General features: G+C 62.0%; 48 protein-coding genes, 4 tRNA genes and 1 pseudogene (2 of these 53 only partly in view). 25 read left to right on the forward strand and 28 right to left on the reverse strand.

The annotated features are described in order from the left end of the window. The 4 genes and pseudogenes from NR164_RS06650 to NR164_RS06665 form a co-directional block, all read right to left on the reverse strand. Positions 1 to 216: pseudogene (locus tag NR164_RS06650) on the reverse strand (TIGR03745 family integrating conjugative element membrane protein) (its annotated part extends 78 nt beyond the left edge of the window); the annotation flags it as partial. 80 nt (positions 217 to 296) lie between these two features. Then, the gene (locus NR164_RS06655; RefSeq protein ID WP_126586561.1) at positions 297 to 530 is read right to left on the reverse strand and encodes a TIGR03758 family integrating conjugative element protein; all 234 of its coding nucleotides are present in this window, start codon (positions 528 to 530) and stop codon (positions 297 to 299) included. Beyond that, complete coding sequence (locus NR164_RS06660) at positions 527 to 835, reverse strand: RAQPRD family integrative conjugative element protein (protein ID WP_256822508.1); 309 nt, start codon at positions 833 to 835, stop codon at positions 527 to 529. The genes NR164_RS06655 and NR164_RS06660 overlap by 4 nt, the downstream gene beginning before the upstream one ends. Positions 836 to 1062: 227 nt before the next feature. Continuing rightward, positions 1063 to 1665, reverse strand: coding sequence for a response regulator transcription factor (locus NR164_RS06665; RefSeq protein WP_046482598.1), 603 nt, complete (start codon positions 1663 to 1665; stop codon positions 1063 to 1065). Positions 1666 to 1778: 113 nt separating this feature from the next. Between NR164_RS06665 and NR164_RS06670 the strand changes: the two genes are divergently transcribed. Next, on the forward strand, positions 1779 to 3407 hold the full coding sequence (locus tag NR164_RS06670; RefSeq protein WP_256822510.1) for a hybrid sensor histidine kinase/response regulator: 1629 nt from the start codon (positions 1779 to 1781) through the stop codon (positions 3405 to 3407). Positions 3408 to 3475: 68 nt separating this feature from the next. On the opposite strand, the gene NR164_RS06675 is transcribed toward NR164_RS06670, so the two are convergent. Both NR164_RS06675 and NR164_RS06680 read right to left on the reverse strand, forming a co-directional pair. Continuing rightward, positions 3476 to 3763 carry a hypothetical protein gene (locus NR164_RS06675; RefSeq protein WP_256822512.1) on the reverse strand — a complete coding sequence of 96 codons (288 nt, stop codon included), beginning with the start codon at positions 3761 to 3763 and terminating at the stop codon, positions 3476 to 3478. Positions 3764 to 4365: 602 nt separating this feature from the next. Further along, on the reverse strand, positions 4366 to 5988 hold the full coding sequence (locus NR164_RS06680; RefSeq protein ID WP_256822514.1) for an acyl-CoA synthetase: 1623 nt from the start codon (positions 5986 to 5988) through the stop codon (positions 4366 to 4368). Between the two features lie 261 nt (positions 5989 to 6249). Between NR164_RS06680 and NR164_RS06685 the strand changes: the two genes are divergently transcribed. Together NR164_RS06685 and NR164_RS06690 are read left to right on the forward strand one after the other, a co-directional pair. Further along, a complete protein-coding gene (locus NR164_RS06685; RefSeq protein WP_256822515.1) occupies positions 6250 to 7749 on the forward strand; it encodes an ATP-binding protein in 1500 nt (499 codons plus the stop codon). A 16-nt stretch (positions 7750 to 7765) separates the two neighbouring features. Next, positions 7766 to 8401, forward strand: a complete 636-nt coding sequence (locus NR164_RS06690) for a response regulator transcription factor (RefSeq protein ID WP_017846815.1) — start codon at positions 7766 to 7768, stop codon at positions 8399 to 8401. Positions 8402 to 8407: 6 nt separating this feature from the next. On the opposite strand, the gene NR164_RS06695 is transcribed toward NR164_RS06690, so the two are convergent. Together NR164_RS06695 and NR164_RS06700 are read right to left on the reverse strand one after the other, a co-directional pair. Then, entirely contained in the window at positions 8408 to 9022 is a 615-nt protein-coding gene (locus NR164_RS06695; RefSeq protein WP_017846816.1) for a TetR/AcrR family transcriptional regulator, read from the reverse strand. Then, positions 9015 to 9866, reverse strand: a complete 852-nt coding sequence (locus NR164_RS06700) for a 3-hydroxybutyryl-CoA dehydrogenase (protein ID WP_017846817.1) — start codon at positions 9864 to 9866, stop codon at positions 9015 to 9017. Before NR164_RS06700 ends, NR164_RS06695 begins: the two co-directional genes overlap by 8 nt. 161 nt (positions 9867 to 10027) lie before the next feature. Here NR164_RS06700 and NR164_RS06705 point away from each other — a divergent pair, with 161 nt between their 5' ends. After that, the gene (locus NR164_RS06705) at positions 10028 to 11074 is read left to right on the forward strand and encodes an AraC family transcriptional regulator (RefSeq protein ID WP_046384175.1); all 1047 of its coding nucleotides are present in this window, start codon (positions 10028 to 10030) and stop codon (positions 11072 to 11074) included. A gap of 1 nt (position 11075) precedes the next feature. Here NR164_RS06705 and NR164_RS06710 read toward each other — a convergent pair whose 3' ends face one another. Then, entirely contained in the window at positions 11076 to 12095 is a 1020-nt protein-coding gene (locus NR164_RS06710; protein WP_046384174.1) for an AraC family transcriptional regulator, read from the reverse strand. A gap of 259 nt (positions 12096 to 12354) precedes the next feature. On the opposite strand from NR164_RS06710, the gene NR164_RS06715 reads away from it, so the two are divergent. Next, entirely contained in the window at positions 12355 to 14133 is a 1779-nt protein-coding gene (locus NR164_RS06715; protein ID WP_046384173.1) for an acyl-CoA dehydrogenase, read from the forward strand. A 43-nt stretch (positions 14134 to 14176) separates the two neighbouring features. Beyond that, on the forward strand, positions 14177 to 15682 hold the full coding sequence (locus NR164_RS06720; protein ID WP_256822516.1) for an acetyl-CoA hydrolase/transferase family protein: 1506 nt from the start codon (positions 14177 to 14179) through the stop codon (positions 15680 to 15682). Between the two features lie 53 nt (positions 15683 to 15735). On the opposite strand, the gene NR164_RS06725 is transcribed toward NR164_RS06720, so the two are convergent. The 6 genes from NR164_RS06725 to NR164_RS06750 all read right to left on the reverse strand — a co-directional run bounded on the left by NR164_RS06725 (position 15736) and on the right by NR164_RS06750 (position 23041). Continuing rightward, entirely contained in the window at positions 15736 to 17475 is a 1740-nt protein-coding gene (locus NR164_RS06725) for a dipeptidase (protein ID WP_256822517.1), read from the reverse strand. Positions 17476 to 17659: 184 nt separating this feature from the next. Further along, on the reverse strand, positions 17660 to 18877 hold the full coding sequence (locus NR164_RS06730) for a phospholipase D-like domain-containing protein (RefSeq protein ID WP_256822518.1): 1218 nt from the start codon (positions 18875 to 18877) through the stop codon (positions 17660 to 17662). Between the two features lie 56 nt (positions 18878 to 18933). Then, positions 18934 to 19581, reverse strand: coding sequence for a MotA/TolQ/ExbB proton channel family protein (locus NR164_RS06735; protein WP_046384169.1), 648 nt, complete (start codon positions 19579 to 19581; stop codon positions 18934 to 18936). 17 nt (positions 19582 to 19598) lie between these two features. Then, on the reverse strand, positions 19599 to 21878 hold the full coding sequence (locus tag NR164_RS06740) for a TonB-dependent receptor (RefSeq protein ID WP_256822519.1): 2280 nt from the start codon (positions 21876 to 21878) through the stop codon (positions 19599 to 19601). A 24-nt stretch (positions 21879 to 21902) separates the two neighbouring features. Then, positions 21903 to 22631 (reverse strand): energy transducer TonB, encoded by a 729-nt coding sequence (locus NR164_RS06745; RefSeq protein WP_256822520.1) that lies wholly within the window; start codon positions 22629 to 22631, stop codon positions 21903 to 21905. Between the two features lie 2 nt (positions 22632 to 22633). Further along, entirely contained in the window at positions 22634 to 23041 is a 408-nt protein-coding gene (locus NR164_RS06750; protein WP_005786670.1) for a biopolymer transporter ExbD, read from the reverse strand. A 190-nt stretch (positions 23042 to 23231) separates the two neighbouring features. On the opposite strand from NR164_RS06750, the gene NR164_RS06755 reads away from it, so the two are divergent. Together NR164_RS06755 and NR164_RS06760 are read left to right on the forward strand one after the other, a co-directional pair. Then, positions 23232 to 23786, forward strand: coding sequence for a GNAT family N-acetyltransferase (locus tag NR164_RS06755; RefSeq protein ID WP_193041131.1), 555 nt, complete (start codon positions 23232 to 23234; stop codon positions 23784 to 23786). Then, positions 23783 to 25357 carry an alkaline phosphatase gene (locus NR164_RS06760; protein WP_193041132.1) on the forward strand — a complete coding sequence of 525 codons (1575 nt, stop codon included), beginning with the start codon at positions 23783 to 23785 and terminating at the stop codon, positions 25355 to 25357. Before NR164_RS06755 ends, NR164_RS06760 begins: the two co-directional genes overlap by 4 nt. Here NR164_RS06760 and NR164_RS06765 read toward each other — a convergent pair. Beyond that, positions 25354 to 25980, reverse strand: coding sequence for a hypothetical protein (locus NR164_RS06765; RefSeq protein WP_017846825.1), 627 nt, complete (start codon positions 25978 to 25980; stop codon positions 25354 to 25356). The genes NR164_RS06760 and NR164_RS06765 overlap by 4 nt on opposite strands. A gap of 89 nt (positions 25981 to 26069) precedes the next feature. Here NR164_RS06765 and NR164_RS06770 point away from each other — a divergent pair, with 89 nt between their 5' ends. Then, the gene (locus tag NR164_RS06770; RefSeq protein ID WP_256822521.1) at positions 26070 to 27002 is read left to right on the forward strand and encodes a LysR family transcriptional regulator; all 933 of its coding nucleotides are present in this window, start codon (positions 26070 to 26072) and stop codon (positions 27000 to 27002) included. A 91-nt stretch (positions 27003 to 27093) separates the two neighbouring features. Here NR164_RS06770 and NR164_RS06775 read toward each other — a convergent pair whose 3' ends face one another. Further along, positions 27094 to 27501 (reverse strand): PA2817 family protein, encoded by a 408-nt coding sequence (locus NR164_RS06775; RefSeq protein ID WP_017846829.1) that lies wholly within the window; start codon positions 27499 to 27501, stop codon positions 27094 to 27096. A 74-nt stretch (positions 27502 to 27575) separates the two neighbouring features. Beyond that, positions 27576 to 30023 carry an acyl-CoA dehydrogenase gene (locus tag NR164_RS06780; protein WP_256822522.1) on the reverse strand — a complete coding sequence of 816 codons (2448 nt, stop codon included), beginning with the start codon at positions 30021 to 30023 and terminating at the stop codon, positions 27576 to 27578. A 202-nt stretch (positions 30024 to 30225) separates the two neighbouring features. Here NR164_RS06780 and NR164_RS06785 point away from each other — a divergent pair, with 202 nt between their 5' ends. From NR164_RS06785 to NR164_RS06800, 4 genes are all read left to right on the forward strand, one after another. Then, entirely contained in the window at positions 30226 to 30885 is a 660-nt protein-coding gene (locus tag NR164_RS06785) for a transglutaminase family protein (RefSeq protein ID WP_256822523.1), read from the forward strand. A 56-nt stretch (positions 30886 to 30941) separates the two neighbouring features. Next, positions 30942 to 31559: a glutathione S-transferase family protein gene (locus NR164_RS06790; protein WP_017846832.1), complete on the forward strand. Its 618-nt coding sequence runs from the start codon at positions 30942 to 30944 to the stop codon at positions 31557 to 31559. A 134-nt stretch (positions 31560 to 31693) separates the two neighbouring features. After that, positions 31694 to 32626 carry an ABC transporter ATP-binding protein gene (locus NR164_RS06795; protein WP_057005849.1) on the forward strand — a complete coding sequence of 311 codons (933 nt, stop codon included), beginning with the start codon at positions 31694 to 31696 and terminating at the stop codon, positions 32624 to 32626. Further along, positions 32623 to 33402 carry an ABC transporter permease gene (locus NR164_RS06800; protein WP_017846834.1) on the forward strand — a complete coding sequence of 260 codons (780 nt, stop codon included), beginning with the start codon at positions 32623 to 32625 and terminating at the stop codon, positions 33400 to 33402. The genes NR164_RS06795 and NR164_RS06800 overlap by 4 nt, the downstream gene beginning before the upstream one ends. 72 nt (positions 33403 to 33474) lie before the next feature. On the opposite strand, the gene NR164_RS06805 is transcribed toward NR164_RS06800, so the two are convergent. Next, positions 33475 to 34020, reverse strand: a complete 546-nt coding sequence (locus NR164_RS06805; protein ID WP_046384160.1) for a TetR/AcrR family transcriptional regulator — start codon at positions 34018 to 34020, stop codon at positions 33475 to 33477. A 91-nt stretch (positions 34021 to 34111) separates the two neighbouring features. Here NR164_RS06805 and NR164_RS06810 point away from each other — a divergent pair, with 91 nt between their 5' ends. The 4 genes from NR164_RS06810 (at position 34112) to NR164_RS06825 (ending at position 40433) form a co-directional block, all read left to right on the forward strand. Beyond that, a complete protein-coding gene (locus NR164_RS06810; RefSeq protein WP_057005848.1) occupies positions 34112 to 35305 on the forward strand; it encodes an MFS transporter in 1194 nt (397 codons plus the stop codon). 107 nt (positions 35306 to 35412) lie between these two features. After that, a complete protein-coding gene (locus NR164_RS06815; RefSeq protein WP_057005847.1) occupies positions 35413 to 36561 on the forward strand; it encodes a TDT family transporter in 1149 nt (382 codons plus the stop codon). Positions 36562 to 36619: 58 nt separating this feature from the next. Next, positions 36620 to 38494, forward strand: a complete 1875-nt coding sequence (locus NR164_RS06820) for an MFS transporter (RefSeq protein WP_256822524.1) — start codon at positions 36620 to 36622, stop codon at positions 38492 to 38494. A 175-nt stretch (positions 38495 to 38669) separates the two neighbouring features. Continuing rightward, positions 38670 to 40433: a M91 family zinc metallopeptidase gene (locus NR164_RS06825; protein WP_256822525.1), complete on the forward strand. Its 1764-nt coding sequence runs from the start codon at positions 38670 to 38672 to the stop codon at positions 40431 to 40433. Positions 40434 to 40500: 67 nt separating this feature from the next. On the opposite strand, the gene sugE is transcribed toward NR164_RS06825, so the two are convergent. The 3 genes from sugE to rdgC all read right to left on the reverse strand — a co-directional run bounded on the left by sugE (position 40501) and on the right by rdgC (position 42962). Next, positions 40501 to 40815, reverse strand: coding sequence for a quaternary ammonium compound efflux SMR transporter SugE (gene sugE / locus NR164_RS06830; RefSeq protein WP_017846842.1), 315 nt, complete (start codon positions 40813 to 40815; stop codon positions 40501 to 40503). Between the two features lie 106 nt (positions 40816 to 40921). Next, on the reverse strand, positions 40922 to 41887 hold the full coding sequence (locus NR164_RS06835; RefSeq protein ID WP_017846843.1) for a bile acid:sodium symporter family protein: 966 nt from the start codon (positions 41885 to 41887) through the stop codon (positions 40922 to 40924). 154 nt (positions 41888 to 42041) lie between these two features. Then, positions 42042 to 42962 carry a recombination-associated protein RdgC gene (rdgC, locus tag NR164_RS06840; protein ID WP_017846844.1) on the reverse strand — a complete coding sequence of 307 codons (921 nt, stop codon included), beginning with the start codon at positions 42960 to 42962 and terminating at the stop codon, positions 42042 to 42044. A 159-nt stretch (positions 42963 to 43121) separates the two neighbouring features. Here rdgC and NR164_RS06845 point away from each other — a divergent pair. The 7 genes from NR164_RS06845 (at position 43122) to NR164_RS06875 (ending at position 46328) form a co-directional block, all read left to right on the forward strand. After that, positions 43122 to 43197: transfer RNA gene (locus tag NR164_RS06845), tRNA-Val, on the forward strand. A 19-nt stretch (positions 43198 to 43216) separates the two neighbouring features. Then, positions 43217 to 43293 (forward strand) — tRNA-Asp (locus NR164_RS06850). Positions 43294 to 43519: 226 nt separating this feature from the next. Continuing rightward, the gene (pcaQ, locus tag NR164_RS06855) at positions 43520 to 44449 is read left to right on the forward strand and encodes a pca operon transcription factor PcaQ (RefSeq protein WP_256822526.1); all 930 of its coding nucleotides are present in this window, start codon (positions 43520 to 43522) and stop codon (positions 44447 to 44449) included. Between the two features lie 129 nt (positions 44450 to 44578). Further along, on the forward strand, positions 44579 to 45298 hold the full coding sequence (gene pcaH, locus NR164_RS06860; protein WP_256822527.1) for a protocatechuate 3,4-dioxygenase subunit beta: 720 nt from the start codon (positions 44579 to 44581) through the stop codon (positions 45296 to 45298). A gap of 12 nt (positions 45299 to 45310) precedes the next feature. Continuing rightward, positions 45311 to 45913: a protocatechuate 3,4-dioxygenase subunit alpha gene (gene pcaG, locus NR164_RS06865; protein WP_256822528.1), complete on the forward strand. Its 603-nt coding sequence runs from the start codon at positions 45311 to 45313 to the stop codon at positions 45911 to 45913. A 243-nt stretch (positions 45914 to 46156) separates the two neighbouring features. Further along, positions 46157 to 46232: transfer RNA gene (locus tag NR164_RS06870), tRNA-Val, on the forward strand. A gap of 19 nt (positions 46233 to 46251) precedes the next feature. Continuing rightward, positions 46252 to 46328: transfer RNA gene (locus NR164_RS06875), tRNA-Asp, on the forward strand. 80 nt (positions 46329 to 46408) lie between these two features. Here the strand turns inward: NR164_RS06875 and NR164_RS06880 are convergent. After that, positions 46409 to 47929 carry an MFS transporter gene (locus NR164_RS06880; RefSeq protein WP_256822529.1) on the reverse strand — a complete coding sequence of 507 codons (1521 nt, stop codon included), beginning with the start codon at positions 47927 to 47929 and terminating at the stop codon, positions 46409 to 46411. A 106-nt stretch (positions 47930 to 48035) separates the two neighbouring features. On the opposite strand from NR164_RS06880, the gene NR164_RS06885 reads away from it, so the two are divergent. Further along, on the forward strand, positions 48036 to 48959 hold the full coding sequence (locus NR164_RS06885; RefSeq protein ID WP_046384153.1) for a LysR family transcriptional regulator: 924 nt from the start codon (positions 48036 to 48038) through the stop codon (positions 48957 to 48959). Here NR164_RS06885 and NR164_RS06890 read toward each other — a convergent pair. The 5 genes from NR164_RS06890 to kdpA all read right to left on the reverse strand — a co-directional run. Next, positions 48919 to 49611 carry a response regulator gene (locus tag NR164_RS06890; protein WP_046384152.1) on the reverse strand — a complete coding sequence of 231 codons (693 nt, stop codon included), beginning with the start codon at positions 49609 to 49611 and terminating at the stop codon, positions 48919 to 48921. The two genes, NR164_RS06885 and NR164_RS06890, sit on opposite strands and share 41 nt — an antisense overlap. Next, positions 49608 to 52259, reverse strand: coding sequence for a sensor histidine kinase KdpD (locus NR164_RS06895; RefSeq protein ID WP_177032448.1), 2652 nt, complete (start codon positions 52257 to 52259; stop codon positions 49608 to 49610). The genes NR164_RS06890 and NR164_RS06895 overlap by 4 nt, the downstream gene beginning before the upstream one ends. Positions 52260 to 52389: 130 nt before the next feature. After that, positions 52390 to 54459: a potassium-transporting ATPase subunit KdpB gene (kdpB, locus tag NR164_RS06900; protein ID WP_108524447.1), complete on the reverse strand. Its 2070-nt coding sequence runs from the start codon at positions 54457 to 54459 to the stop codon at positions 52390 to 52392. Between the two features lie 12 nt (positions 54460 to 54471). Continuing rightward, entirely contained in the window at positions 54472 to 55131 is a 660-nt protein-coding gene (gene kdpC, locus NR164_RS06905) for a K(+)-transporting ATPase subunit C (protein ID WP_046384149.1), read from the reverse strand. 10 nt (positions 55132 to 55141) lie between these two features. Continuing rightward, positions 55142 to 56441, reverse strand: partial view of a potassium-transporting ATPase subunit KdpA gene (kdpA, locus tag NR164_RS06910; RefSeq protein ID WP_046384148.1) — the 3' portion only. The gene runs 407 nt beyond the window's last position; 1300 of the gene's 1707 nt are visible here — the last part of the coding sequence; its start codon lies beyond the right edge, outside the window — the gene reads right to left on this strand; the stop codon is at positions 55142 to 55144.

Raw genomic sequence — 56441 nt, forward strand, 5'->3', positions numbered from 1 at the left:
GAACTGGCCCCAGGTCGCGCGCCCGGTGTGGATCTCCGAATAGCGCGTGTAGGCGTGATAGCAGACCCCGATAAACATTGAGGCCACTACCAACAGGGCGATCAGCAGGATGATGCCGTCGCTGTAGTTCTGCAGGGTTTGCAGAATGCCGCTGCCGACACCGCGGGACGGATCCTCCAGCGTGGGCAGACGGCCCTGCGCAACGGCCAATGCCGGAGCGCGCCCATCAGCAGCTCCAGCATCCGGCTACGAAGACCATATGAAAAATGACGGTTCATCACGGCAGCTCCCTCGGATCAGGACAGAAGAAAAAACGTCAATACCAGGTACAGCGCGACAAAACGCATGACCACCCCGACAAACTGCCACGAGCCCAAACGCTGCTCGGCCCAACCGGTGTAGGCGGTACGAATTGCCCAGGCGCCCCACAGCAACAGCACGGCAAACACCCCCGACAGCAACAAGGTCGCCATCCGCGCGGGCGTAAATCCGCCGTGGGCCTGGAAGGCGGCCTGTTGGGCGGCAGTCATGGCGAGGGCTCCTGCTCGTCGCGGTAGTCACCGAGCATCGGCGTTGGGTCGCGTGGCTGGGCGCGCTGTGGAGTCAGGTAGTCCTGAACTCCAGCACGTACTCGCTGGAGGTCTTCACGTAGGCGTGGGTAGTCGAAGTGGTAGCGATCCCTAACTTGTGTGGGCTGAGCTGATAGGTCTTCGACCTGGCGATTGATTTGGTCCAGTTGATGGGTCAGCAGGGCCAGTTGCTCGCGTTCAAAAGCGCGTTCAGATGCCATGACCGGAGCGGCACTGCTGCTGATGCCGATGATCAGGGCAACCATCCCGGAGCGTAGCAAGCTGAATGTGGGGCTACCCTATCCATCGAATCAGGCCTCGTGAGTACGAATGGCCTGATGGTGCGACGGTTGCTCAATGCTCGCCTCAATCAATGGGGATTGGCTCGTCACCGCTTTACGGCAGGGCATTGGGGAAACTTCTGACGGAGTTATCCGAAATCGAGACGAAAGAAGATGTCTAGTTTGAATCTGGTGTATTTTTAATCTGCCCTTCAACCGATTCCCGAATACTTCGCCACTGCCGCTGCCCGTGATGGCACGTTCAAGCAACGTAACAGCGACGCCACATGAATACGCACTGTAAAGGGAGATATCTGTAATTCCGTTGCGATTTCTTTATTGGTCTTGCCTTTTGCGATCAGGTGCAATACTTCATGCTGGCGGGCTGTGAGAGCAGTGGTCTGCAATGGCAGCAGGCCCGATGGCGAAAACTTGACGAGAACATCGCCTTCTCTGATAGCCAGTAGTGCCTGTCCGATCTCGTCCGGGGCGATGTTTTTGCCGATAAATCCGTCGATACCTAACGCCATAATCTGTTCGATCAACGATGGATCATCGACCATTGACACCACGATTAACGTGGTGCGCCGCAACTGCTGTCTCAGCTCACTCAAGTGACTCATGCAGGTCAAGCCTGGAAAACGCAAGTCGAGAATCAGCGTGTCAACTTCTTCGCCTGTTTTGATCAGCGCCTTTACAGTCTCAAAGTCACCGGCTTGCTCCACAGTTGCCTCGGGAAGTAGTCGCTGGACAGTGCGCAACATGCCCTCGCGAAACATAGGATGATCGTCGGCAATAATGATTCTGCATGGCATATCGTGCTCTACCTTGAGTCAGTTTTCTTTTAGGGACCGCTGTAGCGCCGCGCCGGTTGGTTGCGTGTAGCACCTATCATTTTTACATCGGTTATACCGTAAGGATGCTTCCCATGACGTTCGAGAAGAACACCGAACTTGACCAGGCCAATTTACGCGTCATTGTGTCTGCCTGCGCCATTGGATATATCAGTATGCTGGGCTTTTTGCCCGGGCATAGGGTGGATGCTTATTTGCCCATAATCCTTTATTACTTAGTGTTTCTGTTGGCTTCCATAGGCTTTCGCTTTGTCATTGCTCATTGGCCTGGGCACTACCCGGCACGGCGAATATTGGGGATGGTTCACGATTACACCGGGACCTCATTCGGTCTGGTAGTCGGCGCAGAAGCTGCGTTACCGCTTTATGCGGTGATGGTCTGGGTCAACCTGGGCAACGGTATGCGCTATGGTTCGCGCTACCTTGCAATTGCGACTGGGTTGGCGTTACTGGCATTGTTGATTGTCTACTGGTTGACGCCTTCGTGGCAGGCGCAGCCATTCATGGTGCTGATGTTGATGATCACCAGCACGGTGATACCGGTTTATGCCCACCTCTTGTTGGAACGTACTCGTAAAGCTTCGGAAGAAGCCGTTGCCGCTAACCTGGAGAAATCGCGGTTCCTGGCCCAGGCCAGCCATGACTTGCGCCAACCGATCCATTCTATTGGTCTATTCACCGCATGCCTGCGCGAAGCATGCTTGGGCGATGAAGAGCGACGTTTGGTGGACAGTATCGACCGCTCGCTACTCAATGTATCGCAACTCTTTCGCTCGATTCTCGATCTCTACACGTTGGACAATAGCCGTGTGCTACCCAAGTATCAGACCTTGCACCTGGGGGACTTCCTGGCCGATCTTGTGCGCCAGAATGTCGAGGCTGCGCGCTGGGCGGGTGTTGAGTTGCATCTGCGGCCTTCCTCCCATTGGGTCCGGGCAGACCCTGCACTTCTCACAACGATGGTTCAAAATATACTTTCCAATTGCTTCAAATACGGTGCCCAGCGGCCTGTACTGATCGGTGTGCGTAAGTGCGGTGATGGGCTTGCGATCGTGGTTCACGATCAGGGGCAGGGGATTGAAAAGGAACACCTGCTAAAAGTATTCGAAGAGTTTTATCGCGTCCGTCGTGAGCGAGACAAGGACGTTGAAGGTGTCGGACTGGGCCTTTCCATCGTCAGGCGTCTGGGGCAGTTGATGGCTCTTGACGTTGCTATCCGCTCGCGGTTGGGTCATGGGACATCAGTCTGCTTGTCTGGTTTCCCCCTCGCGACGCCGCCACGAAACCTCAGCCTTCAGGAAGACGTTCACCAGGCAGGGCTGTTGACAGGATTGAAAGTCTGTCTGGTGGAGGATGATCACAACGTGTTGCTGGCCACTCAGGCGCTGCTGCAGCGTTGGGGGTGTACGGTACAAGCGGAATTGACTGGGCTGAACCTCTCCAGTGATTGTGATGTCATCATTGCTGACTATGACTTGGGCAACCACGCCACTGGCATCGAGTGCATAGACCATCTACGCCAACAGCGTGGTTGGGCGGTGCCGGCGTTGATTCTCAGCGGGCATGATATAGAGACGATCCAGCAGCAGTTGCGGGAACGTCAGATCGCCATCCTTTCCAAACCCGTCCGCCCAACTGAGTTGCGGACTACATTGAGAGAGCTCGGTCAGAAACCACTGAATGCACGAACTACTGAACAGTAGGTCTAGCCAGTCGAGTTCTCTTCTTGTTGAGGGGAGGGGGGGGCGGCCAAGGAGGGATGTTTACGTAATTATTGTTTGGTGCACTGGGCGCCTAGCCCCATGCCCATGGAGCCGAGGGCAACCCCAGGGCCGCTCGGGAGGTCACATGCGTATTCCCCGGTGGCGGTTTTAGCTGTGAAGTAGGTGGTGTTGAAATCACTTCGTACGTTTGAGATGTTGGTAATTGGCTTGCCGATAGTATTTTGTGCTCGACTCTTAAGGTCGTTCTCTGTTGGCTTGATGACCTGGCAGCCGGTTAGACCGACAACCAAAGTGGCGAGTACAGTGAGGGCAGTAACTGTGTAAGACAACTTCATATGAACCTTCTTATATATATGTTGAGTGTTTCGAGGGTTTCCCGGCAGCGACCGGTCCTTTATTTGCAGTATTGAAAGCCACAGGGCAGTCCTGTAGGCCGACTTGCAAAGCGTTTCAATGTTGTTAAGCCTGGCCCACAACACGCGGTTGCTTCCGAGTCGGACCGGTTTGAATGCTGGAAAAGGTTAGTGTTAAGCGAAGGTGGTGGCAATTAGGGCGAATGGGCTAATGGCTATTTGCTATCCGAGTAAACTGCGGCAGCTCTAATTCACTCTGTTGTAGAAGCTCTTGGTTTAGATCTATCTCGCGGACCGTATGCAGCTACATTTGCAGTGTCCATCGGGCCTGGGAGTCAGCGAAAAAAAGACGCTTCGGCGTCTTTTTTCGTTTCTGTGATAAATCAAATATTGCATCTGCTGTGGGTGGCTTGAGCGCTTCGGGCTATCCGGCACACCTCAACCGCACCTGCACAAAAAACAATGCCCTCCATAGAGGAGGGCATCGGTTTGAGGTTGGCTGCATCAATCCCGTCAGCTAGCGTCCATGCCGTTCAATCGGACACGAGCGTGTGCGCGCAGCGTTCGGGCTTGATGGAAACGGCCTAGAGCTTTTTCGCCATGTCACGCAGCATGAACTTCTGGATCTTACCGGTCGACGTCTTCGGCAGCTGTGTGAACACCACCGTGCGTGGCACCTTGAAGCCCGCCAGGTGTTCGCGACAGAAGCTGATGATGTCGGCTTCGCGGACGTTCTGGTGGTCGGCCTTGAGGGTGATGAAGGCGCACGGCGTTTCACCCCATTTTTCATCGGGGCGGGCGACGACCGCGGCTTCGAGGATTGCCGGGTGGCGGTACAGCACACCTTCGAGTTCGATGGTGGAGATGTTCTCGCCGCCGGAGATGATGATGTCCTTGAGCCGGTCGCGGATTTCGACATAGCCGTCAGGATGGGTCACCGCCAGGTCGCCGGTGTGGAACCAGCCGCCTTCGAACGCTTCGGCGGTTGCCGTCGGGTTCTTCAGATAGCCTTTCATCACCGTGTTGCCCCGCATGAAAATCTCACCGATGGTGTGGCCATCATGGGGGGTGGGTTCGAGGGTTTTCGGGTCGGCGACCATCACGCCTTCCAGGGTCGGGTAGCGCACACCCTGGCGCGCCTTGATCTGGGCGCGTTCTTCCAGGGGCAGCTCATCCCATTCCGAGTGCCAGGCGCACAGGGTCACTGGGCCGTACACTTCGGTCAGGCCGTAGACGTGGATCACCTTGATGCCCATTTCTTCCACGGCGCCGATCACCTTGGCGGGTGGCGCCGCGCCGGCGACCATCGCGTTCACCGGGTGGTCGATGGCAGCCTTGGCCGAGTCGGGCATGTTCACCAGGGCGTTGAGCACGATTGGCGCGCCACACAAGTGGGTGACCTGATGCTCGCGGATCAGGTTGAGGATTCTCTGTGGGTCGACGCGGCGCAGAAACACATGGACCCCGGCCAAGGCCGTGATGATCCACGGGTAGCACCAGCCGTTGCAGTGGAACATCGGCAGCGTCCACAGGTACACCGGGTGGTTGCCGATCGCCCAGATCATTTGGTTGCCCAGGGAGTTCAGGTAGGCCCCGCGGTGGTGGTAGACCACACCCTTGGGGTTGCCGGTCGTGCCCGAGGTGTAGTTCAGCGAGATGGCTTGCCATTCGTCTGCAGGCCACTGCCAGGCGAAATCCGGATCGCCTTCGGCGAGAAACGCCTCGTAGTCCAGGTCGCTGACCGGCTGGCCTTCGCCGTATTCCGGGTCGTCGACATCGATGACCAGCGGCGGATGGTCAAGCATGCCGATGGCCGCATGCACCACATCGTGGAACTCACGGTCGGCGATCAGTACCTTGGCTTCGCCATGCGCGAGCATGAAGGCGATGGCCTCGGCATCCAGGCGCACGTTGAGGGCATTGAGTACCGCGCCAATCATCGGCACGCCAAAATGCGCTTCGAGCATGGCCGGGATGTTGGGCAGCATGACGGCCACGGTGTCGTTTTTGCCGATCCCGCGACCGGCCAGGGCCGAGGCCAGGCGCCGGCAACGGCTGTAGGTTTGCGCCCAGGTGGCGCGTATCGATCCGTGGATCACGGCAGGGTAATCGGGATAAACGCTGGCAGTGCGTTCAATGAAGCTTAAAGGCGAAAGAGCAATGTGATTAACGCTGGTCGGCTCGAGGCCTTGGTCGAAAATGGACATGGTGCGGATACCCGGTGGCTGATTATTAGCTCTATTGTTCGAGACGCTGGTAACGGCAGTTAAGCTGACGGTGCCGGCCTTGAGGCTTTATCGTTGGCACGCCGGTCCCTGCGGGAAAAGCTCAATGACTTCTCCGGCGGCTTTTATATACTGTCCGCGCAGATATATGGAAGTACTACCTGTGTTGTATAGTATATGTACTATATATTGATGAAACGCTTCCGCTGACCTCGACGTTCCCCTCCCTGTATAGGTTCCATGATGATCGGCAACTCCGTGCGCTTGACAGGCGGTTCGCCGCTGCTCAGGCATGACCCGCAGCCGAGTCTGCTGCTCGATGCCCAGGCTCGGCCGCTGGAGTTCAACGCCGCGCTGCTGGCGTTGCTTGAGCAGTTGTCCCCGGTCGATTGTATGAGCCTGTTGCCGATCAATTGCTTGCCGCTGGTGCAGGCGTGCCTGGGGCAACAGCGGGCGATCGAAAACGTCGAGGCACAGTTCGCCGAGCGCATTCTGGTGTGGACGTTCATTCCCGACCCGGATGAAAACCGCGTGCTGGCGCGCTGCCGGGAAGCCAGCGCGCAGATTGTCGCCGAGCGCGAATCCACCAAGGCGCGGCGCCTGTATCGGCTGATCATCGAAAACACCACCGACCTGATTTCCCGGCACACCCCGGATGGCGCTTTTCTCGACGCTTCACCGGCTTCCTGGGCCTTACTGGGCTATTGGCCGGGGGAATTGCGCGGGACTCGGGCACAGCGCCTGTTCCATCGGCAAGGCTTGGCGGGGTTGGTGCGGCGCGCCCGGGAGGGCCTGGAGCAGGACGGTTATTACACCATGACCTATCGCATCCGCCATCGCCAGGGCCATTACCTGTGGTTTGAAACCGCCTGCCGGGCGATCCGCGAGACCTACACCGGCGCGGTGGTGGAGGTGGTCAGCGTGTCCCGCGACATCACTGCCAGGGTCCAGGCCGAGGAAACCACCCTGACCGAACGCGAGCTGCGCGAGGCCCAGCAACGCCATCATCAGGACGAACTGGCGCACACCGCGCGCGTGGTGACCCTGGGTGAACTGGCATCGGGTATCGCCCATGAAATGAATCAGCCGCTGGCGGCGGTGGTCAATTACGCCAACGCCAGCCAGCGTTATCTGGCCGCGATGGGCAGCGATTCGCCGGCGGCCGAACGGGTGGCTCAAGGCCTGGAGCGGATCTCGGTGCATGCCAATCACGCCGCGCAAGTGATCAAGCGCTTGCGTGCGTTTCTGCGCAAGGGGCGCCGCCGCATGGAGGCGCTGAACCCCGGCGAGGTCGCCCGCGAAGCGGTGCGCCTGTGTGCCTGGGAGGCCAGCGATTGTCAGGTGACGATCGAGGATCGCCTGCCGGATAATCTGCCGCTGATTTACGCCGACCGGGTGTTGCTGGAACAGGTGCTGCTGAACCTGCTGCGCAATGCCATCGAGGCGAATCGCGAAGCCCATCCCGGCCAGCCCTCGCTCATCGTCATGAGTGCCTTGGCGCAGCGTGACGGGTGGGTGCAGATCGACGTGAGCGATCAGGGCCCCGGTGTCTCGCCGGCGCAGTTGGAACAGATATTCACGCCGTTCTATACCAGCAAGGCCAATGGCCTGGGCCTGGGCTTGTCCATGAGCCGCAGCATTATCGAAGGCTTCGGTGGCGAGTTGCAGGCCGAACCGATGCCGGTCGGGCTGCAAATGTGCTGCCGCTTGCCCACGCTCGCGCAGAGCGGCGCTCCACAATAAGAAGAGGAATCAAGCGATGGTGAGCGTGACGGAACAGGTGGTGTATGTGGTGGATGACGACCAGGGGATGCTCGACTCGACCGTCTGGTTGCTGGAGTCGGTGGGCCTCAAGGCGCTGCCGTTTACCAGTGGCCGCGAGTTTCTCGACGCCTGCGACAGCCGCCTCAACGCCTGTGTGCTGCTGGATGTACGCATGCCGGGCATGGGCGGCCTGAATGTGCAGGAGCACATGCGCAGCCGTGATTTGCACCTGCCGGTGATTTTCGTCAGCGGCCACGCCGATGTGCCGATTGTGGTCCGCGCGTTCAAGGCCGGGGCGCATGACTTTATCGAGAAGCCCTACAACGAACAGTTACTGCTGGACAGTGTCCTGCAGGCCCTGAGCAAGGCCGATCATCGCCAGAGCCTCGGTGAAGGACCGGCGCGGGTACAGGCGCGGCTGCAGCAACTCACGCCACGCGAGCGCGATGTATTGCTGCCGTTGGTGCAGGGTTATACCAACCGCGAAATCGCCGAGCAGTTGGGCGTCAGCGTCAAGACCATCGATCTGTATCGCGCGCGGGTCATGAAGCGCATGGCGGCCAGCCATTTGCCGGAGCTGGTGGGGATGGCGATTGCCGCCGGCCTGGTGGACCCCCTGCAATTGCGCTGATAGGCCTCAGGCCACGGCAATCTGCAGGCTCGGCCGGTCGCTGGCCCTTGTTGCCAGCACGCGCTCGATGGCGCCGGTCAGCAGGTTTTCCAGTAACTCGGTGCGTTCGGCATCATCCAGCGCCTGCCCGGCCAGCCAGCTCGGCGCATTGTTCAGCAGCGTGGCGATCGCGTGGCCGGCCGCTTGCAGGGCGTGGACACTCAGCCGCCGCGGTCGCCCGAGCATTTGCAGCAGTCGGCGCTCGTATTGTTCGCGCAACTGCCGGACCCGTAGCTGCTGGTCTTCCGTGAGGCAGCCGCAATCACGCTCCACCAGGCGGAAGTGCCATGGCATCTCTCGATGCAAATTCAGGTGGGCGTGGATCAGCCGTTGCAGGTTGTCCTGGCGTGAGCGCGGCCGTTGCTCGACGCGCCCCAGGGTGGTCAGCAGTTCTTCGTAGAACTCTTCGATCCAATCCAGCAGCAGGTGCTGCTTGCTGGGGTAGTGGTGGTACAGCGAGCCCGGGGTCAACCCCAGGCTGCTGGCCAGCTCGCGCATGCCGACTTGACCGAAGCCTTTACTGGCGAGCAACTCCAGGGCCTTGTTGCGGTGTTCGCACAAGCGCGAGCGATACTCAGCCATAGGTATGGAAGCCGCGCCCGGTCTTGCGCCCCAGGTAACCGGCGGCCACCATTTCCTTGAGCAGCGGCGCGCTGCGGTATTTGCTGTCCTGGAAGCCCTCGTAGAACGCTTCGAGGATCGCCAGCAAGGTGTCCAGGCCGATCAGGTCGGCCAGGGCCAGCGGGCCGATCGGCTGGTTGCAGCCCAGGCACATGCCGGCGTCGATGTCTTCGGCGCTGGCCAGGCCTTCCTGGAACACCAGGATCGCTTCGTTGATCATCGGCACCAGAATCCGGTTGACCACGAAACCCGGGCGGTTGCCGGCGGTGATCGCAGTCTTGCCCAGGTGCTGCGCCAGCTCGATGGCCTGGGCGTGGGTCGTGTCGCTGGTCTGCAGGCCGCGGATCACTTCGATCAGGCCCATCACCGGCACCGGGTTGAAAAAATGCAGGCCGATAAAGCGCTCCGGGGCGTTAACGCCGGCCGCCAGTTCGGTGATGGACAGCGAAGACGTATTGGAGGCAATCACGCATTGCTCATCGACATGAGCGGCGATCTGTTGCAGCACGCGCCGCTTCAGTTCGAGGTTTTCCGTGGCGGCCTCGATGACCCATTGGGCATTCGCCAGGCTGGCGTAGTCGGTGCTGGTGCGGATCTTGCCCAGCGCCGTATGCTTCTGGGGTTCGCTGAGGATGCCCTTGCTGACTTGGCGATCGAGGTTCTTGCCCACGGTGGCCAGGGCTTTTTCCAGGGCGCCGGCGGAGATGTCCAGCAAGGTCACGTTGATGCCGGCCACGGCGCAGATCTGGGCGATGCCGTTACCCATGGTGCCCGCGCCGATCACGCCGATATTCTGCAGATTCATCGTCAGTCTCTCTTCAATTGTGCGCTGCCGTCGCACGGCAGACATGCCTTGCAATACGGTCCATTGGGCGAGAGTCTAGGGCCCGACAATGTGGCGGCCTATGCCGAAACCTGTCAGTTGTATTGGCGTTTCTTACCATGTGTCCGCTACAGGAACTCAGAATGATGCCCACCCGGGAAAAGGATTCGGTTGCCGTCTACTTCGTGCAGGTCATGATCCATGCGCTGCGCGATCAGCCCGAGCGGCTCGCCGCGGTGCTGTGCGAAGCGGGCATCGCGCCGGCGTTGCTGACCCAGCCCGAGGCCCGGGTGCCGGCCAGCGCGTTTGCGGCGTTATGGCTGATTCAGATCCGTGAGTTGAACGACGAGTTCTTCCGCCTGGACTCCCACGGCATGCCGCCGGGCAGTTTCGCCCTGATCTGCCGTGGCCTGATCCAGGAGCCGAACCTGGGCAAGGCGCTCACCCAGTGCCTGGCCAGTTTCGCCCTGTTCCTGCGCGACTTTCGCGGCAGCCTCAGCGTGCATGGCAAGCGCGCGGTACTCAGCCTGGAAGTCGGCGGCGGCGATGAGGACACCCGGCGTTACGGTGAGGAAACCTTCCTGGTGCTGATGATCAGCCTGCTGTGCTGGCTGGGCGGACGCCGCGTGCCCATCGATCGCGCCGACTTTCGCCATGTGCGTGCGCCGCTCAGCGACGATCAATTGCTGTGGGGCTACAACCTGACGTTTGGCGCGGCCCGCACCGAAATCGAGTTCGCCAGCAGCTACCTGCGTCTGGCCGTGGTGCAGGACCTGGCGTCGCTCAAGGTGTTTCTGCGCAGCGCGCCGCAATGGCTGGTGATCCGCTTTCGCAACCAGGACGGCATGGCGACCCAGGTCTACCAACGCCTGCGTGGCAGCCACTACAGCCAGTGGCCGGCGCTGGAGGATCTGGCCGTGGATTTGCACATGAGCCCCAGCACCTTGCGCCGCCGATTGGAGCGCGAAGGTTGCTCGTTTCAGGAGATCAAGGACGAAGTGCGCCGCAGCCTGGCGCTGGAACTGCTCTGCCAGACGCGCGCCAGCATCGGTGAAATCGCCGCGCAATGCGGTTTTCAGGAACCCAGCGCATTCCATCGCGCGTTCAAGAAGTGGACCGGCGAAAGCCCGGGGCGTTACCGCGAGCGGGTCCAGGGCAAAGTGTCGCGGCCTGCGCGCCTGGACGCCTGAGTCATTTTCGGTTGAGCGCCGCGTCGCGGTAAGTCCTGGGTAACTCGCCGGTCCATTGGCGAAAGGCCCGGGTGAACGCCGAAGGGTCCGAGAACCCCAGCTGTTGCGAGGTCTGGTTGATCGACATCGACGTCTGGCTCAAGTAATGAATGGCCATGTCGCGGCGTACCCCGTCCTTGAGTTTCTGGAACTTGCTGCCTTCGGCCAGCAGCTTGCGCCGCAGCGTTCTTTCCGTCAGGTGCAGCTCACTGGCGGTGCTCTGGATGGTGGCCTTGGCGAGATCGCTGACGTTCTCCAGGTGGTCCAGCACCCGTCGCGTGTAAACCGGGTAATAGGCGGGGCGGGTGAACCAGTCCACCGGTGCGCGCTGCAGGTGGTAGGCCAGGGTTTCCGCGGTTTGTACCAGCGGCGCGGTGAGCATCCGGGCGTCGAACACCAGGCAGGTCTCAGGTTGGTCAAAATGCGTGGGGCACGGAAACATCAAGCGGTATTCCGCTGAATGGGCAGGCTCGGGATGGTCGAACGTCACCCGCTTGAGCGTGATCCGCTGGCCGATCAGCCAACTGGGGAAACGATGCCAGAGCAAGAGTAAAAAACCCCTCAACAGGTAACCGGGGTCCAGGCTCGGGTCGCTCAAGGCCATGGAAAACATGGCCTCATCACCGACGACTTTCAGCTCCAGGTGCAGGGAGTCGTTCATCACGTTGTAGAAATGGCTGAGCTTGTAATACACCGAATGCAGGTTGTGCGAATGGATCACTTGCTTGGCCATTATCGCGAAGCAGCCCTTCGGGCAGCGCTGTGAACCTGCGCCGAAAAACTCATCATCACTCAAGCGCCACACGGCCTGCATCAAGCGACTGAACTGGTCGGGGGTGATGCGCAGGTGCAGGTTGTCCAGGCGCTTGCGGCTGATGCCGGCTTCCTTGAGCAATACCTCTTCGTCCAGCGCGAGGCGGCGCGCAGCCGTCATCAGGATGTGGGCGAAGTACATGGAGATGGAATAACGCTCGATGCCCATCGTTCAGGAGTCCGGCAGCAGGGGAGGTTAGTTTAGCCAAAAGTGACTGTCCGTTTATGTCTGTTTTTCGACTGATTTGGTAATTGCCACGCGGGGCTGGATCGGAGGAAGCTGAATAGAGCTTTGCGCTGCTGGCTCCGTCCCTGCTTGCTACCGACCCGGGTTTTTAAGGTAATGGCCGTTTTGGTCAATTACCCGGCATGGGGTAGCGGGCGAAGGGTGTAGCGGCCTGTCTAACGAGTGAATGAGGAAAGTAACAATGAGTGGTTATGCCCATCCGTACCGCGACACCGAATTCGTGCTGGAGGAACTGGTCGGCTTTGAGCAGTTGTGCGCGAGCGCCCAGCTTCAGGATGTCAACAGCGAGTTGGTCAGCGCCATCTTGAGCGAGGCAGGCCGCTTGGGCTCCGGCGTGCTGGCGCCGCTCAACCGGGTCGGTGATACCCAAGGTACGCACCTGGGGGAACAGGGTGTGCAAGAGGCACCGGGTTTTGCCGAGGCATATCGGCAATTCCAGGAAGGCGGCTGGCCCTCGTTGACCGCTGCGGAGCAACACGGCGGGCAGAACCTGCCGAACGTGATCGGCACGGCCGTCAATGAGATCTGGCACTCAGCCAATATGGCGTTCGCCTTGTGCCCCATGTTGACCCAGGGCGCCATCGAAGCCATCGCCCATCACGGCTCGGCCGAACTGCAAGGCGCCTACCTGGAAAAACTGGTGAGCGGCGAGTGGACCGGGACGATGAACCTGACCGAGCCGGATGCCGGCTCCGATCTGGCGGCCATCAAGAGCCGCGCCGTGCCCCAGGGCGACCACTATCTGATCACCGGGCAGAAGATTTTCATCACCTGGGGCGATCACCAGATGACCGACAACGTCGTGCATTTGGTCCTGGCACGTTTGCCGGATGCGCCGGCGGGCGTCAAAGGCATTTCGCTGTTCGTGGTGCCCAAGTTCCTGCTCGATGCCCAGGGCCAGCCGGGTGTGCGCAACCGCGTGCAGTGCATCTCCCTGGAACACAAACTGGGCATTCATGGCAGCCCGACCTGCGTGATGAATTTCGGCGATCCCGAAGGGGCCGTCGGTTATCTGCTTGGCGAGCCGCACATGGGCCTGGCCTGCATGTTCACCATGATGAACCACGCCCGCCAGAGTGTCGGCCTGCAGGGGCTGTCGATTGCCGAGCGCGCTTACCAGCAGGCCCGTCAATACGCCAAGGACCGTCTGCAGGGCACGCGCAAGGATGGCAGCCGTTTCTCGATCATCCACTTTCCCGATGTGCGCCGGATGCTGTTGCAGATGAAAGCGTCCATCGAAGCGATGCGCGCGTTGTCGCTGGTGGCCGCCGCCGAAGTCGACCGTGCCGCGCATGCGCCCACGCCGGAGCTGGCGCGCCATCACCAGGGGCGGGTCGATGTGTTCACCCCGATCGTCAAAGGCTGGCTGACCGAACTGGCCCAGGAAGTCACCTCCCTCGGCGTGCAAATCCACGGCGGCATGGGCTTCATCGAAGAGACCGGCGCGGCGCAGCATTATCGCGATGCGCGCATCCTGACCATTTATGAAGGCACCACCGGCATTCAGGCGCTCGACCTGGTGGGGCGCAAGACCCTGTTGAACCAAGGCGCGTTACTGAACAGCCTGCTCGAGGAAATGGATGAAACCGTCGAGCAACTGCGTCACATCGATGCCCTCGACTATCAGGCCGTGGCACTGGCCGCTGCGCTCGGCGCCGGGCGCGAGGCCTTGTCGCGGTTACTCGACAACGCCAAGCACGATGCGGATTGGGCCGGCAGTGTCAGCGTCAACTTCCTGATGCTCTTCGGCTACCTGTCGGGCGGCTGGCTCATGGCGCGTTCTGCTGTGCAGGCGCATGCGCAGTTGGAAGCCGGCACGGGCGATGCGGCCTTCCTCAAGGCCAAGGGCGTCAGCGCACGCTTCTACGCGGAGCAATTGTTGCCGCGGGTACACGCATTGTTGGCGGCGGTCAGCGCTGGGAGCGCGAGCATCATGGCGTTGGATGAAGAACAGTTCTGACAGCGCGTTGGTTTTTGTGCCTAACTTTTTTGAGGTTCACCCCATGCATCACCAGCGCATCCGCCTGGATTCCTTGCACGAAAAAATCATGAGCGCGGCGCAGGCCGCCGCGTTCATTCAAGACGGCATGACCGTGGGCATGAGTGGTTTCGGTGGCGCAGGGGACGCCAAGGCCGTGCCGCTGGCGCTCATCGAACGAGCGCGGCAGGATCCGCTCAAGATCAATCTGATCACCGGCGCGAGCCTCGGTCGTGGCCTGGACGGGCAGATGGCCGAGGCCGGGCTGCTGGCGCGGCGCATGCCGTTTCAAGGCGACCCGGTGCTGCGCAAGGCGATCAACGAAGGCCGTGTGGTGTTTATCGACCAGCACCTGAGCGAAGTGGTCGAACAACTGCGTGACGGCAGCCTGCCCAATCCGGATATTGCGGTGATTGAAGCGGTGGCGATCACTGAGCAGGGCCATATCGTGCCGACGTCTTCGGTCGGCAATTCGGCCAGTTTCGCCCAGACGGCACGGCAGGTCATCGTTGAGCTGAACCTGGCCAGCAGCCCCTATTTCGAAGGGATGCATGATATTTTCCTGCCCCACGGGCGCCCTGGCCGCGGGCCGATTCCGGTCATCCGCGCGGATGATCGCATCGGCACCCAGGCCATCGAAATTGACCCTGCCAAGATCGTCGCCATCGTGCTCTGCGACACGCCGGAATCTGCGATTCCGATGCTGCCGCCCGATCATGAGACCCAGGTGATTGCCGACCATCTGGTGGCTTTTTTCGAGCAGGAAGTGGAGCACAAACGCTTGGGCAGAAGCCTGGCGCCGTTGCAAGTCGGCGTCGGCTCCATTGCCAACGCCGTCATGTGCGGGCTGATCGATGCGCCGTTCACCGACCTGGTGCAGTACTCGGAGGTGTTGCAGGATTCGACCTTCGAATTGCTCGACGCGGGCAAGCTGAAGTTTGCCTCCGGCTGTTCGATTACCTTGTCCGGCCCCTGCGGCCAGCGGGTGTTCGGCAACCTGGGAAAATACGCCGACCGCCTGGTGTTGCGGCCCCAGGAAATTTCCAATCACCCGGAAGTGATTCGACGCTTAGGCGTGATTGCCATCAACACCGCGCTGGAGTTCGACCTGTACGGAAACGTCAATTCCACCCACGTCTGTGGCACGCAGATCATGAATGGCATCGGCGGTTCGGGAGATTTCGCCCGCAACGCGCTGCTGTCGATTTTCGTGACCAAGTCGATCGCCAAGGACGGTGCGATTTCCCGCGTGGTGCCGATGGTCAGCCATGTCGACCACACCGAGCATGACGTCGATATCCTGGTGACTGAGCAAGGGCTGGCCGACCTGCGCGGCCTGGCGCCGAAAGAACGGGCCGAGTTGATCATCAACCACTGCGTGCATCCGGATTATCGCGAGGCGTTGCGCAGCTACTTCAAGGCCGCGTGCGCCAAAGGTGGGCATACGCCGCATGTGTTGAGCAAGGCCTTGAGCTGGCACATCAACCTGCAGGAAACCGGTTCGATGCAGGCGGCCGCGGTCGGCGTCTAGGGTGTCTGCGCCAACTGAAACAAGCCCGCCATTGCGGCGGGCTCCTGCCGCATTCAGAGCTGCGGTAACTGACCGACCCGCGCCATCATTTCGGTGACGATCTGCAGGTCGAGGAGGAACTGCTCGACGGTCTTGAACTCATTGTCGGTGTGCCCGGTGTACTTCTCTTCCGGGCGTGCCAGGCCGAACTGCACGCCGTTGGGCAGTTCATGCACGGAGGTGGCGCCGGCCGAGGTGCCGAACGCGTGTTTCATGCCCAGGTTTTCCGTGGCCACCGCCAACAAGGCCTTGACCCACTCACCTTCCGGGTTGCGGTACATCGGTTCGGCGATCGAGTAGGTGAAGTTCACGTTGACCTTGGTTTTCTTGTCCCAGGCGCTGAGCTTGTCGGCAATTTGCGCTTTGAGTTTCTCCGGCGACTGACCCTTGGGCACGCGCAGGTTCACCGCCAGCTTGAAGCTCTTGTCATCGAGGTCGACGAACGTCAGCGAGGTGGTCAGCGGGCCCATGAAGTCATCGGCGAAGCCCACGCCCAATTTGCCGCCCAGGTAATCCAGGCCCCAATTGTCGGCGGCATAACGCGCCGCGTCGGTGATGTGGTTGTGCTTGAGGGCGATCTTGCCATCGACGCTGTGGATCAGCTCCAGCATGCGCGCAACCGGGTTCACCCCGGATTCCGGTTCGGACGAATGCGCCGAGACCCCGGTGACCGTCAACTGCACCTGTTTGCCGACCACCTTGGCGCTCACCTGGAAGTCACCGCCATTGCGCTCGGCGTATTGCGTACCGGCCTCTTGCAGGCTGGCCGCCAACTCAGCGGGTTTGTCGCTGAGCAACGTGGCGACCGACGCCGAGGGAATCTGGTTGGTGGCCTTGCCGCCGGTCATGGCGATGATCTCTGCGCCTTTGCCTTCGCCTTTGCGGCGTGGGAAGGTGGCCATGATCGTGCCGTAACCTTTTTCGGCAATGACCACCGGGTAGCCGCCATCCAGCGCCAGGTTGTACGGCGGCGTCGGGTTGCGTTCGAAGTAATAGGGGATCGCGTCGCCGGAGGTTTCCTCGGTGGTGTCCACCAGCAGCTTGAACGTGCGCGCCAGCGGCAGCTTCTCTTCCTTGATCACCTTCATGGCGTACATCGCCACCACGATGCCATTTTTGTCGTCTTCAGTCCCGCGACCGTACATGCGGTCGCCAATCAGCGTGACCTTGAACGGATCGAGCCGGGTGCCGTCTTTCAACACCCAGTTTTCCGGCGTCACCGGCACCACATCCGCATGCGCGTGGATACCCACCACTTCATCGCCGCTGCCTTCCAGGGAGATTTCGTACACGCGGTTATCGATGTTACGGAAGTTCAGGTTGAAGGCTTTCGCCAGGCCCTGCAGCTTGTCGGCGATCTTGAGGAATTGCGGGTTTTTGTACTGCGGCACGCCGTCGACGTTGAACGTCGGAATTTCCACCAGCTCGCGCAGGGTCTCGGTGGCGGCCTTGGCGTATTTCAGCCGCGCATAAATGCCCAGCAGGCGATTGATTTCGTTCTGTTGCTCGGCGCTCAGGGGTTTGTGCTCGAGAAAGGCGCTGATCGCCGGCCCCGTATCGCTGGTTTTGCCCAGCTCGCCCTGGGCCAGGGTGCCGAGGAAACCGTTGAAGTCAGTGACCGAGGTTTGGCTGAAGTCCTTCAGAATCGCCGTGCTCTGCTGTGGGGTGATATTGGCGAAAGCCGGGCTGACGAGGGTCGAAAGGCTCGCGGCGAACACGCTGGCGACAGCCAATTGCTTGAGTGGAAAGTACATGGCGGGACGCATTCCTTTGCTGGTAGTGAGTGGGAGATTTCTGATCATTAAGTCAGAAATATTTCCACACACTACCACCGCACGGGCTGAGAATGGCAGACCTGGGAGTAGGAAATTTCTCAGTCAAACGCCCCCGCGTCGAAGGGTACATCCCTGTGCGCGCGGGCGTTGAATCGTGTTCAGGTCAAGGTTGGCCAGGGTGCGGCGCAGGGTAATCGGCCGTTACGTCCAGTGCTTTGGCGTAGGGCCCATCCCACAACTGCTCGTGCAATTGGCCTATACGCTTGGCCATCGCTTCGCTGCGCATGACCACCTCCAGGTTGCGCGAATTATCCAGATAACCGCCCAGCCAATTGCTGGTGCCGACCCAGGCCACTTGCTCGTCGATCTCCAGGGTCTTGCTGTGGATCACCCGTGCGTAGGGGATAAACCCTTGTTTGGCCTGGGGCAGGGTGACGATCTTGATCTGCACGTTGGGCAGCACTGCGAGGCTTTTCAAATAGGGCAGTTCCAGCGCATCGGTGTTCCAGTTGGACACCATCAGCTTGATCGACACCCCGCGTGCGGCGGCGGCACGCACCGCGTTGTCGATCACCGCGTAGTAGGGCCGGGTTTTATCCGGGCCGTAGGACAGCGGCGCGTAGTCCAGCAGTTGCACGCGCACTTCGTGCTTGGCTTCGCCGAGCAGGCGCGGCAGTTCGAGTTGGGAGTCGCCCACCCCGGGCGGGTTGTAGCGTTGCGGGCTGGCCACCAGGTAATTGCCGCTGCGCGCAGGCGCCTGGCCGGCCATCGGCAGCGGCACCGGGCTGTGTGCGCTCAGCGCCGCCTGGGCTTGCCAGTCCTGATCGAAAATCGCCTGGACCTGGCCGACCACCGTGGCGTCGGTGATGCGCAGCCCGGTTTCGTGGATATGTTCCAGGGAACGCCAGTCGAAATTCTGGCTGCCGACAAACGCCTGCTGCCCATCCACCACCATGTATTTGGCGTGGATGATGCCGCCACTCAGTTGCGCGTAGGGCAGCACGCGCAAGGTCAGGTTGGGAATCGCGCGCAGGCGTTCCAGGGTGGAAGCTTCTGATAGGCGAATGCCTTTTTCCTCCAGCAGGAAGCGAATTTTCACGCCGCGTTTACCGGCGGCTTCCAGGCGCTCGATCACCCGCTCCAGCACCGAGCCTGGATGGTCGGCGGCATAAAACTGGCCGATGTCGATCGTGCTTTTGGCGCCGTCGAACAGCTCGATCCATACCGGGCCCGGCTGGCGTAGATCGGCGCTCGCCAGGTCGGTGTCCAGCGGCACGGTGTGTACCAGTTCAAACCCCGGAATTGAAAAGTCCGCCTGGGCCAGCGGACTGAGCAGCAAGCCGGCGAGGCCGGCGATACGGCATTTCATCGATAGGGACATAGGCATCTCGTCAGGGAAAAAGACAGGGCGGGCGCCTCACGCGCCCGCCCTGACAGTCATGCCGTGCGGCTGTGCAACGAGGTGGGCACCAGGTGCGGCACTTCGCCCTGCACGCGGGCCCCGGTGGCAGCGCGGATCAGCAGGATCTTCAACTGATCGTTGATGCGTTCCAGGCTGTCCTGGAAGAAGTTGTGGAACACCACGCAGAACAGCGCGATGGCGATCCCCAGGCCCGTCGCGAACAACGCGGTGCCGATACCGCCGGAAATCTGCCCAGGGTCGGACACCCCCGCGCTGGCCAACGCCTTGAAGGTGTCGATGATGCCGAGGATGGTGCCGAGCAAGCCCAGCAACGGCGCGGCGGTGGTGATGGTTTCGATGATCCACAGGCTGCGGGCCAGTGGGGCGCGGGTGGTCAGGTACTGGGTTTCGATCACATCATCCAGGTCCTTGCGCGAACCCTGCGAGGCTTTCTGTGCCAGCACCGGCATCACCATGTTCAGCGGCAGGCTGTCGCGACGGCTCAGGCTTTCCGGCAGGTCACGTTCGCTGTGTACGTGGGCGCCCAGCACCTCGGTCAAGGCACGGGCCTGGCGGCGCACATAGGCGAAGTAAATACCGCGCTCGATGGTGATAAAGATGGCGATGGCCATCGCGGCGTACATCACATAGAAGGTGATGTCGTGGAGCAGGTTCATGTTCATGTTCGATTACCTCGCCGTTAGAAATTGGCTTCCAGGGACACCGTCACGGTGCGTTCCAGGCCAACGATGTAGGCCGGGTCGCCGTCGCGGAAACCGCTGTAGCTGGCCGCGTTGGTCTTGGTGGTGTACACGCCGTCCAGGTACTTCTTGTCGAACAGGTTGTCGACGTTCAGGCGCAGGGTTGCGTCCTTCACCACTTTCTTGTCCACCGGCAGGTAGATACCGGCGCCGGCATTGAACACAGTGCGGCCGGAGATGGCTTCGTCGTTGGTCAGGTCACCGTAGAGCTTGCTGGTGTATTTGCCGCCGAAGGTGCCGTAGAAGCGTCCGTCGTCATACCCGATGTTGGCGGCCAGCATGTTTTTCGGCACGTTGGCGAACTGCTTGCCGCTGGTGGGCAACAGGATGGCTTTGCCCGCGTTGTACACGGTCAAGTCGTCCTGTTGCTCGGCCTTGGTATAGGTGTAGGAGGTGTAGTAGTTGAAGTGGTGGGGCAGCAGGCCGCTCCATTCCAGCTCCAGGCCGCTGTTGTTGACCGATCCGGCGTTGATGTCGGCGAAGTCGCCGTTGACGTCCTTGGACGAAACCTGGCGATCCTTGAACTGCATGTAGAACAAGGTGGCGGCCACGGTCATGTCGTCGCCGGTGAAGCGCCAGCCCAGCTCATGGTTCCAACTGGTTTCCGGCTTGGAGTTGATCGAGTCCACGCCCTTGTCGTACAGCACGTAGTTCTGTGGGATACGCATGTTGCGCGACAGGCTGTAGAACAACTGGTCGCGTTCGTCGAGCTGGTACTTGAGGCCGGCGTTGGGCAGCAGCTTGTTGTAGGTCTGGTGACGTTTTTCCGGCTGCTCGGTGAGGCTGCCGTTGTTGGTGCCGTCGCGCTTGACGTTCATATAGGCCAGGCCGGCCACCAGGGTCCAGTCCGGGTTGATGTACCAGGTGTCCTGGGCCCAGACTTTCTGCGCCGGCGTGATGGTGAAGCGGTCGCGACCCTGCACGGTGTTGCCGTTCGCATCGACCACGGAAGTGCCGTCCGGCCAGGTGTCGGTAGGCTTGCCGTTGCTCTTGAGTGCGATGAACGGTTGGGTCTGGCTTTGGCGCGCGCGCTCGTACCAGTAGCCGAATTGCAGGCTGTGATCGCCCAGGTCCCAGTTCAGTTTGGTGGTAATGCCGGGGCGCCAGGTCTGGGTGCGGGAGGGGCGGTAGTACACGCCGGTGGTCGAGGAACCGTCGGCATTGTATTGCGCGGCGGTGGGCAAGTTGCCCAGGTCGAAGACGCCGCCTGCGTTTGAGCCGCGGTTCAGCGCGTAGCTCGACGAACCGACGCCGCTGCCGTTACCCCAGTAGTAATACGGGATCACCGACAGGGCCAGGTTGTCGGCCAGTTTGAACTGGGTATTGAGTACGCCGGTAAAGGTCTGGAACGGGTTCTGCGCGAGGGCGTAGTAGCTGTTGAGCTTGCCGTTGCTGCCGACCGTCGGTGTGGCGGGGTAGGGGTCGAACTTGCGGCCCTTCTGCTGGAACTGCGATTTGGTCAGTTGGCTGTAACTGTTGTTGTCCTGCTCGTGGTACTTGAGGATCAGGTTGGCGGTGTTGCCGTTGCCGGCGTCGAAGAAGCTGTTCCACTCGACCTTGTCCGCACGCACGGCGCCCGAGCCGCGCCACATCTGCCCTTCGGTATGGGACGCCGACAGCCAGTTGCTCAGGCCGTTGACCTCACCGGTGTTGAGCCGGGCAAAGGTCTTGCGGGTGGCGTTGCTGCCGATGGTCTGTTTGACGAAGGCCCCGGTTTCCTTGGTGGGGCGAATGGTCACGATACCGATGTTGCCGCCGCTGGAACCGATGTGCGGGCCGTCGGCCTCCGACGAGCCTTGGGTGACGAAAATCTGGTCGATGTTTTCCGGGTCGCCCAACAGGTTGGAGTACAGCGCATAGTTGCCGGAGTCGTTGATCGGCATGCCGTCCACCGACATCCCCACCTGGTCGGAGTTAAGCCCGCGCATGGTGAAGCGAAAACCCGACAGGCCGGTGGCATCTTCGCTGGAGATGTTCAGGCCCGGGGTGTACTTGAGCTTGTCGATGGCGTTGCCGGTGGCGGTTTGTTTATCCAGCGCTTCCTTGGTTATCGTGGAGCGCCCCTTGATGCTTTCTTCCTGCACCATGTAACCGCCACCGGCAGTGGCCTTGCCCTGTACGCCGATGGTGCCGACGTCGCTGTCGCCGGTGTCGGCCATGACCATGCCATGCCCCATGCTCGCGGCAACGAGTGCCAGATGAATCCGTGTGAACCTCATCAGTGTCGTCCTAGTGTCGGGTGCTTATTGCACGCTGTAGTTGAAGGTGGCGGTGAAGCGCTGCTCGTTGCGCCCCCCGAAGGCTTGCTCGGGGAACGGCTTGACCTGCTTGATACGCCGCAGGCTGTTGGCGGCGGCCCGGTTGAGCAACATGCTCGAGGCCGGGGTCTGCACGCCGGAGTCGAGTACCCGACCCTGGCGGTCCACCAGCAGCCAGACCACCACGTCGCCACTTGGGCGTTCGAGGGAGGCCTGGCGTCCGGTGGGGTATTGCTTGTAAGTGTCCAGCTCGTTACGCAAACCCTTGAGGTAACCGCCCTCCAGGGCCTGGCCGTCGACCTTGGGCGGTGCGGGCGGGGCCGGAGTCGGCGCAGCCTGGGCGACCGCCGCCGGCGCGGGTTTGGCCGCCACCGGGGGCGGTGTCGGCGTGGGTTTGGCGACCACGGGCTTGGGCACCGGCTTGGGCTTGGGTTCAGGTTTCGGCACCGGCTTGGGCGGTGGCGGGGGCGGTGGTGGTGGAGGGGCCGGCTCGGCCTCTTCATCCTCGATCACCGGCGGTGGCGGTGCTTGTTCCACCACGGGTGGCGGCACCACCTCGGGCTCCGGCTCGACCAATGCCAACTCGACCGCCGACTCGTCGTACACCGGTTCGACCTTCAACGTCTGGGACTGGATACCCAGTGCAATCAGCACCAGGGCGATCAGGGCCGGGACACTGCCCAGCAGCCGACGCGCACGAAACAGGACATACATGATCAGGACTTACGCGTGGCGATGGACACGGAGGTAAAGCCACCCAGACGCAGGGTGTCCATCACCTCCACCAGGCGCGAAACCTCCACGCCCTTGTCGCTGTTGACGATGATCGTCGACTTGGTATCCGGCTTTTCCGCCGCCTTCAGCGCCGGTACCAGAGCGTCGACCGTGAGGTCCTTGCCATCCAGTTGCAACTGGCCTTCCAGGCCCAGGGTGAGGATGAATTTGTTCTGCGGCTTGAGCTGCTGCGAACTGCTGGCGCTGGGCAGTTGAGTCTTCATGCCGAGTGCCGGAATCACGTTCAGACTCACGAGTACGAAAAACACCAGGAGGAACATCATCACGTCGATCATCGGGATCAGTTCGATGTGTGCCTTGCGTTTTTTCGGTTCATCCCAGGTTCTCATTCCGCTACCCCGTTATTGAATTAGGGGCGACACGCTAACAACGGAAAATGACCGAACGGTTAACTTTAATTTACGTTTTGACGTGTCTAGGACGTGTCTTACAGATTGGTTTCCGGTCACTTCCACGAAGTAATGAAACTGAAACGCCGGGGGTACATTCTCGAAAAATTTACACCGAGAGCCGTCTTGTATGAGTCAGTCATTGCCGCATTTGTTGACTTCGCGTTTACTGTTGCGGGCGCTGGAAAGCGACCAGGCCGCGGTACTTTCCAGCCTCGCCAACGGGCCGAAGATTGCTGACAACACGGCCAACATTCCATCGCCCTATACCCTGGAAACGGCCCGGACGTTTATTGACGAGATGCAAGACAAATACCGCGCCGGCGATCTGTTGAGCCTGGGCATGCACCTGCGCGAAACCGGCGAATTGATCGGCATCGTCAGCCTGCGTCTCAATGCGCGTCACCACTACGGGCACCTGGGCGGATGGGTGGCGGCGCACTGTCGCAACCAGGGCTATGCGGCCGAGGCGGCGCGTGCGGTGATGGACTTCGGGTTCACCGAACTGGGCCTGTACCGAGTGGGCAGCCAATGCTTTGGCCGCAACAAGGAGTCGGCGCGGGTCATGGAGAAAATCGGCCTGCTGTACGAAGGCTGTATGCGCGCCGCGTTTCTCAAGAATGGGGTGTATGAGGACTTGCTCGGGTTTGCGACCGTGCGCAATGACTGGGAGCGCCTGGCGTGAGTCGCGCGGTTGACCATGATCGGCGCCGGGTGCTGGCCGGGCTGGCGCTGGCCACCACCTTTTCGATCCTCAGCCCGTTTGCCCGCAGTGCGGGGATCGATTATCCGTTCACGTTGGGCGTGGCCTCGGGTGATCCGTTGCCGGATGGTTTCGTGATCTGGACGCGCCTGGCGCCGTTGTTCAATGCGGCGGACGGTCGCGGCGGGTTGGCGCGTGCGGTGCCGGTGCGTTGGCGGGTCGCCAGCGATGCGGGGATGACGCGCATTGTGAGGCAGGGTGAGGTGATGGCGAGTGAGCGCTTTGCCCACTCCGTGCATGTGGAAGTCGCGGGGCTGGAAGCCGGCAGGCCGTATTGGTATCAGTTCGAAGGGTTGGGGGCGCAGAGCGCGGTGGGGCAGTCGCGTACCGCGCCGGCTTTGCATGCCCTGGCGACGGCGCGCTTGGGGTTCGTGTCGTGCTCCCACTGGGAACGCGGGTACTTCAGTGCCTATCGTCACCTGGCGGCGGAGCAGCCGGACCTGGTGTTTTTCCTCGGTGACTATATCTACGACAGTTCCTACGCGGCCGACTCGGGAAAAGTCATTCGTTCCCACGGCAGCGGCAACGCGCTGACCCTGAGCGACTATCGCAACCGCTATGCGCTGTACAAGACCGATCCGGATCTCCAGGCCTTGCACGCGGCGGCGCCCAGCGTGGCGACCTGGGACGATCACGAGGTGCAGAACGACTATGCCAGCCGCTGGTCCCAGGACCCGAAGGTTGCCGTGGCGCAGTTTCTCAAGCAGCGGGCGGCGGCGTATCAGGCCTATTACGAGCATATGCCGCTGCGCGTGAGCAGCCTGCCCAACGGGCCGGATATGCGCGTTTATCGGCGCCTGGACTACGGCCGCCTGGCACGTTTCCATGTGCTCGACGGTCGACAGTATCGCTCCGAGCAACCGTGCATTCAGGCCAACGGCAGCCATCAGGGCCACATCGCCGCCAACACCTGCAGCGACTTGCGCGACCCCGCTCGCACCATGCTCGGTTGGCAGCAGGAGGCCTGGCTGGACCAGGGGTTTGCCCAGTCGAAAGCGCAATGGAACGTGATCGCCCAGGACTTGCTGGTGGCGCCGCTGCTGCAGCGCGACCTGACCCAGCACACGCTGGGCCATTGGACCGATGGTTGGGATGGCTACATGGCGAACCGTTCACGGATGCTCGCGTCCATCGCGCGCCATCAGGTCAACAACCCGGTGTTCTGGGGCGGCGATATACATTCATTCTGGGCCACCGATTTGCATGCCGATGCCAACAACCCGGACTCGCCCGTGCTCGCCACCGAGTTCGTCGGCACCTCGGTGACCTCCGATGGGCCGCCTTATGACGCCTTCACCCAGATGCTGCCGCAGAATCCACATGTGAAGTTTTTCGACAGCCGCCAGCGCGGGTATGTATCGGTGACGCTGGATGCCCAGCGCATGCTCACGCACTTTCGTGTGATTACCGATCCGCGTGACCCGGCCGCCACGGTGTCGACGCTCAAGTCGTTCGTGGTGGAACCGGGGCGGGCCGGGGCGATCGCGGTTTAATCCAGGCTGTAGCGCACCGACAGCGTGCCCTTTTTCTCCGACACGGCCAGGATCGTCACCTGGCCCAATTCGCCTAACGCCTGGACATGCGTGCCACCACAGGCATACGCGGGCAACTCGCCGAAGCCGACTTCGCGGATGCCGTCTTCCAGGCGCATCTGGCGCGGGTAGTCGGCGGCGATCCAGTGGTCGAGCTGTTGTTGAAGCGTGTCGGCCTCCATGGCTTGTGCGCTTTCGCCGCGGATAAAGGTGATCTTGCCTTCGCCCGGCCAGTGGTGGGCCTTGATCGGCATCCAGCCCAACGCCTCGCCGGCGTTGCCGATCAGGTGTCCGGCGGAATGCAGGCGGGTGTGCAAGGCTCGGCGTGGTGCATCGACCCGTGCGTTGATCGGGCCCGGTTCTACGGGCTGGTCGAGGTAATGCACCACGCGCTCTGCCTCCTGGGTCACCCGCAGCACCCGGCTGTCGCCCAGCCAGCCGGTGTCGAATGGCTGGCCGCCGCCCTGGGGGTGGAAAATCGTCGACTGCAGCGTGACCGCAAACTGCTCTTCGTGGGCGGTGCAGCTCAGCACTTCAAGCTCGGCGGTCAGGTGGTCGTGGGTGAAAAACAGGCGCTCGGTCATCGTCTACATCCGCATCAAGGTTCTGCGGGCAGTATAAATAGTGCGCAGATGGGTGATAATCCGTTCAATTATCAATGGACTTGTGCGTCATGAGCATCAATCTTCCTTTGCCGCTGCTGGGTGAAATGGCGATTTTCGTCAAAGTGGTGGAAGCCGGCAGTTTTTCTGCGGCAGCGCGACAACTGGGCGTGTCGCCTTCGGCGGTGAGCCGCAGCATCTCGCGTCTCGAACAGGCGTTGGCCACGCGCCTGCTGCAACGCACCACGCGCAAACTGCGTTTGAGCGAGGGCGGCGAAGAGGTGTTCAAGCGTTGTCAGGAGATGGTCAACGCGGCGCGCTCGGTGATGGAAATCAGCGGCCAGTTCACCCACGAAGCCGAGGGCCTGGTGCGGGTCAGCGTGCCCAAGGCGGTGGGGCGGTTCGTGGTGCATCCGCATATGCCGGAATTCTTGCGGCGCTATCCCAAGGTCGATGTGCAGTTGATCCTTGAGGACCGGCAGGTGGACCTGATCGATGACAACGTCGACCTGAGTATCCGTATCACCGACAGCCCGCCGCCGGGCCTGGTGGGGCGGCAATTACTGCCCATCGAACATGTGTTGTGCGCGACGCCGCAGTACCTCGCCGAGCACGGCACGCCGAGTCATCCCCATGATCTGCTGGCGCACAGCTGCATCTACCTGGGCGAAACCCCGGGGGACTCGCGCTGGAAGTTTCGCCGGGCGGGCAAGGCGGTCACGGTGGGCGTGCGGGGGCGGTATGCGGCGAACCACACCGGCGTGCGCCTGGATGCGGTGTTGCAGCATGTGGGGATTGGCAGCTTGCCGTATTTCACTGCACGGCATGCGTTGGATGAGGGGCGCCTGGTGCAGGTGTTGCCGGCGTGGGACTTTATTGCGTCCTACCATGGCGAGGCCTGGCTGCTGCACTCGCCGACGCGGTACCTGCCGCCGAAGGTGCGGGTGTTCATTGATTATCTGGTGGCGTGCATGGCCACCGAGCCGACGCTGCGCCGAGGGTAGTGTGGGAGGGGGCAAGCCCCCTCCCACATTGAATGATCAGTGCTTGCTCTGGTCCTGCGGCAGGGGGCAAGCCCCCTCCCACATTGAATGATCAGTGCTTGCTCTGGTCCTGCGGCATCGCCAGCAGCTGTTTTTCCTGGTTCCAGTCGAACGGTTCATCGTTCTGTTCGGCTTCAAAGCGACGCTCTTCCAGGGCCTGGTACAGGTCCAGTTCTTCGTCGGGCATGAAGTGCAGGCAATCGCCGCCGAAGAACCACAGCAGGTCGCGTGGCACCAGATGAGCGATTTGCGGGTAACGCAGGATGACCTGGCTCATCATGTCCTGGCCCAGGTACTGGCTCTCGATCGGATCGATTGGCAGCAGGGCGCGCAGTTCATCGAAACGCTCCAGGAACAGCAGGTGGCTTTCCTCGGGCACCTGTTCGGCTTCGCCGACGGCAACCAGGATGCTGCGCAGGTGGTCGAGCAAGACGAGATGATCGGCAACGACGTTGGACACGAGATAAGTCCTCAAAGCAAAAACGGGCGCGAGAGTATATAGCTCAAGCGCCCGTAATTATATGGCCTGGGGGATCAGCGGACTTTACCCGCGGCCTGGACCAGTTCTTCCTTGCTGAAATCATCCACGTCGATCACCTTGCGCCGTGCCGCTTCGGCTTCACGCAGGGTTTGCGCCTCGGCCGGTTGCAGCACCCCGGCGTGCAGTGCGGCGTCGATGGCCGGTTCGCCGGCAGCCGGTTTGACCTGGCCGCTTTTGAGGGCCGCATGCAGTTTTTTCTGCAGCGGATGGCTGGCGGCGAGCAGGTCGCAGGCATGTTGCAGGGCGCCCACCGGGTCTTGCGCCGATTGCGGGCGGTAGCAGCCAGCCAGCAGTTCTTCGAGGGTCGGATCGCCCTTGGCGCGACCGATCACCGCGGCCACTTCGGCATCCAGCGCATCGGACGGGCCGGTATGGCGACGGCCGAACGGGAACACGATGACCCGCAGCAGGCAACCGAGCAGCTTGTTCGGGAAGTTGCTCAGCAGTTCATCCAGCGCGCGTTCGGCTTCGCCCAGGCTTTCTTCCATGGCCCAGGTGAACAGCGGTTCCAGGTGGTCCGGCGAATCCAGGTCGTGATAACGCTTGAGCGCCGCCGAAGCCAGGTACATATGGCTCAGCACATCGCCCAGGCGTGCCGACAGGCGTTCGCGGCGTTTCAACTCGCCGCCCAGCAGCATCATGCTCAGGTCGGCGAGCAGGGCGAACGCCGCAGCTTGGCGGTTCAGCGCGCGGAAGTAAGCCTGGCTCAAGCGGTTGCCGGGGGCTTTTTCGAAGTGGCCGAGGCCCAGGTTGAGCACCAGGGTGCTGGCGGCGTTGCTCACGGCAAAGCCGATGTGCTGCATCAGCAGGCCATCGAATTCCTTGAGCGCCTGGTCGTGGTCTTCGCGGCCGGCCAGGGCCATTTCCTTGAGTACGAAGGGGTGGCAACGGATCGCGCCCTGGCCAAAGATCATCAGGTTGCGCGACAGGATGTTCGCGCCCTCCACCGTGATGAAGATCGGCGCGCCTTGCCAACTGCGGCCCAGGTAGTTGTTCGGGCCCATGATGATGCCCTTGCCGCCGTGGACGTCCATGGCGTGGCTGATGCATTCGCGGCCGCGCTCGGTCAGGTGGTACTTGAGGATCGCCGACAGCACCGAGGGTTTTTCGCCGAGGTCCACCGCGTTGGCGGTGAGTATGCGTGCGCTGTCCATCAGCCAGGCGTTGCCGCCGATGCGGGCGAGGGCTTCCTGGATACCTTCGAAGGCCGCCAGCGGCACGTTGAACTGCTCGCGTACCTGGGCGTATTGGCCGGTCACCAGGCTGGTGAACTTGGCTGCGCCGGTGCCGACCGCCGGCAGGGAAATCGAGCGGCCCACCGACAGGCAGTTCATCAGCATCATCCAGCCTTTGCCGAGCATGTCCTGGCCACCGATCAGGTAGTCCAGGGGGATGAACACGTCCTTGCCGGAGTTGGGCCCGTTCATGAACGCGGCGCCCAGCGGCAGGTGACGACGGCCGATGTCAACGCCCGGCGTATCGGTGGGAATCAACGCGAGGCTGATGCCCAGGTCTTCTTCTTCGCCCAGCAAGTGGTCCGGGTCATGTGCCTTGAACGCCAGGCCGAGCAGGGTCGCGACCGGGCCCAGGGTGATGTAGCGTTTTTCCCAGTTCAGGCGCAGGCCGAGGGTTTCCTCGCCTTGCCATTGACCTTTGCAGATCACCCCGGTGTCGGGCATGGCGCCGGCGTCGGAGCCGGCCAGCGGGCCGGTCAGGGCGAAGCAGGGAATATCGTCGCCACGGGCCAGGCGCGGCAGGTAGTGGTTGCGTTGTTCATCGGTGCCGTAATGCAGCAGCAGCTCGGCCGGGCCGAGGGAGTTGGGGACCATCACGGTGGACGCCAGGTCGCCGCTGCGGGTCGCGAGTTTCATCGCCACCTGGGAGTGGGCATAGGCGGAGAAGCCTTTGCCGCCGTACTCCTTGGGAATGATCAGGGCGAAGAAACCATGGGTCTTGATGTGTTCCCAGGCGGCGGGCGGCAGGTCCATGGCCTGGCCGATTTGCCAGTCGCTGACCATCGCGCACAGTTCTTCGGTCGGCCCATCGATGAACGCCTGCTCTTCTTCGGTCAGGCGTGCCTTGGGGTAGGCCAGCAACGTGTTCCAGTCGGGGCGGCCGCTGAACAGCTCGCCGTCCCACCAGACGGTGCCGGCGTCGATGGCATCGCGCTCGGTCTCGGACATTGGCGGCAAGACCTTCTGAAACCAACTGAACAGCGGCTTGGTGAAGTATTCGCGGCGCAGGTCGGGCAGCAGCAGCGGCGCGGCGACGATGGCAATCAACACCCAGCAGATCAGCAGCAGCCAACCCGGTGCGTGGCTCCAGGCGCCCATCGCCAGCAGGTATACGGCGACCACGCCGAGGGCGGGCAGGGGCGCGGTGCGGCGGTGTGCCAGGTAGGCAATGCCGACCACCAGAACCAGTATCCACAACAACAACATATTCAATCCTCCGTGAAACCAGGGGCGAAACCACCGTTGAGCTTAGTCGGCATCCGAGAAAGCGCGGTGATCAGGGTGTGGCGAGTTGTACTGGAAGCACCTTGGGATCACCGATCACCAGGCGCCGACATTTGGCCGAATCGTCGTTATCGCTGTGGCGGACCTGTCGTTAGACTCCAGGCTTCCCCCGGAGATCAAACCCATGGAAACGTACCTGAATCCCAGCCGCTTCATCGATAGTGACCACCCTGCGGTGGTGGAGTTCGCCGAAAAACATCGCGGTTCCAGCGCGGATTCAGGTGACCAGGCAGTCAGTCTTTATTACGCCGTGCGTGAGGCGGTGCGCTACAACCCCTATACCTTCAGCCGCGACCCCAACACCCTGAACGCCAGCTTCGCCCTGGCTGCCGGCCAGAGCTACTGCGTGCCCAAGGCCACCTTGCTCGCCGCCTGCGCACGGCACTGCGGGATTGCGGCGCGCATCGGCCTGGCGGATGTGCGCAATCACCTGTCGACGCCACGCCTTATCGCGCTGCTCAAAAGCGATGTGTTCGCCATGCACGGTTATACCGAGCTGTACCTGAACGGGCGCTGGGTCAAAGCCACGCCGGCGTTCAACCAGCAATTGTGCGAGCTGTTCGATGTGCCGCCGCTGGCGTTCGATGGGATCAACGACAGTGTGTTCCACGCCTTCAATCGCCGGGGCAAGCGCTCGATGGAGTACCTGGTGGACCATGGGCAATTTGCGGATGTGCCCGAAGATTTCTTCTTTGCCCACCTGGAGAAATGTTACCCGCACCTGTTTGGCGAGCAGATGCCGAGCGTGCTGGGTGACATGCAGGACGATTTGAGCCGCCCGTGAACCGGCGTATGCTGCTGCGTTCATCAAGCCATGTTCATCAACAATAAGGCGCGGTCATGCTGAAGATCTGGGGGCGTAAAAATTCATCGAACGTCAGGAAAGTCCTGTGGTGCGCCGAGGAACTCGGCCTGGACTATGAGGCCATCGATGCGGGCGGGGCGTTTGGCGTGGTGGACACGCCGCAATACCGCGCATTGAACCCGAATGGCCGGGTGCCGATGATCGAAGACGGCGACTTTGTGCTGTGGGAATCCAACACCATCGTGCGTTACCTCTGCGCCAAGCAGGCGTCGAACTGGTACCCGAGCGACGTGAAGGCGCGGGCCAGTGCCGAAAAATGGATGGACTGGACCACCTCGACCCTCGCCGAGCCGTTCAAGGCGGTGTTCTGGGGCGTGGTACGCACCCCGGCGGAAAAACAGAACTGGGACAGCATCAACGCCGGGCGCCAGGCCTGCATCGATGCACTCGGCACCGTGGAGAAGGCGCTCGCCGAACAGCCTTACCTGTCGGGCGACGCCATCGGCATGGGCGATATCCCCCTGGGCTGCTTTGTTTACGCCTGGTTTGAAATGCCCATCGAACGCCCGGCCATGCCCCACCTGGAGGCTTGGTACCAACGCCTGCAACAGCGCCCGGCGTACCGCAAAGCGGTGATGACCGCGTTGACCTGATACTGACTATTAATACAGGTGACTGTACTTGTGCGGCGCGGGCAAGCACCATGTTTGTCATGCGCCGCCGTTGAACGATGCGCGGTGTGCCCTCATCTATTGTCCCTATTCCCTTCTTTGGTGCGTATTCCGCTATGAGTTCCGCTCTGTCCATCCGGCAGCTAACCAAAACCTACGGCAACGGTTTCCAGGCCCTGAGTGGTATCGATCTGGACGTTGCCGAAGGTGATTTCTTCGCCTTGCTCGGCCCCAATGGCGCCGGCAAATCCACCACCATTGGCATTCTCTCGACCCTGGTCAACAAGACCAGCGGCACGGTGAATATCTTCGGCCATGACCTGGACAAATCCCCGGCGGCGCTCAAGCGTTGCATCGGCGTGGTGCCCCAGGAATTCAACTTCAACCAGTTCGAAAAGACCTTCGACATCGTCGTGACCCAGGCCGGCTACTACGGCATCCCGTCGAAAATCGCCAAGGAACGCGCCGAGCAGTACCTGACCCAACTGGGCCTGTGGGACAAGCGCGACGTGCCTTCGCGTTCGCTCTCCGGCGGCATGAAGCGACGCTTGATGATCGCCCGCGCGCTGGTCCACGAACCGCGCCTGCTGATCCTCGATGAGCCCACCGCGGGGGTGGACATTGAACTGCGTCGCTCGATGTGGACCTTCCTCACCGAGCTGAACCAGAAAGGCATCACCATCATCCTCACCACCCATTACCTGGAAGAGGCTGAGCAGCTGTGCCGCAACATCGGCATCATCGACCACGGCACCATTGTCGAGAACACCAGCATGCGCAACCTGCTGGGCCAGTTGCATGTGGAAACCTTCCTGCTCGACCTGAAGACCGAACGGTCGGCGCCGCCGCAATTGCTCGGCTACCCATGCCGCCTGGTGGACAGCCGTACCCTGGAAGTCCAGGTGGATAAAGCCATGGGCATCACCGCGCTGTTCGGCCAATTGGCGACCCAGCACATCGAAGTGCTGAGCCTGCGTAACAAAACCAATCGCCTTGAGGAGTTGTTCGTGTCCCTGGTGGAAAAAAACCTGGCGAAGGTGGCGGTATGAATTCTGAACTGCAACCCAACCTCATCGCCCTGCAAACCATCGTCTACCGCGAAGTGAAACGCTTTACCCGGATCTGGCCGCAGACCCTGCTGCCGCCGGCGATCACCATGGTCCTGTACTTCGTGATCTTCGGTAACCTGATCGGCCGGCAGATCGGCGGCATGGGCGGTTTCACCTACATGGAGTACATCGTGCCGGGCCTGATCATGATGTCGGTGATCACCAACTCCTACGGCAACGTGGTGTCGAGTTTCTTCGGCAGCAAGTTCCAGCGCTCCATCGAAGAACTGATGGTGTCGCCGGTGTCGCCGCACACCATTCTGATCGGCTACACCTTGGGCGGCGTGCTGCGTGGCTTGATGGTCGGCGTGATCGTGACCTTGTTGTCGTTGTTCTTCACCCAACTGCAAGTGCATCACCTCGGCATCACCCTGGTGGTGGTGGTGCTGACGGCGACGATCTTCTCGCTGCTGGGCTTCATCAACGCGGTGTTTGCACGCAACTTCGATGACATTTCGATCATCCCGACCTTCGTGCTGACGCCGCTGACCTACCTGGGCGGGGTGTTCTACTCCATCACCTTGCTGCCGCCGTTCTGGCAGACCGTGTCGCTGGCCAACCCGGTGCTGCACATGGTCAACGCCTTCCGCTACGGCATCCTGGGCGTGTCGGATATCCGGATCAGCGTGGCGATCACCTTCATGGTCGTGGCCACGGCGGTGTTGTACATCGGTTGCGCGCGGTTGCTGGTGAGCGGGCGCGGGATGCGGACGTAACGCCGGATTGCACGCCGTAAAAAATGTGGGAGCGGGCAAGCCCGTTCCCACATTGGTTTCTGAATAACGTCTTTACCCTTGCAGCGCCAACTCGATCAGCGCGTGCAGCTCATCCACCGCCAGTGGCGCGGGGGAGAACAGAATGCGAAACACCGTCGGCGCCGCCAGCAGGTTGATCAGGCGGTCCGCGCTCGGCGGTGGCGGCGTGGCGTTCGGGTAGCGCTCGACGATCGTTTGAAGCTGCCCGCTCAGGATGCTCACGCAATACCCCGGCGTCTGGCTGGATTGCACATCGCGCATCATGTTGCGCCCCGGCTCCGAACTCATCTCATCCAGGTATTGCTCGGCCCACGCCCGCAGGTCGCCGCGCAGGCTGCCGGTGTTGGCCGGCGCGCTGTCCGGGCGCATGCGCGCCAGGGCCACATCGGCGAGCAACACCGAGAGGTCGCCCCAGCGGCGGTAGATGGTCGACGGCGTGACGCCCGCGCGCGCCGCGATCATCGGTACGGTGACGCTGGACCGCTCATGGGTTTCCAGCAGTTCGCGCACCGCCGAATGGACGGATTCTTGTACCCGGGCACTACGGCCCCCCGGGCGGAGGCCTTCTTTTATCGCCATGCCTGTGACCTTAACACAAAGAATTTGCTTTAAGCGGCGAGCAGTAGCACACTCGACAAAAGCAAAATATTAGCTTTAGCGGAGCGTGCCCATGTCCAGCCTCACTTCTCATCGTTCCAGCCTGGTGTTCCTGGCGATCACCTTGCTGACGTTCCTGGCGGCCTCCAGCGCGCCGACGCCGTTGTATCACCTATACCAGGAGGGCCTGCATTTTTCCTCGGGCATGCTCACACTGATCTTCGGGGTCTACGCCTTGAGCCTGCTGGCGGCGCTGTTGACCGTGGGCTCGCTGTCGGATCACCTGGGGCGCAAGCCGGTGATTTTTGCCGCACTGGCCCTGAATATGCTGGCGATGCTGCTGTTTATCAATGAGAGCAGCGTGGCCTGGCTGATCGCCGCACGGACGCTGCAGGGTTTCGCCACCGGCATGGCCACCGCGGTATTGGGCGCGGCCCTGCTCGACACCGACCGCCAACAGGGGCCGCTGGTCAATAGCGTCGCGCCCTTGCTGGGCATGGCTTGTGGCGCGATGGGCAGCAGCCTGCTGGTGGAATTCGCGCCGCTGCCCACCCAGTTGATCTACTGGACACTGCTCGCGCTGATGCTCGGGCAGGCCATGTATGTGTGGCGTTTACCGGAAACCGTCAGCCGCATCCCCGGCGCGCTGGCGTCATTGCGCCCGACTTTGCACGTGCCGCCGCAAGCGCGCCGGGCGTTGTGGCTGTCGTTGCCGGTGGACGTGGCGGTGTGGGCCATGGGCGGCTTCTATTTGTCCCTGGCGCCGTCGCTGGTACGGGCGGCGACCGGCTCGACCTCCAACCTGATCGGTGGCGGCCTAGTCGCGGTGTTGACCTTGAGCGGCGCGCTGATGATTTTCAGCCTGCGCAATCGCCCGGCCCACAAGGTCCTGCGGTTGGGCGCCAGCCTGCTGGCCGTTGGCGTGGCGCTGATTCTCGCGGCGGTCCACAGCGCCAGCCTGCCGCTGTTTTTCATCGCCACGTTGATCGCCGGCAGTGGTTTTGGCGCGGGCTTTCTCGGGGCCTTGCGCAGTGTGGTGCCGCTGGCCTTGCCCCATGAGCGGGCGGGGTTGATGTCGGCGTTTTACGTGCTGAGCTACCTGGCGTTCTGCCTGCCGTCTTTGCTGGCGGGCAATCTGATCCGCAGTTTTGGCCTCATCGCCACCACGGACGGCTATGGTGTCGTGCTGATCATGCTGACCCTCGGCGCCCTGGCCGGGTTGCTGCGCCAGGATGCATTGCGGGTCGGGTGCAAGGGCAGCGCCTGACGCTATATTGGTAAAATAGATAACAGTTAGAGATATTACCCGTTATATAGATATGCGCTCAGGTTCTACCATGGCCCCAACCTCCTACGAGGAAGAGGATTGCCATCATGACCTGCTCGACCACCCTGAACTACAAACCCTTCAGCCACCTGGCCCGTCCGCGGGAAGTGATCCGCCAGTTCACCCCGAACTGGTTCGCCGCCACCATGGGCACCGGGGTGTTGGCGCTGGCGCTGGCGCAACTGCCGGTCAATCTGCCCGGCATGTACGCCATCGCCGAAGGGTTGTGGCTGTTCACCATCGGCCTGTTCATCCTGTTCAGCGCCTTGTATGCGGCGCGCTGGGTGATGTTTTTCGACGAAGCGCGACGGATCTTCGGGCACTCCACGGTATCGATGTTCTTCGGCACCATTCCCATGGGCCTGGCTACGCTGCTCAACGGTTTGCTGCTGTTCGGCCTGCCGCGCTGGGGTGCTGGCGTGGTGCCGCTGGCCGAAGCGCTGTGGTGGCTGGACGTGGCGATGGCAGTGGCCTGCGGTGTGCTGATTCCGTTCATGATGTTCACGCGCCAGGAACACAGCATCGACCAGATGACCGCCGTCTGGCTGTTGCCGGTGGTCGCCGCTGAAGTCGCCGCCGCCAGCGGTGGCTTGTTGGCGACGCACCTGGCGGATGCCCACGGGCAACTGGTGATGCTGGTGACCAGCTACGTGCTGTGGGCATTTTCCCTGCCGGTGGCGTTCAGCATTCTGACCATCCTGATGCTGCGCATGGCCCTGCATAAGCTGCCCCACGCCAACATGGCCGCGTCGAGCTGGCTGGCACTTGGCCCGATCGGCACCGGCGCCCTCGGTATGCTGCTGCTGGGCGGCGATGCACCGGCGATCTTCGCCGCCAATGGCTTGCCCACTGTCGGTGAAATCGCCTACGGCCTGGGCCTGATCGCCGGGATTACCCTGTGGGGCTTCGGTTTGTGGTGGATGCTGATCGCAGTGCTGATCACCCTGCGTTACCTGCGCGCCGGTATCCCGTTCAACCTGGGCTGGTGGGGCTTCACCTTTCCGTTGGGGGTCTACGCCCTGGCCACGTTGAAGCTGGCGAATGTGTTGCACCTGGGGTTCTTCAGCGTAGTGGGCGGCATGCTGGTGCTGGCGTTGGCGCTGATGTGGCTGGTCGTCGCCAAGCGCACCGTGCAGGGGGCCTATAAAGGTGAGCTTTTTGTTTCGCCGTGTATTGCAGGATTAGGGAATAAGTAAGCGGGATTAGGTAAAGTCGTGGCCTGAAAAAAAACCAGGCCACGCAGGAACACGGACGATGAGCCACCCCTCACAATTCACCTTGCTGCGCACACGGCGCTTTCTGCCGTTCTTCATTACCCAGTTACTGGGTGCCTTCAACGACAACATCTTCAAGCAATCGCTGATCCTGGCGATTCTCTACAAGTTGAGCATCGACGGTGACCGCGCCATCTGGGTCAACCTGTGCGCCTTGTTGTTTATCCTGCCGTTCTTCCTGTTCTCGGCGCTGGCCGGGCAGTTTGGCGAGAAATTCAACAAGGACGCGTTGATCCGCGCGATCAAGGTCGGCGAGATCGTGATCATGGCCGTCGGCGCCACCGGCTTTTTGTTCAATCATCTGGAATTGATGCTGCTGGCGTTGTTTGCCATGGGCACCCATTCCGCGCTGTTCGGCCCGGTGAAGTACTCGATCATGCCTCAGGCCCTGCGTGAGGATGAGCTGGTGGGCGGCAACGGCCTGGTGGAAATGGGCACGTTCCTGGCGATCCTCGCTGGCACCATCGGCGCCGGGATCATGATGTCGTCCGCCCATTACGCGCCGGTGGTGGCGGTGGCGATTGTCGGAGTAGCGCTGCTGGGTTACCTGGCCAGCCGCGGCATTCCGCGGGCGGCGGCGTCTTCGCCGCAACTGCGGCTGGACTGGAACATCTTCAGCCAGTCCTGGGCCACCTTGCGCCTGGGCCTGGGGCAGACCCCGGCGGTGTCGCGCTCGATCGTCGGCAACTCGTGGTTCTGGTTTGTCGGCGCGATCTACCTGACGCAGATCCCGGCCTACGCCAAGGAATGGTTGTACGGCGACGAAACCGTGGTGACCCTGATCCTCACGGTGTTCTCGGTGGGCATCGCGCTGGGCTCGATGCTCTGCGAAAAACTCTCCGGGCGTAAAGTGGAAATCGGCCTGGTGCCGTTTGGCTCCTTCGGCCTGACGGTGTTCGGCCTGCTGCTGTGGTGGCATTCCGGCGGGATGCCGCAGAACGTGCAGGCCAACGACTGGCTGGCGGTGCTCGGGTACGGCCAGGCCTGGTGGGTGTTGTTCGATATCCTCGGCCTGGGTGTGTTCGGCGGCTTCTATATCGTGCCGTTGTACGCACTGATCCAGTCGCGCACCGCCGAGAACGAACGGGCGCGGGTGATCGCCGCCAACAACATCCTCAACGCGCTGTTCATGGTGGTCTCGGCGATTGTGTCGATCCTGCTGCTGAGCGTGGCCAAGCTGTCGATCCCCGAGCTGTTCCTGGTGGTGTCGCTGCTCAACGTGGCGGTCAACGCCTACATCTTCAAGATCGTCCCCGAGTTCACCATGCGTTTCATGATCTGGCTGCTCAGCCATTCCATGTACCGCGTCGAGCATCGCAACCTGGAACTGATCCCGGACGAAGGCGCGGCCTTGCTGGTGTGCAACCACGTATCGTTCGTCGATGCGCTGTTGATTGGTGGCGCGGTGCGTCGGCCGATTCGCTTTGTCATGTACTACAAGATCTACCGCTTGCCGGTGCTCAACTTCATCTTTCGCACCGCCGGGACGATTCCGATTGCCGGGCGTAATGAAGACATCCAGATCTACGAAAAAGCCTTCACACGAATTGCGCAGTACCTGAAGGACGGCGAGTTGGTGTGCATCTTCCCGGAAGGCAAGTTGACCAGTGATGGCGAGATGAACGAGTTCCGCGGTGGTGTGACGCGCATTCTGGAAGAGACGCCAGTGCCGGTGATTCCATTGGCGTTGCAGGGCTTGTGGGGGAGTTTTTTCAGCCGCGACCCTAACAAGGGCTTCTTTCATCGCATTTGGTCGCGCGTGACACTGGTGGTCGGCCACCCGGTAACGGCGCAGGCAGCGACACCGTCGCACTTGCAGGGTTTGGTCGGGGAACTGCGGGGGGCGGTGAAGTAGCGAGCCGGGTTTACTCGGCATGCGTGCTGCTGGCGAGCGGTGTGGCGCCAGGATGTTCCGGCGTGACGCGGCTCCTTCATGCCCAGTCCGGTAATTTTTCACTCTATTGGAGGAACGTTTTCGGTCAGCACGCCACAGAGTTATCGTCTTCCTCTGCGTATGACGGGAGCTAACGATGGACTCTCCTTCTACCTCTGCTTCTTCACCGCAGCCGCAGCTGGCTTACTCCGGCGAAGATCAAAAAGCCAACTCGGCCTATCGCGCGGCGAGTGATCCCGTCAGACAGGCCGCCCATGCGGCTCCGATCACTGCCAATGTGCCGTTTATGTACAACAATACTCATGGGCCATCCAGGGTGGAGATCGGTTCAGTCGAGGCTGGCCCGGTGACTTATGGCAGTGACTCCGATCTCCAGCGGCGTGCAAGGCAATCTGATGCTGCGCCGGCCGATTCATACTTCCAGAGCGCGCCCAGTCGTGAACAGGTTCGCGCCAAGGCCGAGGGCCGGCAAGGCAGTATTGATTTTGGCGGCCCTTCATCACCGTCTGCGCCGACCAAGGTCGACCCGAGTCGGGGATACCATGATGGCAATGTCAGCATTACTCGCGAACGTGGCACCTCGTCTCGTGCACAACGGAACCATGAGACCCTTCGCATCAAAACCGGCAATGGTGATGATTCTATCCATATCGAAGAAAGCCGGGACGGTGGGCTCCTCGCGCAGGTCAATGGGAAATCCTACGACATTCAACATCATGAAAATCCCGCAATCAAACAGGGCGTTGTGGTCGAAACCGGCGGGGGGAATGATGGCGTCAGCATCGGTTACGGGGGCAGTCGGGAAACGTTTATCTATGCCGGCGCGGGTAACGATACGGTTTACGCCGGGTCGGGCAAGACGAATGTGTTTGGCGGGGAGGGTTCTGACGTGATTAACCTGGGCAGCGGTGAAAGCTACGCCGAAGGTAATGATGGAAATGACTTTATCACCGGGGGCAGTGGCAATGCTGTGATTTACGGTGGCAAAGGCAGCGATGAATTGCGTGCAGGCGGAGGGCCAGATACCAAAACCAACTACGTGGATGGCGGGGAGGATAACGATCTGATTTATGGCGGAAGGGGGCACAACATTCTGCATGGCGGACCGGGCGATGACCATATCGTCGGGGGAGACAGCAATACTATTTATACCGGGAGGGGGCGGGATACTGTCCAGACAACCAATGAAAATGATCGTGTCTTCGGACGGCGAGGGGTCGACGATCTGAGCCAGCTCCGTTCCCAGTCAGGCTTTCGGGAAGTCGCCCCCCTTGACGTCGGTCATCGCGGGATCAAAGTCGAAGGCAGCCCGGAGTTCCGCCAGCGTGTAAATGATGACCTTGAGTTTCTCAGAGGCTCGCCGGTGGGGCAGAGGGTGCTTGCAAAAATCGATTCGCTTGAAGCGCCTGTCAAGATCCGACAAGGGGCCGATGGTAGTTTCTATGACTACAGTGATCCAGGTCTCGGAGTTACGCGCAGCGATGAAGGCCGCCGTGCTGATTATGGCGACGGTTTTGTCAAAGACGGCGTTGCGGGCATACCTGCAACAGATCCGGTCCTGACGTATCAACCTAACTTCATTGTTCCGGGGGACCAACGGCCTCCGATCGTTGTTCTGCAACATGAGCTCGCCCATGCGATCAATTTTGGTGAAGGCTCTGCGCTGACAGGTACGACTTTTTCAGGCACCAAAATGGTGGGCTACGACTCAAATGGCCGACCCCGGTTCATGCCGGTGTACGAGGATAATTTTGAGCGCCAGGCGGTCGGACTCTTCACCAGCCACGCCCCCTATAAATTCGACCCGAATCTGCCGGCCTCCACCTCCAACGTCTGGCCCTTCACCGAAAACGCGCTGCTCTACGAGCTTGGTTTGCCATTACGCCAACGCTATACGTAACCATGCGTCGATCGTTGCTGCGGGGGGAATTATGTAGGTGGGGGGCGAGACTGCGTGCCGGCAGAGGCTACGCGCTGATCTTGAGCCCCACCAACCCGGCGATGATCAACGCCACACTGGCCAGCCGGAACAGCGCCATGGATTCCCCGAACAGGATAATCCCGGCGATCACCGTGCCCACTGCACCTACGCCGGTCCAGATGGCGTAGGCGGTGCCCAGCGGCAATTCCTTCATGGCCAGCCCCAACAGGCCGAGGCTGATGGCCATGGCGGCAATCGTCAGGGCGGTGGGCAGCGGCTTGCTGAAGCCGTCGGTGTATTTCAAGCCGACGGCCCAGCCGACTTCGAACAGCCCGGCGAAAACCAGAATGATCCAGGACATGATGACCTCCCTCTATAAAAGCGGGGTCGTCCCCTGATGTGTACGCGATAGCGTCGCGGGGTCGTCCCCGCGGCGTTCGGTAGAGTGCCGAAGATTGATCAAACGATCAAGTTTTCGCAGTGGCTTCCAGGGTGCGGCGGTCTTCCTTTTCGCTCATGCGGCGGAAGTACGTCGACAGCAGCGCCCCGGAAATATTGTGCCAGACGCTGAACAGCGCACTCGGCACCGCGGCCAGCGGCGAAAAATGCGCGCTGGCCAGCGCGGCACCCAGCCCGGAATTCTGCATGCCCACTTCCAACGCCAGCGACTTGCGTTGCGCCAACGGCAGCTTGAACAGGCGGCCGGTGAAATAGCCCAGCACGTAACCGAAGCTGTTGTGCAGCATCACCACGGCCATGATCAGCAGGCCCGACTCGGCGATCTTGGCCTGGCTGGCGGCCACCACGGCGGCGACGATGATCACGATGCTCACCACCGATACCAGCGGCAGCACCTCCACCGCATGGCGGACCCGCTCGCCGAGCACACGTTGCGCCACCACGCCAAGCACGATCGGCAACAGCACCACTTGCAGGATCGACCAGAACAATTCCATGAACGACACCGGCAGCCAGGCCGAAGCCAGCAGCCAGATCAGCGCCGGGGTCAGCAGTGGCGCGAGGAGGGTGGTGACGGCGGCGATCGCCACCGACAACGCCAGGTCGCCACGGGCCAGCCAGGTCATCACGTTGGACGAGGTGCCGCTTGGGCAGCAGCCGACGAGGATCACGCCGACGGCGATTTCGGGCGGCAGGTTGAAGGCCCGGCACAGCAACCAGGCCACGCCTGGCATGATCACAAAGTGCGCGACCACGCCCAGGGCCACGCGCCACGGATGGCGGGCGACTTCGGCGAAGTCTTCGAGTTTGAGGGTCAGCCCCATGCCGAACATCACCAGGCCCAGCAGCGGGACGATGGCGCTTTTCAAGCCGATGAACCAGCCGGGTTCGACGAAGGCCAGCACGGCAAAGATCAACACCCAGTAGGCGAAGGTATTGCCGACGAAGCGACTCAAGGCGGCGAGTGCGCGCATGGGGAAGTCCTTATTATTAGGTGTACGGAAAAACCATTGTAGGAGCGAGCTTGCTCGCGAAAATCGTCAACGATGACGCGGGCATTTTGAATGCACGCGGCGCGCTCAGGTTTTTCGCGAGCAAGCTCGCTCCTACAATAAGGCGATAGTGCGCTTAGATACCCTGTGGGGTCTCTTCGCCGCCCAGTGCTTCGATCAGCGCCGGCAGGAATTCGCCGAAGGTCAGCATCATCAGGGTAAAGCTCGCGTCCAGTTGGCCCAGGGCTTCGTCGCCACCGTCCTGTTCGGCCTGGTCCTGCAGCAGGTCTTCGAACTTCAGGCGCTTGACGGTCATCTTGTCGTCGAGCATGAAGGACAGCTTGTCCTGCCAGGCCAGCGACAGTTGGGTCACCACTTTGCCGGTGCTCAGGTGCAGCTGGATTTCTTCGCTGGTCAGGTCCTGGCGCTTGCAGCGCACGATGCCGCCGTCTTCGTGGGTGTCGCGCAGTTCGCATTCGTCGAGGACGAAGAAGTCATCGGCCGGTTTCTGGGTGGTGACCCAGTCGGTCATGACCGCGGTTGGCGCGGTTTTCACGGTGAGTGGGCGCACCGGCAGGGTGCCGATCACTTCACGCAGGGTCGACAGCAGGTCTTCGGCGCGTTTCGGGCTGGCCGAGTTGACCAGGATCAGGCCCTGTTTCGGCGCGATCGCGGCGAAGGTCGACGAACGACGGATAAACGCGCGCGGCAGGAAGGCCTGGATGATTTCATCCTTGATCTGGTCCCGTTCCTTTTTATAGACCTTGCGCATTTGCTCGGCTTCGATCTCTTCGACCTTCTCTTTCACGGCGTCACGCACCACGCTACCCGGCAGGATGCGTTCTTCCTTGCGCGCAGCGATCAGCAGGAAATCACCGCTGACGTGAACCAGGGGAGCGTCTTCGCCTTTACCGAAAGGTGCGACGAAACCGTAAGTGGTCAACTCCTGGCTTGCACAAGGGCGCGCCAGTTTGGTGGCCATTGCAGTTTCCAACGCCTCGGCATCAACAGGCAGATCTTGGGTCAGGCGATAGATAAGCAGGTTCTTGAACCACATGGGGTGAGTCTCTCCTTTATACAAAGGGGGGCATTATTGTCTTGATAGCGGCTGAGGCCAACCCTGCCTAAGCCATTGGAAGGGCTGAAAAAAAAGATTTAAGAAAGTGCTTGCCAGACCTTGGGTCGCTCCGTAGAATGCGCGCCACACCGAAACGAAGGGTGATTAGCTCAGCTGGGAGAGCATCTGCCTTACAAGCAGAGGGTCGGCGGTTCGATCCCGTCATCACCCACCATTCGCTTCAAGTGTTACGCGCAGCGGTAGTTCAGTCGGTTAGAATACCGGCCTGTCACGCCGGGGGTCGCGGGTTCGAGTCCCGTCCGCTGCGCCATATTCGGTAACCTGGAACGCTGAACGCCAGGTCACCACAGAAAGCCCGCTCATCGAGCGGGCTTTTTTGTGCCCGGGATTCGGCGCCCTGGCGACGCCGCCCAACCTGCGTTCGCTGTGTGGTGAGATCGATCGGCGGTACACTTTCGCGGGCAATCTTCCGAACCAGCTTACTTCTCGCGCTTTTTCACGCGCGGCAGGGGACACCTCGAAGGCGGCAACATACGGTGAATATCGATACCCGCATCAAATTCCGCCATCTGGTGTGCTTTCTCGAAGTGGCGCGCCAGGGCAGTCTGGCGCGCGCCTCGGAAAAATTGGCGATCAGCCAGCCGGCGCTGTCCAAGACCCTCAAAGAACTCGAAACCCTGCTGACCGCCACTTTATTCGTGCGCAGCAAAAGTGGCGCGGCGTTGACTGAAGCCGGAGTGGCTTTTTTGCGTTATGCCGGGCCGAGCGTACAAGCGCTGCGAGAAGGGGTGAACAGCCTGCGTGCCGGCGAGCACGAACCCTTCACCGCAAGGCTCGGCGTGCTGTCCACCGTGGAAAGTTTGCTGGTGCCCGAGGTCGTCTGTCGTTTGCATGCCCGACATCCCGCGTTGGTCGTGAGCGTGGTAACCGGGCCGAGCGCGTACCTGTTGTCGCAATTGCGTGTAGGGGAGTTGGACCTGGTGGTCGGACGCATGACCGATAGCCCGCAGATCCTGGGGCTGATGTTCGAGCATCTGTACAGCGAATCCATGACCCTGGTGGTGCGTAATGGCCATCCGCTATTGGCTGACCCGCAGGCGCATGAACATATCGAAAATTATCCGCTGGTGTTGCCGCTGGCGGGGACGACGATCCGCAAATACGCCGACAGCCTGTTTGTGCAGCACGGCATCAGCCCGCCGCGCCAGCGTCTGGAAACCCTGTCGTTGATCTTGAGTCGGCGTTATGTGCAGGGCAGTCAGGCGATCTGGGTCGCGCCTTTTGATGCGGTCAGGCAGGACCTGAATCGAGGTGATCTGTTTGAGTTGGAGTTGGGTATTCGTGAACCCGGTGGTTCTGTGGGGCTGTGCAGCAATCCCTCGCTGACGATGTCCATGGCGGCTCAATGGTGCGTGGAGGTGTTGCGCGAGGTGGGCGCGGAATATCGCGAAGGCAGCTATCCATAACCATTTGGATATGGATAGGGTCGGTTTTTTCAGTGTTGGAGGGCGCCTGATCAGGCGAGACTGGGGCGGTGATTGCCGGTTAACCAGCGTTCACCCCTGATTTTCATCCATAACAAAAAGGAAACCGACATGTCTGATGCGGACAACAGCCGTTTCGTCATTCGTGATCGTAATTGGCACCCCAAAGCCCTGACGCCTGACTACAAAACCTCGATCCTGCGTTCCCCGCGTCAAGCCTTGGTGAGCATTCCCCTATCCTGCTCGGAAACCAGCGGCCCGGACTTTTCCCACCTGAAGATGGGGCAGCACGATAACGATCTGCTGCTGAACTTCAATCACGGGGGCTTGCCCATCGGCGAGCGCATCATCGTCGCCGGTCGGATCTGTGACCAGTACGGTAAGCCGATTCCCCATACCCTGGTGGAAATGTGGCAAGCCAATGCCGGTGGTCGCTATCGACACAAGAAAGACAGCTATCTGGCCCCCATCGACCCTAACTTCGGCGGCGTCGGCCGTGCCTTGACCGACCGCGACGGCAACTACAGTTTTCGCACGGTCAAGCCCGGCCCGTATCCGTGGCGCAATGGTCCCAACGACTGGCGCCCGGCGCATATTCACTTCTCCATCAGTGGCCCGTCGATTGCCACGCGATTGATCACCCAGCTGTATTTCGAAGGTGACCCACTCATCCCGATGTGCCCGATCGTCAAGTCGATCGCCAATCCGGATGCGGTGCAGAGCCTGATCGCAAGGCTTGATATGAGCATGGCCAATCCCATGGATTGCCTGGCTTATCGCTTTGATATCGTTCTGCGCGGTCAGCGCAAGACCCACTTCGAAAACCGTTGAGGAGGCACGTCCATGCCCGTTGAACTTCTGCCTGAAACCCCGTCGCAAACCGCCGGTCCTTACGTGCATATCGGCCTGGCGCTGGAGGCGGCAGGCAACCCGCCCCGCGAGCAGGAAATCTGGAACGAAATGGCCAAGCCTGGTGCGCCGGGGGAGCACATCCTGTTGCTGGGCCATGTCTATGACGGCAACGGTCACCTGATCCGCGATGCGTTCCTGGAATGTTGGCAGGCTGACCACGAAGGCGTTTACGACAGCGACTACAACCTGGAAAAGCCCTTCAACGGTTTTGGCCGCACGGCGACCACGGATACTGGCGAGTGGCAGATCCATACCGTCAAGCCGGGCACCGTGAAGAACGCTGCAGGTGTGCCGATGGCGCCGCACGTCAATGTTTCGCTGTTCGCGCGGGGCATCAATATTCACTTGCAGACCCGGGTGTACTTCGACGACGAAGCCCAGGCCAATGCGGTCGATCCGGTGCTGAATCTGATCGAGCAGCCTCAACGTCGGGAGACGCTGGTCGCCAAGCGTTGCACGGTTGATGGCAAGTCGGCTTATCGTTTCGATATCCGCATACAGGGCGAAGAAGAAACAGTGTTCTTCGACTTCTGACGGAGGGGGGGCACGGCAAGCCCGCTCATTGAGCGGGCTTTTTGCGGTCTGGGCTTTGGAAAACCCGGTGCGGGGTGACCTGATAACGGGCCATCGGGTAAACGCAATAGCGCCGCGTTTGGCCCAGAAGAAGCCCGTTTTTACCGGGGCGCGCCGCTCATTGAAAAATATTTAAAATAAATTGCATTTAAATCAACACATTGCGGATTTTTCGTATATGATGCGGCCCACACCGAAAGTGAAGGGTGATTAGCTCAGCTGGGAGAGCATCTGCCTTACAAGCAGAGGGTCGGCGGTTCGATCCCGTCATCACCCACCATTCGCTTCAAGTGTTACGCGCAGCGGTAGTTCAGTCGGTTAGAATACCGGCCTGTCACGCCGGGGGTCGCGGGTTCGAGTCCCGTCCGCTGCGCCATATTCGGTAACCTGGAACGCTGAACGCCAGGTCACCACAGAAAGCCCGCTCATCGAGCGGGCTTTTTTTGTGCCTGCCATTCAGCTCGGTGCTCCCTGTGCGGCCTCGGCGTGGAGGGGCGCGATGGGGCGTCGACCGAGGAAAATCAACACCGCCGCCGCCGTCAGCAGGGTGAAGCCCGCCAGCAGTTGCAACAAGTTGTTGAAGCCGGCGATATAGGCCGTGCGCAACACCGCCACGGGCAGGCTCGCACTGGCGTGCTGCACATTGCCCATGACCAGGCTCTGCGCAATGACGGAAACGTCCAGCGCCGTGTGCTGCGGCAGATGACGCGCAACCAGGGCGCTCAACACCGCCAGGGTAACCGCCAGCGCCACGCCCTCACTGGCCACGCGTGTGGTATTGAAAATCCCCGCCGCCATGCCCGCACGTTCTTTGGGAACCACGCTGATCGCCAGCCCGTCCATCAAGCCCCATGGCAACCCGGTGCCGATGCCGATGATCAGCATCGCGACCACTGTCTGCCACGGCTGGCCGACCTGAACCAGGCTCAGCGCATACAAGCCCGCCGCCGCGATCAGCAGGCCAATGGCGCACAGCACGCCCGCCGACAGCCAGCGCGTGAGCGTCGCCGCGAGCATCGGCACCCCCAGCATGGGCGCTGACAGTGCGAGCATCATCAAGCCTGCCTCGGACGCGCCGTGGCCTTCGACACCGATAAAGCGCAGCGGCAGCAACACGATCAGGACGATGTAGCAGTAACAGGTGCCGATCGGCAGCAGTTGCACGCCAAGGAAGCGCGCAAAGCGAAACAGCTGCAGGTCGAGCATCGGGTGGCGGACGCGATGTTCAACGAGGATAAACACCAGCAGCAACACGGCGGCCACCGCCAGCAGGTACCGCGTGCTCGCCGCGCCCCAACCCTGTTCCGGCGCGAGGATGACCGCCGTGGTCAAGCTCACCAGCATGGCCGAAAACGTCAGCACGCCGGCCGTGTCCAGGCGCAGTGCCCGGGGATCGCGGCTTTCCCGCAGGGTCGGCGCGGCGAGCATGAGCGAGAGGCCTGCCAGCACGGCCGTGCCGAGGAAAATCGCGCGCCAGCCCCACTGTTCGATCAGCAGCCCCGACAACAGCGGGCCAAACGCCAGCCCCGCGCCGAAGGTGGTGCCCAGCAGGCTGAAGGCGCGCGTGCGCGCATGCCCGTCAAATTCCTGGGCCAGCGCCGCACAACCGCTGGCCAGCGCGATGGCCGCCGCGACGCCCTGCAGTGCGCGCAAGGCATCCAGCCAGAGCATGCCCGGTGCCACCGTCAGCCACAGGGAGGCGCCAGTAAACAGTGTCATGCCCCATAAAAACAGGCGCTTGCGCCCATAGCGGTCGGCGAGGGTGCCGGCGGCCATCAACAAGCTGCCGAAGCTGAGCATGAACGCGTTGGTGATCCACGCCAGTTGCGTGGGGTGGGCGGCGAATGTCTGGCCGATAAATGGCGTGGCGACAGCGCCGCCGGTAAAGCTCATGGGCAACACCAACGCCGCCAGGCAAATCGCGGCCAGGATGGCATGGCGGCCCGGGGCGGGCAGGGTCTCGGTGGTGGTGTGCATGGGGGGCATTCCGGCTGTTTTATGAAGACAAAGACTCTAGACAGGATGCAATCGTCGATAAACAGCCTTACATTCCACTCATAACGGACTGAATGGATGTAATGGCGTGACGGATAATCTCAGCGGCGTGATCGCCTTCGTCAAAACGGCAGAAGCCCTCAGCTTCGTGGGGGCAGCGCGGGCACTGGGGGTTTCCGCCTCGGCGGTGGGCAAGAATGTCGCCAAACTCGAAGCCTCGCTGAATGTGCGCCTGCTGCACCGCAGCACGCGCAAAGTCGGCCTGACCGCCGAAGGTCAATTGTTCTACGAGCGCTGTCGGAAAATTCTCGACGACCTGCACGACGCCCGCGCCATGCTTTCCCATGCCATACAAGCGCCCCGTGGCAAATTGCGCGTCAGCCTGCCGACCATCGGCTACCGCTTTCTCTTTCCGCATATGCTCGCGTTCAGGCAGACCTACCCGGAGATCGAGCTGGAACTGGATTTCAACGACCACCTGGTGGATGTGATCGAGGAGGGCTTCGACGTGGTGATCCGCAGCGGCGGCCTGGCCGATTCGAGCTTGATGGCCCGCAAGCTGGGGCCGTTCAGGTTTGTGCTGTGTGCATCGCCCGCGTATCTGCGCGAGCACGGGCGGCCGGCAACCCTCGCCGATCTTGAGCGCCACCCATGCCTGCGTTATCGGTTTGCCACCACCGGCAAGATCATGGACTGGACGTTGTCCGCCAACCCCGCGATCACGGCGTTGCGCCTGCCCACGGCGCTGACGTTGAACAATATGGAAGCCATGCTCAGCGCCGCCGTCGATGGCCACGGCATTGCCTACGTGCCGGACTTTCTCGCCCGCGAAGCGCTCGCCCAAGGGCAGTTGGACACCGTGTTGGAGGGCCATTGCGAGGACGAGGGCCAGTTCTGGGCGTTGTGGCCGTCCAGTCGCCATCTCTCGCCGAAAATCCGCGTGTTCGTGGACTTCGCCGCCGCGCGCCTGTTCACAACCCGACCAACCGGTAGCCCACCTGCAACTCGGTAATGAAGTACTGCGGCTGCGCCGGGTCGGCCTCGAGTTTTTGCCGCAAATGCGCCATGTGTACACGTAGGTAGTGGGCGCGGTCGACGTAGTCCAGGCCCCACACGTCCAGCAGCAGTTGCCGGTGAGTCAGCACCCGGCTCTGGCCGCGAATCATCGCGCAGAGCAAGCGGTACTCGATGGGCGTCAGGTGGACCGGCTGGCCCGAGCGCGACACTTCATGGGTGGCCAGGTCGACCTCGATCTCGCCGAACGCCACCTTGCTGGTCGCCACCACGCTGCCGGTCTGCCCATGCCGGCGCAGTTGGGCGCGAATGCGTGCGAGCAGTTCGGGCACGCCGAACGGCTTGGTCAGGTAGTCATCGGCGCCAGCGTCCAGGGCGGCGACTTTTTCCTCTTCGCGGTCACGCGCCGACAACACCAGGATCGGCACCGCCAGCCAACCGCGCAGTTCGCTGATCAGTTGTTTGCCATCGCCGTCCGGCAGGCCGAGGTCGACGATCACCAGGTCCGGCTGACGGCTGGCGGCATGGATCAGCGCGCGTTTGACGCTGTCGGCCTCGAACACCTGAAAACCTTCATCTTGCAGGGCAATGCCGACAAAGCGGCGGATGTTGGCCTCGTCTTCAACAATCAGAATGCGTGCAGTGCTCATAAGGGTTCCATGACGGGCGGGGTGCCCGCCGGTAGCGTGATGATGAAATGCATGCCGCACGCGCGGCCGGGGTTGGCGTCGATGCGCCCGCCGTGAGCCTCGACGATACGTTTGGCCAGCGCCAGGCCCAGGCCGATGCCGGCGACGGACGATTCCTGCTGGCCGCGGGTGAAGGGTTCGAACAGATTCGCCGGCGCATGGCCGGGGCCGGTGTCGCTGACCTCCAGCACAATGCCCTCGCCGACCTGGCTCGCGGCCACGCGGATAGCGGTGCCCGGCGGGGTGTACTTGGCGGCGTTGTCCAGCAGGTTGACCAGCACCCGCTCGATCAGCAGCGCGTCGACTTCAACCAGCGGCAAGTGCGCGTCGAGCGTGGTGTGGACAGGGTGCCGCGCCAACGGTTCGCGCAATTGGCGCAGGGCGCTGCCGACGATTTCTTCCAGCGAGTGCCATTGGCGGTTCAGGCGCACGCCGCGTTCTTGCATGCGTGCCATGTCCAGCAGGTTTTCGATCAGGCGCTGCATGGACGTGGCTTGTTCGTGGATGCCGTGCAGCAGATCGGTCAGCGGCCCCGGCGGGGCGTGGGGCAGGGCGGTGTCGGCGGCGCCGATCAGCGTGGTCAAGGGCGTGCGCAGGTCGTGGGAAATCGCCGCGAGCAGGGTGTTGCGCATTTTCTCGCCTTCCATCTGCACCAGGGTGCTTTGCGCCACCTCGACGAAATGCACACGCTCCAGGGCAATCGCCAGCTGGCTCATGCAGGCTTCGAGCAGGCGGCGTTCCTGTGGGTCGTTCAGGCGCTCGCTCTGCGCCAGTTCCAGCACCAGCACGCCGCGCACGCGCATCGGCGCTTTGAGCGGCAAGTAGCAGCCCTTGGCCGCCGACAGGGTGTCGGTGCCGTGGCCGGCGGGGCGGCCGTGGTCGTAAGCCCATTGGGCGATGCTGTCGTCGATCGGCAGCCCGCCCGCGCTGACGCTGTGTACGCCATCGGCGGCATCCGGCAGGGCCAGGCCGACCCGGGCTTCGAAGACGCCGCTGAAGGTGCGCAGCGCGACTTCGCTGATGTGCTCCACGGTCAGCGCGGCCGACAGGTCGCGGGCCAGGCGCGCCAGGGAGGTTGCGCGGCGTTCGCGCGCGGCAGCGGTGCGCGCTTCGTGGCGCAGGCGCGCGGTGAGTTGGCCGGTGATCAGGGCGATGCCGAGCATCAACGCAAAGGTGAAGAAATATTGGGTGTCGTTGACGGTGAATGAATAGCGCGGCTGTACGAAAAAGAAGTCGAAACACAGCACCGCGAGCATCGCGGCCCACACGCCGGGGCCGCGTCCATAGCGCAGCGCCACCAACACGACGGTGAGCAAAAACAGCATGACCACGTTGGCCAGGTCGAACACCTGCAAGAGCAGGGCGGCGCCGGCGCTGGCGGCGAAACAGGCGAGGCTGGCCCAGAGGTAGGCCAGTCGAGTGCCGGGCAGCGCCGCGGGTTTTTCGTGCACGACGGGCTTGCCCGGCAGCAGGCCGTGGGCAATCACGATCTGATCGATTTGGGGGTGATGGCGGCTGATCCGGTCGCTGACCGACTGATGCCAGAACCGCCACCGGCGGCGCGGATGATGGCCGAGCACCAGGCGATTGGCATTGTGCTCGCGGGCGCAGGCGACCAGGGCTTCGGCGACGTCCATGCCCGGCAGTGTGGCCGTGTCGGCGCCGAATTCGCCGGCCAGGGCCAGGGTCTTCATCGCGCTCAGGTAGCGCTGGGCGCCGCGTCCCTGGGCCGACGCGACGTGGACCACAATCCAGTCCGCTTCCAGCTTCTGCGCCAGGCGCGCCGCTTCACGCACCAGGCGTTCATCGCCAGCGTCACCGGCCACGCCGACCAGCAGCCGTTCGCGGGCCGGCCACAGGGCCTTGATCGACTGTTCGCGGCGGTACACGCGCATTTGCGTGTCGACCCGGTCGGCTGTACGCCGCAGTGCCAGTTCGCGCAGCGCCAGCAGGTTGCCCTTGCGGAAAAAATGTTGCGACGCACGCGACGCCGCCGGGCCCAGGTACACTTTGCCGTCCTTGAGGCGTTGCAACAGATCGTCCGGCGGCAGGTCGATCACCACCACGTCGTGGGCGTTATCGAACACATGGTCGGGCACGGTTTCGCGCACGCGGATGCCGATGATCCCGCTGACCAGGTCATTCAGGCTTTCCAGGTGCTGCACGTTGAGGGTGGTCCAGACATCGATGCCGGCGCTGAGCAGCTCTTCCACGTCTTGCCAGCGTTTGGGATGGCGCGAGCCGGGCACGTTGCTATGGGCCAGTTCATCCACCAACACCACGGCGGGATGGCGGCGCAGGGCGGCGTCGAGGTCGAATTCGCTGAGCGCGAACTCGCCATGCTGCAGCGCGGCGCGGGGCAGTTGTTCCAGGCCATGGAGCCACTCGGCGGTTTCCGCGCGGCCATGGGTTTCCACCACCCCGGCCAGTACGTCGCGGCCCAGGGCGACTTCGCGTTGCGCCGCGGCGAGCATGGCGCAGGTCTTGCCCACCCCGGCGTTGGAGCCGAAGTAGATACGCAATTTGCCGCGCAAGGCGGCCTGTTCTTCTTGTTGTACCCGCGCCAGCAGGGCGTCGGGGTCGGGGCGTGCATCGTTTAAGGCGGGCATATTCTTCCTCTGGTTGTCTGTAGGAGCGAGCTTGCTCGCGAAAAACCTGAGGGTGCCGTTGGGTGTCAGGTTTCCCGCGTTATCGTTAACGCCCTTCGCGAGCACGCTCGCTCCTACAGTGGATGGGGCGCTATACGAGGCCCAACCCCGTCAGCAGCAGGTCGATCAGCTTGATCCCGGCAAACGGCACCAGCACCCCGCCCAGGCCGTAGATCAGCAGGTTGCGGTTGAGCAACGCCGCCGCGCCGATCGAGCGGTAGGTCACGCCACGCAGGGCCAGGGGAATCAGCGCGACAATGATCAGCGCGTTGAAAATCACCGCGCTGAGAATCGCCGAGTTGGGGCTGGCCAGGTGCATCACATTCAATGCGCCGAGCTGTGGATAGGTCGCGACAAACGCCGCCGGGATGATTGCAAAGTACTTCGCCACGTCATTCGCCACGCTGAAGGTGGTGAGGGCGCCGCGGGTCATCAGCATCTGTTTGCCGACCTCGACCACTTCGATCAGCTTGGTCGGGTTGCTGTCGAGGTCGACCATGTTGCCGGCCTCTTTGGCTGCCTGGGTGCCGCTGTTCATCGCCACCGCCACGTCGGCCTGGGCCAGCGCCGGCGCATCGTTGGTGCCGTCGCCGGTCATCGCCACGAGCTTGCCCTGGGCCTGGTAGTCGCGGATCAATTGCAGCTTGTCTTCCGGGCGGGCTTCGGCGAGGAAGTCATCCACGCCGGCCTCCACCGCAATGGCGGCAGCGGTCAGGCGGTTGTCGCCGGTGATCATCACGGTCTTGATGCCCATGCGCCGCAACTCGGCGAAGCGTTCCTTGATGCCGCCCTTGACCACGTCCTTGAGTTCGACCACGCCCAGCGCCTTGGCACCGTCGCTGACCACCAGCGGCGTGCTGCCACGCCGCGCGACTTCATCGACCTTGGCCTGCAAGCTTGTCGGAAAACTGCCGCCCAACGCCTCGATATGGCTGCGAATCGCGTCCGCCGCACCTTTGCGAATCGCCCGGCCTTCGGGCAGGTCGACCCCGCTCATGCGGGTTTGCGCGGTGAAGTGGACAAAGCTGGCGCCCAACTGGTGAATGTCCCGCGCGCGAATGTCGAACTTCTGTTTGGCCAGTACCACGATGCTGCGGCCTTCCGGGGTTTCATCGGCCAGGGACGCCAGTTGCGCGGCGTCCGCCAACTCGGCCTCTTTTATCCCCGGCGCCGGCAAAAAGCTGCTGGCCTGACGGTTGCCCAGGGTGATGGTGCCGGTTTTGTCCAGCAGCAACACGTCGATGTCGCCCGCCGCTTCGACCGCCCGCCCGGAAGTGGCGATGACATTGGCCGACATCATCCGGCTCATGCCCGCCACGCCGATGGCCGAGAGCAGGCCGCCGATGGTGGTGGGGATCAGGCACACCAGCAAGGCCACCAGCACCGTGGCGCTGACCACGCTGCCGCTGCCGCTCATGACCACGGCGAAGATCGAGTAAGGGCTCAGCGTGGCGATCACCAGCAGAAACAACAGGGTCAGGCCCACCAGCAGGATGGTCAGCGCCACTTCGTTCGGGGTCTTCTGGCGCTTGGCCGATTCGACCATCGAGATCATGCGGTCCAGAAACGACTCGCCGGGGTTGACGCTGATACGCACCACCAGCCAGTCCGACAGCACACGGGTGCCGCCGGTGACCGAGGAAAAGTCGCCGCCGGCCTCGCGAATCACCGGTGCCGATTCGCCAGTGATCGCGCTTTCGTCCACCGACGCCACGCCTTCAATCACGATGCCGTCCAGCGGCACCAGGTCGCCGGCTTCGATCAGCACCACCTGATCTTTGCGCAGCAGCGTCGCTTCCGTTGGCAGCCACGCCGCGCCGTGCTTGGGCTGTTGCAGCAACTTGGCCAGGGTCTGGCGTTTCATGCCGCGCAGGCTCGCGGCCTGGGCGCGGCTGCGTCCTTCGGCCAGGGCCTCGGCGAAGTTGGCGAACAGCACGGTGAACCACAGCCACAAGGTGATGCTGAGGATAAAGCCGCTGGGCGCTTCACCCTGGCCGCCCAGGGACTGGAACCACAACAGGGTGGTGAGGATGCTGCCCAGGTAGACCACGAACATCACCGGGTTTTTCCATTGCGCCTGGGGCTGCAGTTTCTTCAGCGCATCCCCACACGCGGTGAGGACGATGGCGCGATCAAACAGAGGTAAACGAGCATTCTTCATGAGGGAAATCTCTTACTCACTGGCCGCAATAGGGGGCTGACGCGATGGCAGGCGGGCGTCCAGCGCAAGGTTGAGTTGCAGCACATTGACCCGTGGTTCGCCGAGCAGGCCGAGGGTGCGCGCGCTGGTGTATTGGTTGACCAGTTGCAGCAGCTCGGCTTCGGGGATCTGCCGCAGGCGCGCCACCCGTGGCAGTTGCAGCCGCGCATTGGCCAGCGAGATATGCGGATCGAGGCCTGAAGCGGAAGCGGTGACTGCGTCCACCGGAACCAGGGCATCGGCGGCCAGGCCGTTGTCCTGGCGATAGGCGTGGGCGCGTGCGGCCACCTGGTCCACCAGCTTCTGGCTGGTCGGCCCCAGGTTGCTGGCGCCGCTGGAGCCGGCGTTGTATGGCTGCGACACGCTTTTGCTCGGGTCTTGCGGGTCGGCGCCGAGGGTCATGCTCGGGCGCCCGTGAAAGTACTCCGGCCGGGTGAAGTGCTGGCCGATCAGGGCCGAGCCCATGACCAGGCCGTCGCGTTCAATCAGCGAGCCGCGGGCCTGGAACGGGAACACCAGTTGGGCGGTCACGGTGGTGAGCGCCGGGTAGGCGAACCCCGTCAACAGCATGAAAAACACCGCCGAAACCAGCACCGGGCGCAACAGCCCTTTGAATATCGATTGAGTCGTCATCCACGTGTCCTCAGTTGTACGTCTGGCCGGACAGCAACTGCAGTTGCTCCACCAGCGGGCCGAGCGCGAGCGCCGGCAAAAAGGTCAGGCCACCGACCACCAGCACCACGAACACCACCAGCAACATGAACAGCGGGGTCGCGGTGGGAATGGTGCCGGCACCGGCAGGCACGGTTTTCTTCATCGCCAGGGAACCCGCCACGGCGAGCATCGGCAGCATGGTGAAGAAGCGCCCGATCAACATCGCCAGGCCGATGGTGGTGTTGAAAAACGGCGTGTTCGCGTTCAAGCCGGCGAAGGCCGAGCCGTTGTTGGCGGTGCCGGAGGTGTAGGCGTAGAGCACCTCGCTGAAACCGTGGGGGCCGAGGTTGTTCAGGCTGGCCAGGGTGTCGGGCCACAGGGCGGCGAGGGCGGTGAAGCCGAGGATGCTGATGGGGTGCGCGAGCACCGAGAGCATCACCAGTTTCATCTCCCGCGCCTCGATTTTCTTGCCGAGGAACTCGGGGCTGCGGCCGATCATCATGCCCACCAGGAACACCGTCAGCAGGGCGTACTGGATCAGGTTGATAAAGCCCACGCCGTCGCCGCCGAACACGCAGTTGAGCATCATCTGCGCCAAGGGCACGAAACCGCCCATGGGGGTCAGCGAGTCGTGCATGGTGTTGACCGAGCCGGTGGTCGCGGCGGTGGTGGTGGCGATGAACAGGCTGCTGTCGGCGATGCCGAAGCGCAGTTCCTTGCCTTCCATGTTGCCGCCGCTTTGTTCCAGCGACAGGCTCTGGTTGGCGCCGGCCTGGGTCAGCAGCGGGTTGCCGTTTTGCTCGGCGCCGTAGACCAGGGCGAGGAAGCCGATGAACATCACCAGGAAGGTGCCGAAAAACACCCAGCCCTGACGACGCTGCACCAGCATGCTGCCAAAGGTGTAGGTCAATGCCGACGGGATCAGCAACATGCTGAGGATGTGTAGGATGTTGGTCAGCGGCGTCGGGTTTTCGAACGGGTGCGCCGCGTTCATGCTGAAGAAACCGCCGCCGTTGGTGCCGATGTGCTTGATCGACTCAAAGCTGGCCACCGCGCCGACAATCAACTGCTGCTGCGCGCCTTCCAGCGTGGTGACCAGCGCCTGGGAGGCGAAGGTCTGCGGCATGCCCTGCCAGACATACACCAGCGCCATGCCCAGGCACAGCGGCAGCATTACGCGGTAGAGCGTGCGGGTGAAGTCGACCCAGAAGTTGCCGAGGTCGCCCGAGCTGGAGCGGCTCAAGCCGCGAATGAAACCGGCCGCCGCGACCACGCCGGAGGTGGCGCCG

Source organism: Pseudomonas sp. Pse79 (genome assembly GCF_024519615.1).
Lineage (GTDB): Bacteria > Pseudomonadota > Gammaproteobacteria > Pseudomonadales > Pseudomonadaceae > Aquipseudomonas > Aquipseudomonas veronii.

Bases quoted from the DNA above. Each gene is read 5' to 3' on its own strand.
- NR164_RS06765 (WP_017846825.1), bottom strand. From the start codon at position 25,980: ATGACCGAGCGCCTGTTTTTCACCCACGACCACCTGACCGCCGAGCTT.
- NR164_RS06670 (WP_256822510.1), top strand. From the start codon at position 1,779: ATGACGTTCGAGAAGAACACCGAACTTGACCAGGCCAATTTACGCGTC.
- NR164_RS06700 (WP_017846817.1), bottom strand. From the start codon at position 9,866: ATGAATCTGCAGAATATCGGCGTGATCGGCGCGGGCACCATGGGTAAC.
- NR164_RS06685 (WP_256822515.1), top strand. From the start codon at position 6,250: ATGATCGGCAACTCCGTGCGCTTGACAGGCGGTTCGCCGCTGCTCAGG.
- NR164_RS06745 (WP_256822520.1), bottom strand. From the start codon at position 22,631: ATGTATGTCCTGTTTCGTGCGCGTCGGCTGCTGGGCAGTGTCCCGGCC.
- NR164_RS06735 (WP_046384169.1), bottom strand. From the start codon at position 19,581: ATGAACATGAACCTGCTCCACGACATCACCTTCTATGTGATGTACGCC.
- NR164_RS06695 (WP_017846816.1), bottom strand. From the start codon at position 9,022: ATGGCTGAGTATCGCTCGCGCTTGTGCGAACACCGCAACAAGGCCCTG.
- NR164_RS06800 (WP_017846834.1), top strand. From the start codon at position 32,623: ATGAATTCTGAACTGCAACCCAACCTCATCGCCCTGCAAACCATCGTC.
- NR164_RS06655 (WP_126586561.1), bottom strand. From the start codon at position 530: ATGACTGCCGCCCAACAGGCCGCCTTCCAGGCCCACGGCGGATTTACG.
- NR164_RS06710 (WP_046384174.1), bottom strand. From the start codon at position 12,095: ATGGGCATCGAGCGTTATTCCATCTCCATGTACTTCGCCCACATCCTG.
- NR164_RS06755 (WP_193041131.1), top strand. From the start codon at position 23,232: ATGAGTCAGTCATTGCCGCATTTGTTGACTTCGCGTTTACTGTTGCGG.
- sugE (WP_017846842.1), bottom strand. From the start codon at position 40,815: ATGTCCTGGATCATTCTGGTTTTCGCCGGGCTGTTCGAAGTCGGCTGG.
- pcaG (WP_256822528.1), top strand. From the start codon at position 45,311: ATGCCCGTTGAACTTCTGCCTGAAACCCCGTCGCAAACCGCCGGTCCT.
- NR164_RS06680 (WP_256822514.1), bottom strand. From the start codon at position 5,988: ATGTCCATTTTCGACCAAGGCCTCGAGCCGACCAGCGTTAATCACATT.
- rdgC (WP_017846844.1), bottom strand. From the start codon at position 42,962: ATGTGGTTCAAGAACCTGCTTATCTATCGCCTGACCCAAGATCTGCCT.
- NR164_RS06805 (WP_046384160.1), bottom strand. From the start codon at position 34,020: ATGGCGATAAAAGAAGGCCTCCGCCCGGGGGGCCGTAGTGCCCGGGTA.
- NR164_RS06810 (WP_057005848.1), top strand. From the start codon at position 34,112: ATGTCCAGCCTCACTTCTCATCGTTCCAGCCTGGTGTTCCTGGCGATC.
- NR164_RS06835 (WP_017846843.1), bottom strand. From the start codon at position 41,887: ATGCGCGCACTCGCCGCCTTGAGTCGCTTCGTCGGCAATACCTTCGCC.
- pcaH (WP_256822527.1), top strand. From the start codon at position 44,579: ATGTCTGATGCGGACAACAGCCGTTTCGTCATTCGTGATCGTAATTGG.
- NR164_RS06890 (WP_046384152.1), bottom strand. From the start codon at position 49,611: ATGAGCACTGCACGCATTCTGATTGTTGAAGACGAGGCCAACATCCGC.
- NR164_RS06895 (WP_177032448.1), bottom strand. From the start codon at position 52,259: ATGCCCGCCTTAAACGATGCACGCCCCGACCCCGACGCCCTGCTGGCG.
- NR164_RS06785 (WP_256822523.1), top strand. From the start codon at position 30,226: ATGGAAACGTACCTGAATCCCAGCCGCTTCATCGATAGTGACCACCCT.
- NR164_RS06795 (WP_057005849.1), top strand. From the start codon at position 31,694: ATGAGTTCCGCTCTGTCCATCCGGCAGCTAACCAAAACCTACGGCAAC.
- NR164_RS06675 (WP_256822512.1), bottom strand. From the start codon at position 3,763: ATGAAGTTGTCTTACACAGTTACTGCCCTCACTGTACTCGCCACTTTG.
- NR164_RS06665 (WP_046482598.1), bottom strand. From the start codon at position 1,665: ATGCCATGCAGAATCATTATTGCCGACGATCATCCTATGTTTCGCGAG.
- NR164_RS06770 (WP_256822521.1), top strand. From the start codon at position 26,070: ATGAGCATCAATCTTCCTTTGCCGCTGCTGGGTGAAATGGCGATTTTC.
- NR164_RS06820 (WP_256822524.1), top strand. From the start codon at position 36,620: ATGAGCCACCCCTCACAATTCACCTTGCTGCGCACACGGCGCTTTCTG.
- NR164_RS06720 (WP_256822516.1), top strand. From the start codon at position 14,177: ATGCATCACCAGCGCATCCGCCTGGATTCCTTGCACGAAAAAATCATG.
- NR164_RS06660 (WP_256822508.1), bottom strand. From the start codon at position 835: ATGGTTGCCCTGATCATCGGCATCAGCAGCAGTGCCGCTCCGGTCATG.
- NR164_RS06715 (WP_046384173.1), top strand. From the start codon at position 12,355: ATGAGTGGTTATGCCCATCCGTACCGCGACACCGAATTCGTGCTGGAG.
- NR164_RS06880 (WP_256822529.1), bottom strand. From the start codon at position 47,929: ATGCACACCACCACCGAGACCCTGCCCGCCCCGGGCCGCCATGCCATC.
- NR164_RS06780 (WP_256822522.1), bottom strand. From the start codon at position 30,023: ATGTTGTTGTTGTGGATACTGGTTCTGGTGGTCGGCATTGCCTACCTG.
- NR164_RS06705 (WP_046384175.1), top strand. From the start codon at position 10,028: ATGATGCCCACCCGGGAAAAGGATTCGGTTGCCGTCTACTTCGTGCAG.
- NR164_RS06740 (WP_256822519.1), bottom strand. From the start codon at position 21,878: ATGAGGTTCACACGGATTCATCTGGCACTCGTTGCCGCGAGCATGGGG.
- kdpB (WP_108524447.1), bottom strand. From the start codon at position 54,459: ATGAAGAATGCTCGTTTACCTCTGTTTGATCGCGCCATCGTCCTCACC.
- NR164_RS06825 (WP_256822525.1), top strand. From the start codon at position 38,670: ATGGACTCTCCTTCTACCTCTGCTTCTTCACCGCAGCCGCAGCTGGCT.
- NR164_RS06730 (WP_256822518.1), bottom strand. From the start codon at position 18,877: ATGTCCCTATCGATGAAATGCCGTATCGCCGGCCTCGCCGGCTTGCTG.
- NR164_RS06690 (WP_017846815.1), top strand. From the start codon at position 7,766: ATGGTGAGCGTGACGGAACAGGTGGTGTATGTGGTGGATGACGACCAG.
- NR164_RS06790 (WP_017846832.1), top strand. From the start codon at position 30,942: ATGCTGAAGATCTGGGGGCGTAAAAATTCATCGAACGTCAGGAAAGTC.
- NR164_RS06725 (WP_256822517.1), bottom strand. From the start codon at position 17,475: ATGTACTTTCCACTCAAGCAATTGGCTGTCGCCAGCGTGTTCGCCGCG.
- NR164_RS06750 (WP_005786670.1), bottom strand. From the start codon at position 23,041: ATGAGAACCTGGGATGAACCGAAAAAACGCAAGGCACACATCGAACTG.
- kdpC (WP_046384149.1), bottom strand. From the start codon at position 55,131: ATGACGACTCAATCGATATTCAAAGGGCTGTTGCGCCCGGTGCTGGTT.
- NR164_RS06815 (WP_057005847.1), top strand. From the start codon at position 35,413: ATGACCTGCTCGACCACCCTGAACTACAAACCCTTCAGCCACCTGGCC.